The organism is Rheinheimera baltica DSM 14885, assembly GCF_000425345.1.
Classification (GTDB): Bacteria; Pseudomonadota; Gammaproteobacteria; order Enterobacterales; family Alteromonadaceae; genus Alishewanella; species Alishewanella baltica.
This window is the reverse complement of record NZ_AUDG01000013.1, coordinates 1-57,671: the sequence shown is the minus strand read 5'-3', so window position 1 is coordinate 57,671 and position 57,671 is coordinate 1. Positions and strand designations below refer to the sequence as shown.

General features: G+C 44.5%; 47 protein-coding genes (1 of these 47 running past the window's edge). 41 read left to right on the top strand and 6 right to left on the bottom strand.

Going from position 1 to position 57,671, the window contains the following annotated elements; translation table 11 throughout:
• The 14 genes from mnmG to glmU all read left to right on the top strand — a co-directional run.
• Window positions 1–1,158 carry the 3' portion of a tRNA uridine-5-carboxymethylaminomethyl(34) synthesis enzyme MnmG gene (gene mnmG, locus H595_RS0106880; RefSeq protein ID WP_027670552.1) on the top strand. 732 nt of this gene lie to the left of the window's left edge, so 1,158 of the gene's 1,890 nt are visible here — the last part of the coding sequence; its start codon lies off the left edge, out of view; the stop codon is at window positions 1,156–1,158.
• An 8-nt stretch (window positions 1,159–1,166) separates the two neighbouring features.
• The gene (rsmG, locus tag H595_RS0106875; RefSeq protein WP_027670551.1) at window positions 1,167–1,784 is read left to right on the top strand and encodes a 16S rRNA (guanine(527)-N(7))-methyltransferase RsmG; all 618 of its coding nucleotides are present in this window, start codon (window positions 1,167–1,169) and stop codon (window positions 1,782–1,784) included.
• Window positions 1,785–1,803: 19 nt separating this feature from the next.
• Window positions 1,804–2,598 (top strand): ParA family protein, encoded by a 795-nt coding sequence (locus H595_RS0106870; protein ID WP_027670550.1) that lies wholly within the window; start codon window positions 1,804–1,806, stop codon window positions 2,596–2,598.
• A gap of 28 nt (window positions 2,599–2,626) precedes the next feature.
• Complete coding sequence (locus H595_RS0106865; RefSeq protein ID WP_027670549.1) at window positions 2,627–3,502, top strand: ParB/RepB/Spo0J family partition protein; 876 nt, start codon at window positions 2,627–2,629, stop codon at window positions 3,500–3,502.
• Window positions 3,503–3,634: 132 nt separating this feature from the next.
• Window positions 3,635–4,015: an ATP synthase subunit I gene (locus tag H595_RS0106860; protein ID WP_027670548.1), complete on the top strand. Its 381-nt coding sequence runs from the start codon at window positions 3,635–3,637 to the stop codon at window positions 4,013–4,015.
• 14 nt (window positions 4,016–4,029) lie between these two features.
• The gene (gene atpB, locus H595_RS0106855) at window positions 4,030–4,890 is read left to right on the top strand and encodes a F0F1 ATP synthase subunit A (protein WP_027670547.1); all 861 of its coding nucleotides are present in this window, start codon (window positions 4,030–4,032) and stop codon (window positions 4,888–4,890) included.
• 42 nt (window positions 4,891–4,932) lie between these two features.
• Window positions 4,933–5,166: a F0F1 ATP synthase subunit C gene (atpE, locus tag H595_RS0106850; protein ID WP_010376881.1), complete on the top strand. Its 234-nt coding sequence runs from the start codon at window positions 4,933–4,935 to the stop codon at window positions 5,164–5,166.
• A 49-nt stretch (window positions 5,167–5,215) separates the two neighbouring features.
• Complete coding sequence (gene atpF, locus H595_RS0106845; protein WP_027670546.1) at window positions 5,216–5,686, top strand: F0F1 ATP synthase subunit B; 471 nt, start codon at window positions 5,216–5,218, stop codon at window positions 5,684–5,686.
• An 11-nt stretch (window positions 5,687–5,697) separates the two neighbouring features.
• Window positions 5,698–6,231, top strand: coding sequence for a F0F1 ATP synthase subunit delta (gene atpH / locus H595_RS0106840; RefSeq protein WP_027670545.1), 534 nt, complete (start codon window positions 5,698–5,700; stop codon window positions 6,229–6,231).
• Between the two features lie 14 nt (window positions 6,232–6,245).
• Window positions 6,246–7,787, top strand: a complete 1,542-nt coding sequence (atpA, locus tag H595_RS0106835; RefSeq protein ID WP_027670544.1) for a F0F1 ATP synthase subunit alpha — start codon at window positions 6,246–6,248, stop codon at window positions 7,785–7,787.
• Window positions 7,788–7,840: 53 nt separating this feature from the next.
• Window positions 7,841–8,704 carry a F0F1 ATP synthase subunit gamma gene (gene atpG / locus H595_RS0106830; protein WP_027670543.1) on the top strand — a complete coding sequence of 288 codons (864 nt, stop codon included), beginning with the start codon at window positions 7,841–7,843 and terminating at the stop codon, window positions 8,702–8,704.
• Window positions 8,705–8,737: 33 nt separating this feature from the next.
• Window positions 8,738–10,123, top strand: a complete 1,386-nt coding sequence (gene atpD, locus H595_RS0106825) for a F0F1 ATP synthase subunit beta (protein WP_027670542.1) — start codon at window positions 8,738–8,740, stop codon at window positions 10,121–10,123.
• A gap of 22 nt (window positions 10,124–10,145) precedes the next feature.
• On the top strand, window positions 10,146–10,562 hold the full coding sequence (locus tag H595_RS0106820; RefSeq protein WP_027670541.1) for a F0F1 ATP synthase subunit epsilon: 417 nt from the start codon (window positions 10,146–10,148) through the stop codon (window positions 10,560–10,562).
• 155 nt (window positions 10,563–10,717) lie between these two features.
• Entirely contained in the window at window positions 10,718–12,082 is a 1,365-nt protein-coding gene (glmU, locus tag H595_RS0106815; protein WP_027670540.1) for a bifunctional UDP-N-acetylglucosamine diphosphorylase/glucosamine-1-phosphate N-acetyltransferase GlmU, read from the top strand.
• 242 nt (window positions 12,083–12,324) lie between these two features.
• On the opposite strand, the gene H595_RS0106810 is transcribed toward glmU, so the two are convergent.
• Together H595_RS0106810 and H595_RS21765 are read right to left on the bottom strand one after the other, a co-directional pair.
• Window positions 12,325–13,464, bottom strand: a complete 1,140-nt coding sequence (locus H595_RS0106810; RefSeq protein WP_027670539.1) for a dicarboxylate/amino acid:cation symporter — start codon at window positions 13,462–13,464, stop codon at window positions 12,325–12,327.
• A 134-nt stretch (window positions 13,465–13,598) separates the two neighbouring features.
• Window positions 13,599–16,448, bottom strand: coding sequence for a bifunctional diguanylate cyclase/phosphodiesterase (locus H595_RS21765; RefSeq protein WP_240474840.1), 2,850 nt, complete (start codon window positions 16,446–16,448; stop codon window positions 13,599–13,601).
• Between the two features lie 164 nt (window positions 16,449–16,612).
• Between H595_RS21765 and H595_RS0106800 the strand changes: the two genes are divergently transcribed.
• Window positions 16,613–17,170 (top strand): YceB family lipoprotein, encoded by a 558-nt coding sequence (locus H595_RS0106800; RefSeq protein WP_027670538.1) that lies wholly within the window; start codon window positions 16,613–16,615, stop codon window positions 17,168–17,170.
• Here H595_RS0106800 and H595_RS21760 read toward each other — a convergent pair.
• Window positions 17,167–18,945: a flavodoxin domain-containing protein gene (locus H595_RS21760; protein WP_051219764.1), complete on the bottom strand. Its 1,779-nt coding sequence runs from the start codon at window positions 18,943–18,945 to the stop codon at window positions 17,167–17,169. The two genes, H595_RS0106800 and H595_RS21760, sit on opposite strands and share 4 nt — an antisense overlap.
• Window positions 18,946–19,203: 258 nt before the next feature.
• Between H595_RS21760 and H595_RS0106790 the strand changes: the two genes are divergently transcribed.
• On the top strand, window positions 19,204–19,971 hold the full coding sequence (locus tag H595_RS0106790) for a DeoR/GlpR family DNA-binding transcription regulator (RefSeq protein ID WP_027670537.1): 768 nt from the start codon (window positions 19,204–19,206) through the stop codon (window positions 19,969–19,971).
• A 53-nt stretch (window positions 19,972–20,024) separates the two neighbouring features.
• Window positions 20,025–21,854, top strand: coding sequence for a glutamine--fructose-6-phosphate transaminase (isomerizing) (glmS, locus tag H595_RS0106785; RefSeq protein WP_027670536.1), 1,830 nt, complete (start codon window positions 20,025–20,027; stop codon window positions 21,852–21,854).
• A gap of 252 nt (window positions 21,855–22,106) precedes the next feature.
• Here the strand turns inward: glmS and H595_RS0106780 are convergent, their stop codons facing one another.
• Entirely contained in the window at window positions 22,107–22,571 is a 465-nt protein-coding gene (locus H595_RS0106780; RefSeq protein WP_156885934.1) for an antitoxin Xre/MbcA/ParS toxin-binding domain-containing protein, read from the bottom strand.
• Between the two features lie 407 nt (window positions 22,572–22,978).
• Here H595_RS0106780 and H595_RS0106775 point away from each other — a divergent pair, with 407 nt between their 5' ends.
• The 9 genes from H595_RS0106775 (at window position 22,979) to H595_RS0106735 (ending at window position 36,254) form a co-directional block, all read left to right on the top strand.
• Window positions 22,979–23,809, top strand: a complete 831-nt coding sequence (locus tag H595_RS0106775; RefSeq protein ID WP_027670534.1) for a heteromeric transposase endonuclease subunit TnsA — start codon at window positions 22,979–22,981, stop codon at window positions 23,807–23,809.
• On the top strand, window positions 23,793–25,874 hold the full coding sequence (locus tag H595_RS0106770; RefSeq protein WP_027670533.1) for a Mu transposase C-terminal domain-containing protein: 2,082 nt from the start codon (window positions 23,793–23,795) through the stop codon (window positions 25,872–25,874). Before H595_RS0106775 ends, H595_RS0106770 begins: the two co-directional genes overlap by 17 nt.
• On the top strand, window positions 25,874–27,538 hold the full coding sequence (locus H595_RS0106765) for an AAA family ATPase (RefSeq protein WP_027670532.1): 1,665 nt from the start codon (window positions 25,874–25,876) through the stop codon (window positions 27,536–27,538). Before H595_RS0106770 ends, H595_RS0106765 begins: the two co-directional genes overlap by 1 nt.
• Window positions 27,539–27,540: 2 nt before the next feature.
• The gene (locus tag H595_RS0106760) at window positions 27,541–29,049 is read left to right on the top strand and encodes a TnsD family Tn7-like transposition protein (RefSeq protein ID WP_027670531.1); all 1,509 of its coding nucleotides are present in this window, start codon (window positions 27,541–27,543) and stop codon (window positions 29,047–29,049) included.
• Window positions 29,046–30,647, top strand: a complete 1,602-nt coding sequence (locus H595_RS0106755; protein WP_205623185.1) for a Tn7-like element transposition protein TnsE — start codon at window positions 29,046–29,048, stop codon at window positions 30,645–30,647. Before H595_RS0106760 ends, H595_RS0106755 begins: the two co-directional genes overlap by 4 nt.
• A gap of 84 nt (window positions 30,648–30,731) precedes the next feature.
• Window positions 30,732–32,246 (top strand): ParB/Srx family N-terminal domain-containing protein, encoded by a 1,515-nt coding sequence (locus H595_RS0106750; RefSeq protein WP_027670529.1) that lies wholly within the window; start codon window positions 30,732–30,734, stop codon window positions 32,244–32,246.
• Window positions 32,246–33,136 (top strand): DNA adenine methylase, encoded by an 891-nt coding sequence (locus tag H595_RS0106745; RefSeq protein ID WP_027670528.1) that lies wholly within the window; start codon window positions 32,246–32,248, stop codon window positions 33,134–33,136. Before H595_RS0106750 ends, H595_RS0106745 begins: the two co-directional genes overlap by 1 nt.
• A gap of 76 nt (window positions 33,137–33,212) precedes the next feature.
• Window positions 33,213–34,781 (top strand): AAA family ATPase, encoded by a 1,569-nt coding sequence (locus H595_RS0106740; RefSeq protein ID WP_027670527.1) that lies wholly within the window; start codon window positions 33,213–33,215, stop codon window positions 34,779–34,781.
• An 831-nt stretch (window positions 34,782–35,612) separates the two neighbouring features.
• Window positions 35,613–36,254 carry a DUF6904 family protein gene (locus tag H595_RS0106735; RefSeq protein WP_027670526.1) on the top strand — a complete coding sequence of 214 codons (642 nt, stop codon included), beginning with the start codon at window positions 35,613–35,615 and terminating at the stop codon, window positions 36,252–36,254.
• Between the two features lie 60 nt (window positions 36,255–36,314).
• On the opposite strand, the gene H595_RS21755 is transcribed toward H595_RS0106735, so the two are convergent.
• Complete coding sequence (locus H595_RS21755) at window positions 36,315–36,605, bottom strand: antitoxin of toxin-antitoxin stability system (protein ID WP_051219763.1); 291 nt, start codon at window positions 36,603–36,605, stop codon at window positions 36,315–36,317.
• Window positions 36,606–37,001: 396 nt separating this feature from the next.
• Here H595_RS21755 and H595_RS0106720 point away from each other — a divergent pair, with 396 nt between their 5' ends.
• From H595_RS0106720 to H595_RS0106650, 15 genes are all read left to right on the top strand, one after another.
• On the top strand, window positions 37,002–37,757 hold the full coding sequence (locus H595_RS0106720; RefSeq protein WP_037053946.1) for a hypothetical protein: 756 nt from the start codon (window positions 37,002–37,004) through the stop codon (window positions 37,755–37,757).
• A gap of 97 nt (window positions 37,758–37,854) precedes the next feature.
• Window positions 37,855–38,682 carry a heteromeric transposase endonuclease subunit TnsA gene (locus tag H595_RS0106715; RefSeq protein ID WP_027670524.1) on the top strand — a complete coding sequence of 276 codons (828 nt, stop codon included), beginning with the start codon at window positions 37,855–37,857 and terminating at the stop codon, window positions 38,680–38,682.
• On the top strand, window positions 38,669–40,759 hold the full coding sequence (locus H595_RS0106710; protein ID WP_027670523.1) for a Mu transposase C-terminal domain-containing protein: 2,091 nt from the start codon (window positions 38,669–38,671) through the stop codon (window positions 40,757–40,759). Before H595_RS0106715 ends, H595_RS0106710 begins: the two co-directional genes overlap by 14 nt.
• Entirely contained in the window at window positions 40,752–42,362 is a 1,611-nt protein-coding gene (locus H595_RS0106705) for an ATP-binding protein (protein ID WP_027670522.1), read from the top strand. The genes H595_RS0106710 and H595_RS0106705 overlap by 8 nt, the downstream gene beginning before the upstream one ends.
• A gap of 2 nt (window positions 42,363–42,364) precedes the next feature.
• Window positions 42,365–43,882, top strand: coding sequence for a TnsD family Tn7-like transposition protein (locus H595_RS0106700; protein WP_027670521.1), 1,518 nt, complete (start codon window positions 42,365–42,367; stop codon window positions 43,880–43,882).
• Window positions 43,882–45,480: a Tn7-like element transposition protein TnsE gene (locus H595_RS0106695; RefSeq protein ID WP_027670520.1), complete on the top strand. Its 1,599-nt coding sequence runs from the start codon at window positions 43,882–43,884 to the stop codon at window positions 45,478–45,480. Before H595_RS0106700 ends, H595_RS0106695 begins: the two co-directional genes overlap by 1 nt.
• Window positions 45,481–45,610: 130 nt before the next feature.
• The gene (locus H595_RS0106690; RefSeq protein ID WP_027670519.1) at window positions 45,611–46,660 is read left to right on the top strand and encodes a DNA cytosine methyltransferase; all 1,050 of its coding nucleotides are present in this window, start codon (window positions 45,611–45,613) and stop codon (window positions 46,658–46,660) included.
• Between the two features lie 3 nt (window positions 46,661–46,663).
• Window positions 46,664–47,788 (top strand): HD domain-containing protein, encoded by a 1,125-nt coding sequence (locus H595_RS0106685; RefSeq protein ID WP_027670518.1) that lies wholly within the window; start codon window positions 46,664–46,666, stop codon window positions 47,786–47,788.
• Entirely contained in the window at window positions 47,785–49,596 is a 1,812-nt protein-coding gene (locus tag H595_RS0106680; protein WP_027670517.1) for an ORC-CDC6 family AAA ATPase, read from the top strand. Before H595_RS0106685 ends, H595_RS0106680 begins: the two co-directional genes overlap by 4 nt.
• A gap of 10 nt (window positions 49,597–49,606) precedes the next feature.
• A complete protein-coding gene (locus H595_RS0106675) occupies window positions 49,607–50,545 on the top strand; it encodes a hypothetical protein (RefSeq protein WP_027670516.1) in 939 nt (312 codons plus the stop codon).
• Between the two features lie 326 nt (window positions 50,546–50,871).
• On the top strand, window positions 50,872–51,699 hold the full coding sequence (locus H595_RS0106670; RefSeq protein WP_027670515.1) for a heteromeric transposase endonuclease subunit TnsA: 828 nt from the start codon (window positions 50,872–50,874) through the stop codon (window positions 51,697–51,699).
• On the top strand, window positions 51,683–53,776 hold the full coding sequence (locus H595_RS0106665; RefSeq protein WP_027670514.1) for a DDE-type integrase/transposase/recombinase: 2,094 nt from the start codon (window positions 51,683–51,685) through the stop codon (window positions 53,774–53,776). Before H595_RS0106670 ends, H595_RS0106665 begins: the two co-directional genes overlap by 17 nt.
• On the top strand, window positions 53,773–55,437 hold the full coding sequence (locus tag H595_RS0106660) for an AAA family ATPase (RefSeq protein ID WP_027670513.1): 1,665 nt from the start codon (window positions 53,773–53,775) through the stop codon (window positions 55,435–55,437). The genes H595_RS0106665 and H595_RS0106660 overlap by 4 nt, the downstream gene beginning before the upstream one ends.
• 4 nt (window positions 55,438–55,441) lie before the next feature.
• Window positions 55,442–56,956 (top strand): TnsD family Tn7-like transposition protein, encoded by a 1,515-nt coding sequence (locus H595_RS0106655; RefSeq protein ID WP_027670512.1) that lies wholly within the window; start codon window positions 55,442–55,444, stop codon window positions 56,954–56,956.
• Between the two features lie 11 nt (window positions 56,957–56,967).
• On the top strand, window positions 56,968–57,378 hold the full coding sequence (locus H595_RS0106650) for a hypothetical protein (protein ID WP_027670511.1): 411 nt from the start codon (window positions 56,968–56,970) through the stop codon (window positions 57,376–57,378).
• A gap of 11 nt (window positions 57,379–57,389) precedes the next feature.
• Here the strand turns inward: H595_RS0106650 and H595_RS21750 are convergent.
• The coding region (locus H595_RS21750) for a transposase (protein WP_037053927.1) at window positions 57,390–57,671 on the bottom strand (282 nt) is incomplete at its 5' end.

Below are 57,671 nucleotides of genomic sequence, written 5' to 3'. Positions count from 1 at the left end.
ACTTATACCAATGAACAGACACACGACGTAATCCGAAATAACCTCGATCGTTCACCAATGTACACCGGCGTCATTGAAGGTATTGGGCCACGTTATTGCCCATCAATAGAAGACAAAATTACCCGTTTTGCTGATAAAGACAAACACCAGATTTTTATAGAACCAGAAGGGTTAACCACCCATGAAGTTTATCCAAATGGTATTTCAACCAGCCTACCCTTTGATGTGCAGCTAAGTATTGTACGATCGATTAAAGGCATGGAAAACGCTCATATAACGCGTCCTGGTTATGCAATTGAATACGATTTCTTTGATCCACGAGATCTAAAAAACACACTTGAAACTAAATTTATCAGTGGCTTATTTTTTGCTGGTCAAATCAATGGTACTACCGGCTACGAAGAAGCAGGTGCACAAGGCCTGTTAGCCGGGTTAAACGCAGCGCTATTTAGCCAAAATAAAGACGGATGGTCGCCAAGTCGCGATCAGGCTTATCTTGGAGTATTGGTTGACGATTTAACCACAATGGGAACTAAAGAACCTTATCGTATGTTTACCAGCAGAGCTGAATATCGTTTGATGCTTCGGGAAGACAATGCTGACTCACGTTTAACAGAAAAAGGCAGAGACTTTGGCTTGATTAACGATGAACGCTGGGCAGCATTTAACGAAAAAATGGAACAAATAGCATTAGAACGTCAACGTTTAAAACAAAGCTGGATCCACCCGCAACATGCAGCGCTAACTGCAGTAAATGCACTAATCAAAACGCCATTAAGCAAAGAAGCTAGTTTAGAAGAACTTGTACGCAGACCTGAAGTGACTTACGCCGGCCTTATGCAAATTAATGATCTGGGCCCGGGTTTAACAGATCCTGCAGCAGCTGAACAAGTTGAAATTCAAATTAAATATGAAGGTTATATCCATCGCCAACAAGACGAAATTGCTAAGCAACAACGCAATGAACAGACACTGTTACCAAAACAGTTTGATTATGAATCTGTTAGAGGGCTGTCAAATGAGGTCATTTCTAAATTAAATCAAACACAACCTCAAACTGTAGGACAAGCGTCTCGTATTTCGGGAGTCACACCAGCTGCTATTTCGTTGTTACTGGTCTATCTGAAAAAACAGGGTTTATTGCGTAAATCGGCTTAAGGAAAGGCATGTTAGATCAATTACGCTCGCTGGTGGCGCAAACCAGCTTGTCACTGTCAGAGCAACAATTACAGCAATGTATTGATTATGTTCAGTTACTCGACAAATGGAATAGCGCCTACAATCTGACATCGGTGCGTGATCCGCAAGAAATGTTAATAAAACATGTCATGGATAGCCTTGTTGTAGCACCTCACTTAATAGGCGAAAGGTTTATTGATGTTGGCACCGGGCCCGGATTGCCAGGAGTATTGTTGGCAATTTACTATCCAGACAAAGACTTCACCTTACTGGACAGCTTAGGTAAACGAATCCGGTTTTTAAATCAGGTAAAATTGCAGTTAAAATTAAGCAATATTCACCCATTACAAATCAGGGTTGAAGATCACCATCCAGAGCAGGGTTACGATGGCGTAATTAGTCGCGCTTTTGCTTCTATGAATGATATGTTGAGCTGGTGTAAGCATTTACCGCAAGTAAATGGGCGCTTTTTCGCCATGAAGGCTGCTGCAGTACAAGAAGAAATTGCAGCTTTGCCTGATTTTGTTAAAGTAGCCTCCGTTCAACCACTTGCTGTACCGCAGTTGCAAGCACAGCGGCATTTGGTAATACTGCTTCCCTGCTAATTGATATCGAGGACATCTTGTGGCGAAAGTAATCGCAATAGCTAATCAGAAAGGTGGTGTAGGTAAAACCACTACAGCCATAAATCTGGCTGCTTCTTTGGCTGCGACTAAGCGCAAGGTACTGTTGATCGATTTGGATCCTCAGGGTAATGCCACCATGGGCAGCGGTGTCGATAAATATGATATTCCGGCTACTGCATACGAACTACTGGTTGACGAAAAACCTTTGGTCGACGTTTTGGTTAAAGATACCAGCGGTGGTTATCACTTAGTTGGCGCCAATGCTGATTTAACCGCTGCAGAAGTGAGGTTAATGAATGTTTTTGCCCGTGAGTTACGCCTGCGCAACGCATTAAAAGACTATCGTAACAGTTATGATTTTATCTTTATTGACTGCCCACCGTCGTTAAATATGCTAACTGTTAACGCCATGGCTGCGGCAGACACCGTGTTAGTACCCATGCAATGCGAGTATTTTGCTTTAGAAGGTTTAACCGCACTGGTAGAAACTATTAATCAGTTAGCTGCTGCTGTGAATCCAGAGCTTAAGATCGAAGGTATACTAAGAACGATGTACGACCCACGCAACCGCTTGGCTAATGATGTTTCTGAGCAATTGAAACAACATTTTGGTGACAAAGTATACCGCGCAGTAATTCCGCGCAATGTACGCTTAGCAGAAGCGCCCAGCTTTGGTGCACCAGTGATGTATTACGATAAAAATTCAACCGGAGCCAAAGCGTACCTGGCATTAGCGGGAGAAATGCTGCGCCGGGCTGATAAAAAAACCGTTAACAGCACAACCAGTGTCTGATTAGAGTAATTTAGGGAATGTATTTAACATGTCTGTAAAGAAACGAGGCCTGGGCCGGGGGTTGGATGCCTTACTTACGTCCAATAGAACCAGTAATAACGAAACCGTCAGCCCAACCACAAGCGAATTACAGAAATTGCCGGTTGAATTTTTAACGCCGGGTAAATATCAGCCCCGTAAAGACATGTCGCAAGAAGCGCTAGAAGATTTAGCCAGTTCAATTCGGGCTCAAGGCATCATTCAACCTATTGTGGTACGTCCAATAGCGAAAGATAAGTTTGAGATTATCGCCGGTGAACGACGTTGGCGTGCCAGCCAGTTAGCACAACTGGCGGAAGTGCCCTGTATTATTAAAGATGTTCCGGATGAAGCTGCTGTTGCAATCGCACTGATTGAAAATATTCAGCGTGAAGATTTAAATGCAATGGAAGAAGCTGTCGCCTTGGATCAGCTATTAACAGAGTTTGGTCTTACTCACCAGCAAGTTGCTGATGCTGTTGGGAAATCTCGCGCCTCTGTCACTAATTTATTACGCCTTAATCAACTAAATGATGATGTTAAGCTGTTATTAGAGCATGGTGATATCGATATGGGCCATGCTAGGGCATTGCTAGCATTACACGATAATGAACAGTCAGATGCGGCACGTTTAGTCGCAGCAAAACAGCTTACCGTGCGTGAAACGGAAAACCTAGTAAGACGTATTTTAGAGCCAAAACCCGCTGTAGCAGAAAAACCACGAGATCCAGACGTATTGGCATTAGAGCAGCGTTTAAGTGAACGCTTTGCTGCGCCAGTTCAAATAAGTTACAACAACAAGGGTAAAGGCAAGCTGGAAATTAATTACAGTAGTCTGGCTGAGTTAGACGGCATTATTAATAAGTTGAATATAACTGAAGATTAATGCACCAAAATGTACCAGATATCTGTACTGTGATAGTGCTTACGCCGCTTTTTGTTGCAAATTGAAGGCAAATAAGTATACTTTCGCAAGTTTTTTATACCCCCTTCACGGGTTATTTCAGGGGGACTTACAGTGACTGATAAAAGTGCGGCTTTGGCGCGCAAATCAGCCTACAAGTTGGTGTTATGTCAACTTGCAGTAGCCGGCGTTATAACACTGGCTTTTTTTTTAGCTGCCGATGCAGCCGCAGCAAAGTCAGCCTTTAAAGGCGGCCTAGCTGCTGTAATACCGAATTGTGTGTTTGTGTTTTTCGCGTTTCGTTTTAGCGCACTAGATGACGCAAACGCTGTTTTGGCGGCCTTTATGCGGGGGCAGTCATTAAAGTTAATTTTAACCGCTGTGCTTTTAGCAATGGTATTTAGTCAGCAACAACTGGTTCCTGAAGTCTTTTTAACCGGTTTTTTGCTGACACTGCTAACACAATGGTCAGCACCAGTTTTTTTTAAACATTAACAATGGGATGAAACATGGCTGCAGGTGAAGAGTTAACCCTCTCTAGTCATATTCAGCACCACCTTACTAACGCAAAAATGTGCACCGTTGATGGTAGCGTTGCATTTAATAAAGCGTGTAGTGAGGTCGGGTTCTGGACATGGCATATCGATACGTTAGCGTGGTCTATTGGCCTTGGTTTGTTGTTTCTGTGGGTATTCCGCAGCGCAGCAAAAAAAGCCACAACCGGCGTTCCGGGGAAATTTCAGTGTTTTATTGAAATGGTAGTAGAGCTTGTTGCTACTAACGTTAAGGACACTTACCACGGTTCAAGTAAGTTAATCGCACCACTGGCACTGACCATCTTTGTCTGGGTGTTCCTGATGAACTTGATGGATTTAATCCCGGTAGACTTCCTGCCTGCGTTTGCTGGTTTTGTTGGTGAACAAGCCCTGGGTATGGATTCGCATGATGTGTACATGAAAATTGTACCTACTACCGATGTCAACTTGACTGCTGCGCTGGCTATTGGCGTGTTTATTTTGATGATCGGGTATTCGATTCGTATCAAAGGCGTAATGGGTTTTATTAAAGAACTTACCCTGCACCCATTTAGCACCAAAAACGTACCGCTACAAATAGTGTTAATTCCAGCGAACCTATTGTTGGAAACGATTGCTCTAGTCGCTAAGCCTTTTTCACTGGCACTGCGTCTATTCGGTAACCTGTATGCTGGCGAAATGATCTTTATTCTGATTGGTGCCATTGGTTTAGCTCAGCTACCACTGCACTTTGTCTGGGCGGTATTCCATATTCTGGTTATCGTGTTGCAGGCATTTGTATTTATGATGCTGACCATTGTTTACTTAAGCATGGCCAGTTCAGATAACCATTAATTTTTACTTTAACTTTAACTTTAAAAACTCTGGAGATAAAAAATGGAAATTGCAGTAGCTATTAAATTAATCGCAGTTGCTTTGTTAATCGGTTTCGGTGCTATCGGTACTGCACTGGGTTTCGGTAACATGGGTGGTAAGTTCCTTGAAGCATGTGCGCGTCAACCAGAACTGGCGCCATCACTGCAAGTTAAAATGTTCATCTTGGCAGGTCTTATCGACGCCGTTGCGATGATTGGCGTTGGTATCGCCATGTACATGTTGTTCGCACTGTAATCGAAGATTTGTGTTAATCCGAACAACTGTTAACTAAGGAGGAGCGGTCGTGACTTTAAACGCCACTCTGTTAGGCGAATTAATCGCATTTGCGGTGTTCGTACTGTTCTGTATGAAATTTGTATGGCCGCCGCTGATCAATGCGATTGAAGCGCGCCAGAAAAAAATTGCTGATGGTTTAGCAGCCTCTGATCGTGCGGAAAAAGACCTGGCATTAGCCCAGGACAAAGCCAAAGATCAGTTAAAAGACGCTAAAGCACAAGCAGCCGACATTATTGACCAAGCGAAAAAACGCGAAGCCAAAATGTTGGATGAAGCGGTGCACAAAGCCAATGCGGAACGTGAAAATATTCTGGCTATTGGCCGGGCAGAATTAGAAGCGGAACGTAACCGTTTACGCGAAGAGCTGCGCAAGCAAGTTGCTGCATTAGCAGTAGCCGGCGCAGAGAAAATTCTGCAACGTTCTATTGATGAAGCTGCTCACAGCGACATTCTGGAAAAACTGGTTCAAGAACTGTAAGAGGATGAGCTATGTCTGATTTGACTAATATTGCTCGTCCTTACGCCAAAGCGTCTTTTGATTTTGCGGTTGAGCAAAATGCACTAGACGCCTGGCTACAGATGTTGGCCTTTGCTGCTGAAGTAGCAAAGAACGACCAGGTTGGTGCTTATTTAGGCGCCAACGGCGCTGCTGACAAGCAGGCCGGTCTGTTTATTCAGGTATGTGGTGAGCAACTCAATGAGCACGGCCAGAACTTTATAAAAGTGATGGCAGAAAATCATCGCTTGTTGGCGTTGCCCGAGGTGTTAGCTGCGTTTGTTGCGCTTAAAGCTGAGTATGAAAAAGAAATCGACGTGTCTGTGGTTTCTGCTACCAAGCTTTCTAAAGCACAACAAGACAAGCTAGCCACGGCATTATCGCAACGTTTGGCACGCAAAGTTAAATTAAACTGTAGCGAAGATCCTGCAGTGGTTGGCGGTATGCTAATCAAAGCAGGTGACATGGTTATTGATGGCTCGATCCGCGGTAAGTTGGATCGTTTAGCAACTGCGCTGCAGTCATAATTGGGGAACAGAGAATGCAACTGAATTCCACTGAAATATCAGAACTGATCAAGAGTCGTATTGCTCAGTTCGAAGTGGTCAGTGAAGCTCGTAACGAAGGTACTATCGTTCAGGTAACTGACGGTATTATTCGTATCAACGGTCTTGCAGATTGTATGCAGGGTGAGATGATTGAGCTTCCTGGCAACCGCTATGCTATCGCGCTTAACTTAGAGCGCAACTCAGTTGGTGCTGTAGTTATGGGCCCGTATGCGGACTTAACCGAAGGCACTAAAGTAAAAAGCACCGGCCGTATTTTAGAAGTGCCGGTTGGTCCTGCGTTATTAGGCCGTGTAGTTAACACCTTAGGTGCACCTATCGACGGTAAAGGTCCAATTGATGCTGCCGGTTTTGAACCAGTAGAGAAAATTGCACCAGGCGTTATCGAGCGTCAATCGGTAGATCAGCCAATGCAGACTGGCTATAAGTCAGTAGATGCGATGATCCCTATCGGCCGTGGTCAGCGTGAATTGCTGATCGGTGACCGTCAGACCGGTAAAACGGCACTGGCTATCGATGCGATTATCAACCAGAAAGGCACTGGCGTTAAGTGTGTTTATGTTGCAGTAGGCCAAAAGGCTTCTACCATTGCTAACGTAGTACGTAAGCTGGAAGAGCACGGCGCACTGGCACACACTATCGTGGTTGTAGCTTCTGCTTCAGAAGCGGCTGCGCTGCAGTTCTTAGCACCATACTCTGGCTGTACCATGGGCGAATACTTCCGTGACCGCGGTGAAGATGCGCTGATCGTATACGATGATTTGTCTAAGCAAGCTGTAGCTTACCGTCAAATCTCGTTACTGTTGCGTCGTCCACCAGGCCGTGAAGCTTATCCAGGTGACGTATTCTATCTTCACTCACGTTTGCTGGAACGCGCATCACGCGTAAACGCAGACTATGTAGAAAAGTACACCAACGGTGAAGTAAAAGGCAAAACCGGTTCTTTAACCGCATTGCCAATTATTGAAACTCAAGCGGGTGACGTTTCTGCATTCGTACCAACTAACGTAATTTCGATTACTGATGGTCAGATCTTCTTAGAAACTGACTTATTCAACGCCGGTATCCGTCCTGCGGTGAACGCTGGTATTTCGGTATCACGGGTTGGTGGTGCGGCACAAACTAAGATCATCAAGAAATTAGGTGGTGGTATTCGTCTGGCATTAGCTCAGTACTCAGAACTTGCGGCATTTGCCCAGTTTGCGTCTGACCTTGACGAAGCGACCCGCGCACAGTTAGAGCACGGCCAAAAGGTTACTGAACTGATGAAACAGTTACAGTACAGCCCGATGTCTGTAGCCGATATGGGCGTGTCTATTTTCGCTATCGAAAAAGGCTTTATGAAAGATGTCGACGTGGCAAAAATCCTGGATTTTGAAGCGGGTTTGATTGCTTTCATGCGAGCTGAACACGCTGAGCTGATGGCTGATATCGATAAAACCGGTAACTACAACGACCAAATCGAGTCTACGTTCAAAGCTGCTATTGATAAATTCAAGGCAACGCAGACCTGGTAATCAATGCGGGTGGCGATGCCACCCCATTCGTTGAATGAAACGGAGATACAGTCATGGCCGGTGGTAAAGAGATAAAAAGTAAGATCGGGAGTATTAACAATACTCGCAAGATCACCAGTGCTATGGAAAAAGTTGCGGTCAGCAAAATGCGCAAAGCGCAAGACCGTGTAGCTGCAACACGCCCATACGCTGAAGGTATGCGCAAAGTGATCGGTAACGTTGCTAATGGCAGCCTGGAATACCGCCATCCGTATTTAGCGGATCGTGAGGTTAAACGGGTTGGTTATATTATCATTTCTACTGATCGTGGACTTTGCGGTGGCCTGAATACCAACGAGTTTAAGAAAGTTGCCCTTTCGCTGAAAAGCTGGAAAGACAAAGGCGTTGATGCCCAGTTTGCCGTTATCGGTAATAAGGCTACAACGTTCTTTAAGCGTTTCGGTGGTAAGGTAGTTGCGCAACAGGCGGGTTCAGGTGACGTACCACGTTTGGCTGATGTGCTTGGTTCGGTAAAAGTGATGCTTAACGCATTTAACGAAGGCCGGATTGACCGCTTGTTTCTGGTGTACAACAAGTTTGTAAACACCATGAAACAAGAGCCAGTGATCGATCAACTCTTACCTTTGCCAAAAGCAGAAATTGAGCAAAAAGCACATAACTGGGATTACCTGTACGAGCCGGACCCACAACCTATCATCGATATGTTGTTAGACCGTTTCGTCGAATCGCAAGTTTATCAGGGCGTGGTAGAAAATTCTGCCAGCGAGCACGCGGCGCGGATGGTAGCTATGAAGGCTGCAACCGACAACGCCGGTAACCTGATGGACGACCTGAAGCTTGTTTATAACAAAGCACGTCAGGCCGCGATTACCCAGGAGCTTAGCGAAATCGTCGCAGGTGCGGCAGCTGTAGGCTAAGGTAAACAGTTTTGAGAAATTTGAGGAAACATCATGAGTCAAGGTAAGGTCGTCCAAATCATTGGCGCCGTTGTGGATATCGATTTTCCACAAGATGCGGTACCTGGTATCTATGACGCGTTAAACGTGACTGACGGTGATCTGGCTGGTTTAGTGCTGGAAGTGCAGCAGCAGCTGGGTGGCGGTACAGTGCGTACTATCGCGTTAGGTACAACAGACGGTTTACGTCGCGGCGCTGCCGTGTCTAACACCGGTAAAGCAATTCACGTTCCGGTGGGTAAAGCCACGCTGGGCCGTATTATGAACGTATTAGGCGAGCCAATCGACGAAGCAGGCCCTATCGGTGAAGAAGAGCGTATGCCTATTCACCGTGCCGCGCCAAGCTACGAAGATCAAGCGGCATCTAACGCGTTGTTAGAAACTGGTATTAAAGTTATCGACCTGGTATGCCCGTTCGCTAAAGGCGGTAAAGTAGGTCTGTTCGGTGGTGCCGGTGTAGGTAAAACCGTAAACATGATGGAACTGATCCGTAACATCGCGATCGAGCACAGCGGTTACTCAGTATTCGCCGGTGTTGGTGAGCGTACTCGTGAAGGTAACGATTTCTACCACGAGATGAAAGACTCTAACGTACTGGATAAAGTATCGTTAGTTTACGGTCAGATGAACGAGCCACCAGGTAACCGTTTACGCGTAGCGTTAACCGGCTTAACCATGGCAGAAAAATTCCGTGACGAAGGTCGTGACGTACTGTTTTTCGTAGATAACATCTACCGTTACACGCTGGCCGGTACTGAAGTGTCTGCACTTTTAGGCCGTATGCCATCAGCGGTAGGTTACCAGCCAACGCTGGCGGAAGAGATGGGTGCTCTACAAGAGCGTATCACTTCTACTAAAACAGGTTCTATTACGTCTATCCAGGCCGTATACGTACCTGCGGATGACTTAACTGACCCGTCACCAGCAACCACGTTCTCGCACTTAGACGCGACCGTAGTACTTAGCCGTAACATCGCATCATTGGGTATTTACCCGGCGATCGATCCACTGGATTCAACGTCTCGTCAGTTAGATCCGCTGGTAATCGGTAAAGAGCACTATGAAGTAGCGCGTGGTGTGCAATCTGTACTGCAGCGTTACAAAGAGCTGAAAGACATTATCGCGATTTTGGGTATGGACGAACTGTCTGATGAAGACCGTACAACCGTATACCGTGCGCGTAAAATTCAGCGCTTCCTGTCACAGCCTTTCTTCGTAGCTGAAGTATTTACCGGTTCACCTGGTAAGTACGTACCGCTGAAAGAAACTATCCGTGGCTTTAAAGGCATCTTGGAAGGTGAGTTCGACCATATGCCAGAACAAGCGTTCTACATGGTTGGTTCTATCGACGAAGCGATCGAAAAAGCGAAGAAACTGTAAGTTCAGGCTTTAGGAGAGCGAGATGGCGATGACAGTGCAACTGGATGTAGTAAGTGCCGAAGAAAAAATCTTCTCCGGCCTTGTCGAATCCGTGCAGGTCACAGGCAGTGAGGGCGAGTTAGGTATTTTACCTTTCCACGCCCCGTTACTGACCACCCTGAAACCTGGCATGGTCCGTATCGTGAAACAATTTGGCGAAGAACACGTGATATACGTAGCCGGTGGTGTACTTGAAGTACAACCCGATACCATCACTGTACTGGCCGATGTCGCGGTACGCGGCGAAGACTTAGACGAGCAAGCGGCTTTAGACGCACAAAAACGTGCCGAAGAAGCGATGCAGCACGCTGGCGCAGACTTCAACTATGCTGAAGCTGCCGCGCAACTGGCCGAGGCCATTGCACAGCTGCGCATTATTCAGAAAATGCGTAAAAAATAAGTTCGGGTTCCGAAGTTTAAAAAGCCACCTTAGGGTGGCTTTTTTGTTGGCTGTCCCCACCGTTAAGGAAAACTTCACCCTGATCCTGTAATCTGCTGCGATATCTATTAGAATATCGGCACTAGCGATAAGACGCATTATTACAAGGATTTTTTATGGCATTAAATGTAGTTATTCTGGCTGCCGGTAAAGGCACGCGGATGAAATCAGACTTACCAAAGGTATTGCACAAAGTGGCTGAGCGGCCGATGGTGCAGCATGTCATTGATACTGCCAGAGCGCTAGGTTCAGACAAGCCACAACTGGTGTATGGCTATGGTGCAGAGGCATTGCAAGCGGCTATGGGTGAGCAACCCTTGCATTGGGTATTACAGGCAGAGCAGTTGGGCACCGGCCATGCCGTAGCACAGGCAGAACCAAATATTGCTGATGACGATACCGTACTGGTGTTATATGGTGATGTACCGCTTACTCGTTTGGACACCTTACAGCAATTATTAGCGGTAAAACCAGATAACGGCTTGGCCATTTTAACCGTTAATCTGGCAAACCCAACCGGCTATGGCCGTATTATGCGTGAAAACGGCAAAGTTACCGGCATTGTTGAGCAAAAAGACGCTAACCCTGAACAGCTGCTTATTAACGAAGTGAACAGCGGTATTATGGCATTGCCCGGTAAACAGCTAAAGGCATGGCTCAGCCGCTTGTCTAACAGCAATGCTCAGGGCGAGTACTACTTAACTGACGTTATTGCCATGGCGCACAGTGAAGGTGTAGAAATTACCACCGCCCAGCCGCAAAATCCAATGGAAGTAGAAGGTGCTAATAACCGCTTACAATTAGCGGCGTTAGAGCGTGCGTATCAGCAGCGCAAAGCCGAAGAACTGATGCTGGCTGGCGCTAATTTACGCGACCCGGCGCGTATCGATGTACGCGGCACGGTTGAGGTGGGTAACGATGTAATGATCGATATCAACGTGATATTTGAAGGTAAGGTTGTGCTGGGCAAAGGCGTTACCATAGGTGCCAACTGTATTTTAAAAGACTGCGTAATTGGCGATAACAGCGAAATTAAACCCAACAGCATGATTGAAAAAGCCAGCGTTGGCGCGGATTGTTCTGTTGGGCCTTATGCTCGTCTGCGGCCGGACAGCGTGATGCTGGACGACAGCCATGTTGGTAACTTTGTCGAGATGAAAAAAACCACCCTGGGTAAAGGTTCAAAAGCGAACCATCTTACCTATCTGGGCGATGCGGTTATCGGCAGCAAAGTGAATGTAGGTGCCGGTACTATTACCTGTAACTACGATGGTGCGAATAAGTTTGTCACCACCATTAAAGATGGCGCCTTTATTGGCTCTAATAGCTCTTTGGTCGCTCCGGTAACGGTTGGCGTTAATGCTACTGTCGGTGCCGGTTCAGTATTGACCCGTGATGCCGCCGATGGCGAGCTGGTGGTGGCCCGTGCGAAACCGCGGCATATTGCCGATTGGCAACGGCCGGTAAAAATTAAAAAGTGAGTTAAAAAACAGCCCGCATTTGCGGGCTGTTTTATTATTGTCCAGACGGCGTAAGCTCCGGTTGCAATTCCCGCTTTGGCTCGTCACAGCAACTAGCTTGGGCTTCCTGCCCAAGCCCTTTCAGGCCAGCGAAGCTGTTCAAATTCGTTCCTGACGAATTTGTCGCCCTATTGCCTACGGCAGGGCTCAGACACTCTGTGACGCCCAAATCGGGATTCCAACCTACACTATCAGTGTGAAACTCATTCAGCTTTGTCTACAAGCACCGCTATAGCACCGTCGCCAGTTACATTACAGGCAGTACCGAAGCTGTCTTGTGCCATGTACAGCGCAATCATCAGTGCGATAGCCGCTTCGCCAAAGCCTAACATAGAACCAAGTAAACCTACTGCTGACATCACGGCACCACCCGGTACACCCGGTGCAGCCAGCATTACAACACCCAGCATAAAAATAAATGGTAACACCGTTAATAATGACGGCATTTCCAGGCCATTAACCATAGTGACCACAGCCATAGCACAGGTAACAATAGTGATGGTTGACCCAGATAAGTGAATAGTTGCACACAGCGGTACGGTAAAGTTAGCCACATCCGGTTTTACGCCATTGGCTTTGGTCGCTTGTAACGAAACCGGAATGGTCGCTGCGCTTGACATGGTACCCAGCGCAGTAAAATAGGCTGGCATCATGTTTTTAATCAGTGCAAAAGGCGATTTTCCGGCCTTGATACCGGCAATAGTGTACAGCGTGATGATCCAGCACCAATGCATAGCAACGGCCAGCACCAAAACGATACCAAAAGTTTTAAGTGTGCCAAACACGGTGCCCGCTGCTGCCATTTGGGCAAATTCACCGGCGATATACAGAGGTAATAGTGGAATAATCACTTTTTCCAGCATTAACTGGATAACATCGCGGCCTTGATCAGATAACTGTTTTAATTGCTGCGCTTGTGTCGCCGCTATACCCAAACCAAAGATAAAGGCTAATACCAGTGCCGTCATTACACTGATGGCTGGTGGAATATCCATTTCAATAAAGGGAGCTAAATGCGCAACGTTGGCGGGTGCGGCGGCACTATTCGCTTGAGTGAGCATAGGCACTACAACACTGGCAACCAAAAACGCCAGCGTACCGGCAGTTACTGTCGATAAATAGGCTAAACCCAGAGTACGACTAAGCAACTTGCCAGAATTACGGGGTAAAGCCGCAATACCGCTAGTGATAAAGAATAAGATAAGCAGTGGCACTGTAAAAAACAGCAGTTCGCCAAACAGGCCTTTAAAGGTAATTAACAGCTGTGTAACCCAATGTGGCGCATATAAACCACACAGCATACCCAGCACAATGCCGGCAATAAGTTTAAGGATCAAGGACATGGTCGTTTCTCATTATGTTGTATAGGTTCCCGTGAACGCGCTCGAGCATATCACAACTTAATCGGTGTGACTGCTTCACAGTGACTGTGCTTTACTGGTCGGTTGTGTTTCACGTGGAGCACTTAAAACTCACTTTATGACAACGGAGATGGTTTTCCAAATAAATAACCTTGAAAAAAATCACATTCTAAAGCAACAAGCGCCTCATACTGTTCCTGTTCTTCTACGCCCTCAGCCACTACTTTAAGGGACAGTGCTTTTGCCATTGCTACAATGGTTTTAACAATAGCGTAATCGGTTTCTTGTGTTAAAAATTCCCGCACAAAGGATTGGTCAATTTTAAGTACATTCATTGGAAGCTTTTGTAAATAATAGAGCGATGAATAACCAGTTCCAAAGTCGTCTAGAGAAAAAGTGATACCTAGTTGGCTAAGGGCCGTTAATTTTTGTCGCGTATTTTCCAGATCATCATTGAGCATACTTTCTGTAATTTCTAACTCCAGCAGCGAGGGATCAATGCCACTATTAACGACAATCGTACTGACCAATTCCGCAAAGTCTGTGCGGGTTAATTGACGCTGGCTAACATTAACGGCAATTGAAAGCGACTCTCCCTGAGCACTAAACTTAGCAATTTGCTCGCAAGCTTGTTCCAATACCCAACTACCTATATCGATAATAAGGCCGGTACTTTCTGCCAGCGGAATAAAACTATCTGGGCTAATTAAACCGAACTCAGGGTGCTGCCACCTTATAAGGGCTTCATAACCAACAACATGGCCTAACGTATTTACTTTGGGCTGATAATAAACATGGAATTGTTCATTAGCCAAACCTTGTTTTAACCCCTGCTCCATTTTTTGGCGCTGTTTTAGCTTTTGTTGCATTTGAGGTTCAAAGAAAAAAAGTTGATTGCGACCACTTTCTTTTGAATGATACATAGCAAGATCTGCTGACGACATTAACTCGTCTACTCCGTTACTACTGTCATTAAATAACGCAATACCAATACTGGCAGTAATATTGTATTGGTGATTTTTCAGCATATAAGGCTGTCTAATTTGCTCAAGTACCTTGTTGCCAAGAATTTGTGCGTCCAAAGCCGCGGCTGTTTGGTCGGTTGTTTGTAGTTTAGCGAGTAAAATAAACTCATCACCGCCGGGGCGGGCCAGGATATCCGTAGTTCTAATTGTCAGTTGAAGTCTGTCGGCAAGTTGACGTAATAGTTCATCACCAAACGAGTGACCCAAGCTGTCGTTTAGGCGTTTAAAATGATCCAGATCGATAAAAAATAACGCTGCAAACTGGCCATTACGCTGACTTTCAGATTGTGTATCAACAATTTTGTCCAATAATAAACGGCGATTCGGTAAATGCGTGAGTGGATCGTAAAACGCTAAACGGTGAATACGTTGTTGATCTGCCTTGGCCTTACTAATGTCATTAAAACTGGCGATATAATGTGTAACTTGCCCTTCATTATCTTTCAGGGCATTAATAATGACATGCTCTGGAAAAACCTCGCCATTTTTCCGTCTATTGTAAATTTCACCACTCCACACATCGTACTCTTTAAGCGCTCCCCACAGTCGCTGGTAAAACAATTTGTCGTGTAAGCCAGAACTCAGCCTGGAAGGGTTTTGTCCTACAATTTCAGCTTCACTGTAACCGGTAATGTCAGTAAAAGCGGGGTTAACCCGAATAATACGTTGCTCAGCATCGGTAATCATAATGGCTTCACGAGTATGAAACGCCAAAGCGTTTAATTGCTCCGAGGCATGTAAATTTTTTTGCGCAGTAATATCGCGAACAGACAAAATAAAGCGCTGTAAAGAAGCTGTATTGGGTTTAATGGCAGCAATTATCTGAAACCAAATTGGCGCTGCGGCATTCGCGTCGTTTAACGCACATTGATAAGCGTCTGAACAGCCTTTTCTTTGCGCGGCTTGATTCATTGCTTTTAACATGGTTTCAGCAATATTTTGTGGTAATACGTCCTTGGTGTTACTGCCGATAAAGTGCGTTGATGCGATACTCATATTACTGTCTGGGCGGGAATGTACTCTATGCAATACACCATTTTGGTCAACATCGAGCAGAATATCGGGTGTTGCTGATAGGGTTGCGGCTAATTCTGCTTTAGAACGAACGAGTTGTAAGTAAGGGGCCGCTAATGTTTCATAAACGAGAGCTCGATATAAAAATAAGTAAGAAACAAGCTTTAATAGGTGGCCAATAATATTATAAATATCACTTAGTTGGTTATATAACGTAAAACATAGCTCGCTAAGTATCGTTGTAACCACAGCAGCGAGCAGTGCCGGAGCGTGAAATGCTCTTTGAAAATGACGATATAAAATAATTAGGTAAATCGTAACTGCACTAATAAAAATGACACTGTATTCAGTGACAATCTTAAACTGAGTTAGCCCCATACCTTCAATATAAGTGCGTGGTATCGCTTCGGGGTGTAAGATAAACCAGTAATGGCAAGCTAAAACCAGCGTTATCGCTGCTGCTAGCATGGCATAATACTGCTTTAAGCCTGTACGTTTATCTGCCAGCGGTAAAACAACAAAACACAGTGTTGTAGCACCTAACAGCCGCGCAACAAGCCAAAAGTTAATGGCTTTTTCCGCTGTATTTTCATTAAAATATGGTGGCATGCCTTTATAAGACAGTAAGTGTGCTAAATCGAGCCAAAAAATAGCGAAAAACGCGCATGCGACTACTGCACTACGAAGTGTCATTTTTACCAGCGCTTGTTCTCGAATAACGGCAAACGTCATCCCCGCAAGCACAACTGCAATCACTTCCAATATGGTATGCAGAGGTAAGTAAATGCTATAGGGTATCTCTGGTAACACCACGTTCAACAACGAAGGCATTGACGTGATGCCAAGCATAACCAGTAAAATCAATAAGGTTACTTTTATTGGCCGCGCTTTAAGTGATATACGTTGAGGTTGGTTTGGTTTAGGCAAACGACGCTACCATGTTAAATGAGAAACTGCTAATGCAAGAATACGTACTTTACAAGTTTATTCAAGCATGAGTTTATACAGATTAGCGAAAGAAATGGTATAACAGAGCACAGATAAAACATGTTTTTGCCCTTGCCTTTAGGGCAATAATTTTTGGGGATATTATGAGATTCATCCTGTATATTTTTGTGTTGTTGCTAGCCGGTTGCAGCCAATTGCAACAAATGTCTACTTACTCGGTATCAGAGGCGGATCTTGAGCAACTGTTGCGCCAGCAAATACCAAGCTTAACGCGTCAGGCTAATGTGGCTGGCATTCCGCTAAATATGAAAGTGGATACAATGCAAGTTGATATTGGCCCGGACAATTCAGACCGCGTGCGTGTTAATACGGGGGCAACGGCAACCTTGTCGTTATTTGGTTTAAGTTATCCGGCCACCATGCAGCTGAACGTTGAAGGCGTACCTTATTATGACGGCGCTGAAAAAGCCGTTTACCTGCGCTCGGTTAAGTTACTGGGTTCGACTATTGAAGCGGCAGGCTACCGCGGTAACCTGGCGCCGGTAAGCAATGAATTGCTGGCGCTGGTAAATGGTTTTCTGGCGAATAATCCGGTTTACCGGCTAGACACCTCCAACCCTACGGTAAAATTACTTACCGCGGTGCCTATAAATATGGCAGTACAAAGTGGCCGCATAAGCTTTGCACCGGGTAATAACTAGTACAGATCTCGCCGGTAACGCCCCTGTTGTTGTAACCGGCTAAGCGCGGCATCTCCCATAATGTTGGTGAGCACCTGATGTACAGCGCTGCCCATACCTTGCAGGCTGCCGCAAACATAGATAGCGGCGCCGCTGGCCAACCATTGTTTTACCTGCTCACGTTTTGCTGCCAGTGCGTGTTGTACATAATACTTGTTTGCGTGCGCTTGTGAGAACGCCAGATCGCATTGCGGTATAAAACCTTGCTGCTGCCAATGGCGAATATCTTTAGCAAAGAAAAAGTCGCTGTCTGGGTGGCGCTCACCAAATATCAGCCAGTTTTGCCGCTGCCCCCGTTTAACCCGTTGTGCCAATAAGGCGCGTAGTCCGGCAATACCCGTACCGCTGGCGATAAGGATTAACGGTATGTCGTCTGGGGGTAAATGAAATGGTGTATGCTCACGCAGCCGCACTTGTATTAACTGTTGCTCTATTGACCACGCCGTAAGCCAGCCTGAACCTATACCCAAGGTGTCGTCGGGCTTTTTCACTTGGCGTACCAGCAGCACGGCAGGGCCTTCTTCAGGCAACGACGCGATAGAATAACTTCGCAGTGGCAGCGTTGGCTGTTGCGCCAGCCAACGTTCTACCGGCACCCCTTCAGGTGGCGGCAAGACGTTGTCCAGCTGTAACTCAGCTAGCGCCCAGCATAGCGGCATATGTTGGCTTTTGTATTGTACTGCCTGACACCCGTTGATCTGGTGTTGCGTTAACCATAACGCCACGTTGCACTTACTGTTTTCTGGCTGAATATCGACAATATCACCGGCTTGCCATTGGCTCCCCCTAGGCAGCTGTAACTTTACAATGAAACACGGCAAGCCTTTACTGGCTGGGTTGGCAATGTAACGGCTTTCTAAGCGCGCTTGCTGCCAGATTGGTTGCATTTGCGGGGCCTGTGTTTTGGTAAAGCCAGTTAACAGCTGTTGCCATTGTGTCATTACCGGCGCTTGCTGCTTTGCCGTGTCTAGCTCTAGAAGTGGATGCAACGGTTTAGCATCACGCTGTTGTAACCAGGTATGTAGCCAGCGACCAAAAGCACAAAACTGCTGATAGCGGCTGTCTCCTAAAGCTAATACGGCAAATTGCAACTGATGCAGTGAATGCTGCCACTGCTGCGCCAGTTGATAAAACTGATTGGCATTATCTGGTGGCTCACCGTCACCGTAAGTACTGACGACAAATAGTGCCCGCTGGAAACTATTGAGTTGAAGTTGGTTAATTTGGTTTAGCTCTGCCAGGGTAACCGCAAAGCCCGCTTGCTGTAGTTGGGCTGCATTATGTTGTGCTAGCTGTTGCGCCACGCCTGATTGGCTGGCATACCCCACCAACCAATGCGGTGCGGTATTAACCGTTTTTGCGCTAGCTTGGCGTGTTTTTACTGCCCAGTAGTGCTTTAGCAATAATCCGGCGAAAGCCAGTTGCGTATTTAACCAAAGTACCTGCGCAGCGAAAGATGAAAAGGGAGCCTGCGGCAGATAAAATAGGCCAAGCAGTGTGAGTAAAAGTGCAAGAAATAAAAACTGTTCCAGCCAGGCCCAGCCGGTTATTTTTGCTGGTGGCGAGGCCAAAGGTAAGCGACATAGGCTGGCAACAACAATAATGCTATACAGGCCGTAAAGCAGAACTACAGACCGTAAATTGTCTGCTGTTGTTGAGTACGCATAGTATAAAGGCAATAGCAGCAAGGCCAGCAAATGCCATTTTTCCAACAGATATTGCCAGCGTTGAAACATAAATAACCTGAGAAAAAAACAGGGGTGGCAAAACCCACCCCCTAACGTGCAAGACAAGTAAAACAACGACCAGGAGACCCATCCGTGGCCTGGTAAAGCATTTAATCCGTTAACGCGACAAACTATAATACGAATAATTATCAAATGCAAATGGTTATCATTAACTTTATTGCGTTACTCGCCAGCCATAAAATTGCGACTTGCAAAATTATTAATTCAGCTTAAAATATCTTTCACTTCGAAACTTAATCGAAAGATATGAATAAACGAAATACCCAACAACGGCGCCATCTCATTGTTAGCCAACTGCAACAGCAAGGCGAGCTATCGGTTGAGCAGCTGGCAGAACAGTTTCAAACGTCGGAAGTAACTATTCGTAAGGACTTGACGGTGCTGGAACAAGCCGGTTTGTTATTGCGCCGTTATGGTGGTGCGGTGCCGGTACCGCAAGACTTTGTAAGTGATTCAAGTTTAGCAAAGGTTTCGAAACGAAAGTTGGCAATTGCCAAAGCAGCAGCCAGTCTGATTAAAGATCATTATCGCATTATTATTGATAGCGGCCGCACTACGGCGGCATTGTTACCTGAACTGGCTGCAAAACGTGGCTTAGTGGTAATGACCAATTCGTTGGGAATAGCCAATGCGCTGCGCGAGTTGGAAAACGAACCCACCCTGCTGATGACTGGCGGAACCTGGGACCCGCAGTCAGAGGCATTTCAAGGCCAGTTAGCGGAACAGATGCTACGCAACTATGATTTTGATCAGCTGTTTATTGGCGCAGACGGTATCGATTTAGCGCGTGGTACCACCACGTACAACGAGTTATACAGCTTAAGCCGGGTAATGGCCGACGTAGCGCGCGAAGTCATTGTTATGTTGGAGTCTGACAAGTTGGGCCGCAAAATACACAACTTAGAATTGTCCTGGTCAATGATCAAAGTATTAGTCACCGACGAAGGCTTGCCTGCCGCCGATGCGGCATTAATAGAACAACAAGGCGTAAGGGTAATCCGCGTAGCCGGTTAACCGCTGCGGCCTTTGCATAAATACAACGAATTAACGGTTTTTGGAGAAACAATATGTGTGGAATAGTTGGCGCGGTAGCGCAACGTGATGTGGTAGATATTCTGGTTGAAGGTCTGCGCCGCTTGGAATACCGCGGCTATGACTCTGCCGGTGTTGCGGTTGTGACGCAAAGCGGTGAGTTAACCCGCTTACGCCGTTTGGGAAAGGTAAAAGAGCTGGCCGATGCCGTTGCTGAAAAGCCGGTAACAGGTGGCACCGGTATTGCCCACACCCGTTGGGCCACACACGGCGAGCCCAGCGAGCGCAATGCTCACCCGCATGTTTCCAGCAATATTACCGTAGTGCACAACGGCATTATTGAAAACCACAGCCCGCTTCGCGATGCCTTAAAAGCTAAAGGTTATGTGTTTACCTCTGACACCGACACCGAAGTTATCGCGCACTTAGTGGAAGAAGAACTTAAAACTGCCGGTAGTTTGCTGGCGGCAGTTCAAAAATCGGTTAAGCAATTGCATGGCGCTTATGGCACCGTGCTTATGGACAAAACCGACGCCAGCCGCGTGGTAGTTGCCCGTTCAGGCAGCCCGTTGGTTATTGGCCTGGGTATTGGTGAAAACTTTATTGCCTCAGATCAGCTGGCATTGTTGCCGGTTACCCGTCGGTTTATGTTTCTTGAAGAAGGCGACGTGGCAGAAATTACCCGTCACAGCGTAAGCATTTTTGATAGCAATGGTAATGCTGTCGAGCGCGAAGTACACGAGTCTAACGTAAGTTACGACGCTGGCGACAAAGGCCAGTACCGCCACTTTATGCTAAAAGAAATTTACGAGCAGCCAGCCGCAATCAATAACACCCTTGAAGGCCGTTTAAGCAGCGATTCCGTGTTAGACGAAACCTTTGGCAACGGTGCAGCAGAGCTATTTAAACAAGTTAAGCATGTGCAAATTGTGGCCTGTGGTACCAGTTATCACTCGGGCATGGTGGCGCGCTACTGGTTAGAATCGTTAGGCGGCATTTCCTGTAACGTTGAAATTGCTTCTGAATTTCGCTACCGCAAATCGTTCGTGCAGCCAAATAGTTTATTGGTAAGCATTTCGCAATCTGGCGAAACGGCCGATACCTTAGCCGCATTGCGCTTAGCCAAAGAAGCCGGTTATGTGGGCAGTTTAACCATTTGTAACGTAGCGGGTTCATCACTGGTGCGTGAATCGGACTTAGCTTTTATGACCCGCGCCGGCGCCGAAATTGGTGTAGCCTCTACCAAAGCCTTTACCACGCAATTAGTGGGCTTAGCCATGTTAACGCTGGCGATTGGCAAATATAACGGCTTAACCGCGGTACAACAGCACGAGTTAACCGCAGCGCTGAAAAGCTTACCGGGTAAACTGGAACAAGCCTTAACGCTGGCGCCACAAATTGAAGCCTTAGCCGAGGAATTTGCCGACAAGCACCATGCGTTGTTTTTAGGCCGTGGCGATCAGTACCCTATCGCCATGGAAGGCGCGTTAAAGCTTAAAGAAATCTCGTACATTCATGCCGAAGCCTACGCCGCAGGCGAGTTAAAGCACGGCCCGCTGGCGCTGATTGACGCGCAAATGCCGATTATCGTGGTAGCGCCTAACAACGACCTGTTAGAAAAGCTGAAATCAAACGTCGAAGAAGTGCGCGCCCGTGGCGGTATTTTATACGTATTCGCCGACGCCGATGCCAAGTTCCAGTCTGACGACACCATGCGGGTAATCAACGTACCGCACGTCGCCGACATCCTGGCACCCATCGTCTACACCCTGCCGTTGCAGTTACTCAGCTACTACGTCGCCATTATCAAAGGCACCGACGTAGACCAGCCACGTAATTTGGCGAAGTCAGTAACAGTCGAATAAACCGTTAGCTTTACCGTAAATAAATGTGGGAGAGTAATAAAGTTTCATACTAAGTAATAAAGTATCATACTGAGTAATAAAGTATCATACTGAAATTAATTAGAAGGCCAGCATTTTTGCTGGCTTTTTTCTTTTGAGTCGGGAACGGTTTGGAATGAGAAAGGAAGAAGGTGCGATGTAATGTGTTTTTACACAGTAAAATTAACAAGCGATAGTTAATAATGTTGAGAATCAGAAATTACAGAATTATAGTTAATCAAAGTTTCCGTAGCGCATAGCTTGGAGCTGCCTCTTTATCAGTTCTTGTCCCTCTTGGCTGCTCATCAGTTCCAAAGGTGAAGCGCCATCAAACGCAGGGAGGTGCTGATTGATCCATTGATTTACCATACAATCATTCCAACCAAAAAACTCTCTTAACTCGGCCCACAGTTTTGTAAGACTGTAGAGCGCTTCAGTCTGGTGCTTAGAAAGCCGTTTACGATGGAAAAGTTTTGAAAAATTCGTAGGATTTGATCCTATTGCACGCATTACCAGGCTTCTGGGAATATACTTGATTATGGTGGGTAAGACGTCACCTCCTACACCTTGCGCTAGCAAAGCAATTAGCATTCGCGGGCTAACCGTACTATCCATTTGCTTCGTATCTTCAACTCGGGAAATGAACAGTTGTGTCAATATTGAGCTATCCAGCTCTAGTGGTTCTTTTATTGCTGCCAAATCTGTCACCTCGATTTTGAAAACGATATAGGCGTTCTCCTGGTATTATAAATAAGTATTCAGGCCGCTTATTTTTTCGCTTAAGGCGGTAGGAATATAATGCCTGAGTAGCTATCCCTGCTTTCAGTGTTCGGTTAGCAATCGTATTTAGATACCCGAGGTTTATCAATCATGGTCGCTCAGACAAGCTTCGTCCTTCGACGCTTCGGTAAATGCGTCTGGTCTGGGACTTACCACTTCTATTTGGATCTGCGTTAATTTTGGCTCTTAGCTCTTCACCAAATTATGGAATCAAATTTTTGCCCAAAAAACGGTAAACGGAGTTTAAGTGTAGTCTAAGTAATAAAGTTGCATACTGATATCGCTCTGACTATGATGAAAATTCAATCGGACAGGGCAGTTTCGTTATGGCTCAGAAGAAAAAAGGATTCACGGAAGCACAGTTTGCGAACTGGATCAAAGCGGGTCGTGGCAGTGGAGAGCATGCGAGCTATCAGCCATGGCTAAAAGTATCTGATTTCCCTTCCCTTGGCCGTGTTCATCGTGTTTTTGGCCATAAGTCTCAGCGTACCCATCATTTGTTGTCCGATTTAGAGCTATCGGTTTTCTTGTTGCTGGAATGGCATCGTGAGGTAACGCAGATCCGCGAGCAATTTCCGCTTGAACGTGAATTGACTCGTCGTCTGGCCAGCGAGGCCATGATGAATCATTCCCGCTTTGCAGGGATTGATCAGTATTTATCTTCAGATTTTCTGGTTGATTCAACCAACGAGCAAGAGCCGCGCTTTGTGCTGCAAGCAAAGTATAAAGAGGCTCTCGATGATGCCAGGACAGTCGAAAAGTTGGAACTGGAGCGACGCTATTGGCAGGAGAAAGGACTGCCCTGGTATGTGATAACCGAAGCTGATATACCGGCAGCCGTGGCAAAGAACATCTCGTGGCTTTATCCATCACAGCGTAATCAGCAGGAAGATGTTGAGCTGACAATGCAGCAAATTGAGTTATATGCTCATCACTTTGCAAAACGACCAAACCAAACATTGTTAGCTACTTGCAAGGAGCTGGATGCAGCATACGACTTGCCTCTTGGCGAGTCGCTATATGAAGTCCGAAGCTTACTGGCCAAGCGATATTTTACCTTCGACATATTTATCCCTGTGATAAAGCTGAAAGCAAAAGATGTCCAAGTGGGAAGTCTCAACTGTATTCGGGAGGCTTACCGTGTTTCGAATCAATGAGGTTCTGCGGTTTGATGCTCAATGTTATCGGGTATTACAATTGCTGGGTGACTACCTGGTGTGGATAAATATTGATGAAATCGCAGCGTTTCCAGAGCTTGCTTTGGTTTCTGAGCTGCAGGATGGCATTGAGCAAGAGCTACTGGAGCGTACCGATGATCCTTATAAGGCCCTTGCATTCGAATCGCCAGCGGAAGGTAGTACAGCCAGAACGAAGCGTGATAGTAATTATAATCTAATCAAGCCATTGATTGACTTACCTGATTTTTATAGCCCAAAAAGCCGTGGCCGAGTTGTTGAAGACATCATACGCACTTGCAGTACCACTAAGCAGACTGTATATCGCTTAGCTAGGCGTTATTGGCAACGAGGGCAGACACCAAATGCCTTGTTGCCAGACTACAAAAATTCGGGGGCTAAAGGTCAGCGACGACTTGCGGGTGATAAGAAACTTGGTCGGCCTCGTCAGCATCAAAGTGGTGTTGGTGCAAAGATAGATGAGTTTACTGAGCGTTTGTTTCGTATTGCCATCGATAGGTACCTGTTGAAAGATAAAGGGCATTCCTTTCCTTATGCTCATCGCCGCTTTGAGAGCCTTTATCTCAATCACTTTCCGGATACCCCGCAACAAGAGCTACCTAGCAATTGGCAAATGTTGCACTTTTACAAGCGGGATTACCAGCAGGTAGAAGCGCTAAAAAAGAAAGTGCCGGCAACTATCTACAATAAAGATATCCGACCTTTACACAGTACCGCCAACAGTCAGGTGCTTGGACCAGGCTCCCGCTACGAAATAGATGCCACCATTGCGGATATCTATCTGGTGTCCGATAGTGAGCGGGGCAACATTGTTGGCCGTCCTGTGGTGTATATGGTGATTGATGTATTTAGCCGGATGATAGCTGGTTTTTACATCGGCTTTGAAAATGCTTCCTACGCCTCTGCCATCCAGGCCTTGTATATGGCTGTTACTGATAAAGTGACCTACTGCAAGAAGCTTGGTTTTGACATTGCCTCAGAAGATTGGCCCAGTGTAGGTTTACCAGATGCTATCCTGGCAGACCGTGGTGAGCTGCTCGGCCACCAGATAGAAAGTCTTGAAAATAACTTTGCTATTCGAATTGAAAATACCCCACCTTATCGAGGTGATGCAAAAGGGATAGTAGAGCGTACTTTTCGCACGGTACAGGCGTCCTTTGGCCCTTTTGTTCCGGGCTACGTGACGGGCAACCGGGTGAGAAAAAGTGGTGGCAATGATTATCGGTTGGATGCCAAGCTTTCTGTAATGGATTTTGCTCAGATTATCCTGTCAGCCGTGCTTTACCATAATCAGTATGCAGTGCTGGAAAAGTACGATCGTGATGCCGATATGCCGGCAGACTTACCGCTTACCCCAATCCATCTTTGGAACTGGGGTCTTCAGCATCGAACTGGGCGTTTACACCAGGCGGATCCTACAGCATTACGTATTGCATTATTACCAAGAGAAAAAGCAACTTTATCAGAGCATGGTGTCTGTTTATTTGGCCTTTATTACTCATCACCCAAAATGCTGCAGCTGGGGTGGACGCATCGCGGCAGACAGGTGAAGCGCCCTGTCAGTCTCGAGGCAGCTTACGACCCATTAGTTGCCGATCAAATATACCTGTTCTTTGAGAAAGGCAGTAATCAACACTGGGTTTGTAACCTTACCGATAAGTCCAGAGAATTCCGGGGAGCGTCCTTCTGGGATGTGTGGCAGGTGCGGCAAGAGCAAAAGAAAACAACTGCAGCAGCTAAAGTCCATTCAAAAGCACATAAACGCCGGCATGAGGAGTTTGTTCTGGAAAAAATTCGTGCGGCTGAAAAAGCAGCTCCGGATACCAGCAACATACCCAAGGCCGAGCGGATCCGAGCCATCAACGAGAACAAGCGAACCGAAAAGGCCAGAGAACGCGCCGAAAAAGCTCAGCGCCCAGTTTTGGATAAACAGCAGCCTTCAGCTCAGGTCATTCCGTTTAGTGGAAATGAATCTGCCCTTGATTATCCGGATTACATTGAAGAACTGTTTGGAGACGACGACTGATGCCATTACCTGATCATTACGTCGAGGCGGTTTACATGGATCCTGGGCTGGAACGCTATCGCGGGAATCCCCTAATTGAAGCCCTTCCACCAATCATGGATTTAAAAGCGTTAAAAGCAAAGTTAACGGGAAAGGTTGAATTCAATCCGCAGGATTGCTTTGAAAAGGGGCATATTCGGGCTCACCAAATCAGCGCCCTACTGGATGATTTTTTTCAGCCGCTGGCGATGCACAAGCAGCTGGAAGAAAAGGTATCAATCATGGTCCGCGCTGGTTATGTTGGACGAAACCTTGCTGACGGCTCGATTAACAAGCTGATGCAAGAAAGTTATGAGCGTATCATGGCTGGGGAGAATAACTCTTCACGGTTCATTCAGTCGAACTCAACTGCCAAGAGCTTGTCTTTGATAGGGTGCTCTGGCAGTGGTAAAAGCACTACCATAAACCGTATTCTAGCCACCTATCCACCAGTCATTTATCACTCGAAATACAATTTTATCCAGTTACCTTACCTTAGAATGGAGTGTCCGTCCGATGGTTCGTTGAAGAGTTTGTGCCTGAACTTTTTTCGCGAAGTCGACCGAACTCTTCATACTGGGTACGAAGAAAAATATGCCCGCAAACGCCACAGCACAGAGGTATTGCTGTCATTGATGGGGCAAGTGGCTACCCAGCGGGCTATCGGTGTCTTGGTCATCGATGAGATCCAGCGATTGACGTTAAAGCGCTCCATCAGTAAGGAAGCAATGTTAGAGTTTTTTGTAGCCTTGGTTAATGTGATTGGGGTGCCTGTAGTCTTGGTTGGTACGCCCAAAGCCCGGCCAATTTTTGAAATAGAATTGCAGTCAGCCAGGCGAAGCGCTGGTTTTGGCTCATTATTCTGGGATCCAATGCACTGCGGGCCTGTTGGCACAGATCCACGTACCGGCAAAGTTAGGAAGACCGAATGGGTAGCATTTACCGATAAGCTGTGGCAATACCAGTGGCTGACAAAGCGAGACGAGCTGCTAAGTGATGAGGTGCGAGAATGCTGGTTTGACCTATCGCAGGGAGTTCTAGATATTGTCGTCAAGCTCTTCGTTCTGGCCCAAATGCGTGCGATATCCACCGGCTTAGAAAGAATTACAGTAAAATTATTGCGTACCATTTACGAGCAGGAGTTAAAACCTGTCCATCCAATGCTGGATGCTTTGCGCCGTAATGATCCAGACTTGATAAACAAATACTCCGATCTGCAGCTACCCTCTATCGACAAGCGTTTGCTTGAACTAAAAGCCCTAATAGATAGACAGCAAAACACAAAAGAAGCGAAGTCACCTTTTATTGGTAATGAAAAAGCGCTGCGGCTTTATACTATGCTACAGGCGATGGGCTGCGACTCAGGCTTGCTGCAGCCTTTGGTTGAAAAGGTGTTTAAAGATCATCCAAACCTATCGTTACCAGAGCTCAGCCGAGTTTTACTGGACTGGTATGCAAGCGCACTGACGCTGATAAAGGCGCCCAGTTCAACAACAGAAAAGATCAAACAACAAGCCTGGCATACGCTGCCAACTGATGATCTACGATTTAAATTTTCGCAAGCAGACAAGGGAAAGCTTTATCAACAGTTTAAGTACGGCAAAGAGTTATTCGACATTCCCAGCTGGCTACAACGAGTGGGTTAAGTATGCTGGGCTTTCCTTTGCCATATCGCGATGAGCTGCTTTACAGCGTCATCGCCAGGCACGGGGTCCATAGCGGCATCGTATCGCCAAAAGAATTACTGCAGGAGGTGTTTGCTGACACCAAGATCATTGCTACCCCTGATTTACCCGGTCATTTGAAGTTGGTCGCTGCTTTGTACCCACCGAAAGTTGGCCCAACATCGCTAGATTTGTTGTACAACCATACTCTTTTTCCGCTGTATGCTCCTTTTATTGGTGAGCAACGCCGTCAGCAACTCTGCAATGAGCTGATAGCAAATAAACGACACAGTGCGCATGTCGCTGCAGGAGTGGCCGCTTCGCGCATTAAGCAGCCGGAATATCTGCGATACTGCCCTGGTTGTATGCAAGCGCAATACAGTCGTTACGGTGAATGCTATTGGCAAAGAGGCTGGCAGGTCGCTGGTACCAGGGATTGTGTGGTTCATGGCGCTTTACAAAATGCACCAATACACCGGCATGATGTGCATCGTCATCAGTACCAGGCTGCTTGCTTTCAAGTCTGTGTTATCAAACAACAGGCGATAGGCTGCTGGCAGAGCTGCTTAATCGCCACAAGTATCGAAACATTGCTAAATTTCAATGGGTTACCGGTACCTGAGTTGGTGCAGTGGGGGAACTGGTACCATGATTTGGCCGATGCGCAGGGTTTCTGCTGTGGCCGACAGGTAGAACATGAGAAGATCAGTGCCAAAGTGATCGGCTTTTGGGGCTACGAATGGTTAGCAAGCCTTGATTTGCTGCCAGAATGCTCAGAAAACTGCTGGTTAAAATCAATATTCCGTAAGCATCGTAAAGCTTTTAGCTATCTGCAGCACTTGATTGTGCTGCACGCTTTTCTCAAGCCTGCCTGGTGTTTCACCGAAGTGATGCAACAAGTTGCTTCATCAAGGCATCCTGCAAAAGTAACGCCGCCTCAAGTAGCTGTATCGGATAATACGCAACTGGATAATTACCGCAATCGTTGGCTATCAGCTGCTCGCCGCTATAGTACCAAGCTAGCGCGTGAGAATGGCTTTGGAGATGTGTATGCCTGGTTATATCGGCATGATCGAGACTGGCTAATGGCAACCAACCAGCAATATTGCATTAAGCCGAATACGTGCCAAGTAAAAACAGATTGGCGAAAGCGTGACCATGAGAATGTCAGAACGCTAATACAGCTTCGTGATGCAACAGAGCAAGATCTCTGGCTGCCAAGGCGAACAATGAACTGGTACTTGGCACAATTGCAGCGCAAAGCCACCATTGAAAAAAACTTAAAGCACTTGCCACTGTGTCGTTTGTTTTTTGATCGGCATTGTGAAAATATAGAGCAATATCAAATAAGAAGAATTACCCGCATCGTTATTCGCCTGAACTTAGCCGGTGAATATTTAAAACGCTGGCAGGTGCTTCGGTTGTCTGGACTGAGTGAAGAGCGACTCACAGAATTGGCGCGGGAGTTTTTGCAGGAGATCATTGGAATTTGACCGGCTCTATCCACTTAAATGGATTTAAAGACGATACTTGGCTAAATGGTATCGGAGATCTGTTTTGTAAAACAGATGGCGTACGTTGGGGCGTTAACTTAAGCATTTACCCGAGTAAGGAAGCAGGGTCTGATTCAACATCACTATCCAACGCGCCTTTGTTGGTGCGTAAAAACGTCATCAATCCAACCAAAGATTATTACCCGAATAGCCATGAGCAAAGTTTCGAAATCACCACAACACGGGATTGGGATGTCGTTCGGCTTAAAAGTTGTCCTGCCCTCGAGCGTCAATTGCCAAAAGAGCTGGAGCAGTATTGTTTTGAATTCAGCATTGAGGAAGGAATACGCGTTTTCTTGCCACAGTTTGAGCTGGCACGGGCACTCTTTTTTCATAATGCTTATCTGGCCCGTTCATCCGTATTGCACGATGTGCTGAGTAATGAGTTCATCACAGAAACTGAACCGAAATTAAATTGGGCAAACATTCATGTACTTGAAACTTGTAACTGCCCAATAGAGTTATTCAGTGATTATGGCTTTCGTAGGCATCTTTCCTGGTTGTTGCTGGATGAGAGTGTCAGGTACTCATACGAGAGCATCAGCAGATACCAATTGATACATGGTATCAATAGTGGCCTTTATCGACGCTGGACCTTTCAGTTCGACCCACCACCACTTCAGGGGGTGATGTTAAATGTTCGGGGACGTTTCGAGCCGGTCAGCCGGACCTTGCTGGTTTATGAAGTTTTGAGTATCTGTAAGATCAAGTCAAATGTGCCATCATTGATTGAGTTTACCAGTCCTAAGTTCAGTACTTCGGTTAGTGGAAAAGGTAGCGCTGCCGGAGGGGATGCCAGTCGTCCAGATGGGCACAATTTGGATGATGAAACTGATGGCAGCCGGGAAAACAACCCGGTAATGCTCAAAGTAAACCAAGTCAAATTTGAGTATGAGCGTGCTTTTGAAACCTGGAAAGTGAGCAAGAAAAATAAGCCCACAGGCCGTGGCCGGGAAAACGATGATGAGGCCGCTGAAGCATCGCAGGAAGTAAGTAGCGAAGAGCAAGGGCCTGGCGGTGACTTACCAAGTGCAGAATGGGATGCATTGAATGAGCAGACAGACGATGCTCACCTGTACCTAAACAAATTCAGCAGTTACTTTGAAATGCTGAGATTGCTCGAAGAACTGCATGGCTGTAAGGTAATCAGGTACCCTCTCAGGAAGCTGCCGGCAATCGGTAAGTGTAAGATGCATATACTGAAAACAGATGGTAACCCAAGGTGCATATCAGTGGCTCAAATTACTGCCAGCTCAACCTCGTACTACCTGCTCGAAGTCGACACATCGGATGCAAGCAAGGCCCTGTCTACCAAAGTTATCATCGCCAGTGCTATTGGCGATATCGAGCCTCACTTATTCGACATTGAAAAACAGCTACTTAAGGCATCCTTGTCTTGGCCAAAAGAGCATTTTGACAAGTTGGTTGGCGAAGACAGCCACACTTGGGTGCCGCATCAGAAGTCGAGTAAAGCCGGTGCATTGACTACCGATGAAATTGTAAAATGGGGAGCTAGAATATATAGGCAGTTAAGCTGAATTATAAAAGGTTACGTTATTTCTTACGTCGGTGTATTCTAATACCTATTAGGGAAAATTATCAGTAAATAAGTTGTCCAGAATATGTCAAAAGAAAATAAAAATTGGTGGGAAAACAGAGTTTTACGCTCGGTTGATAATTTGAAGCTGTGGCATGACAATCCACGACTTGACCCAGCTAATAAGTTAATTACTGTTAGAGATTATGTCGAAGAACTAATCGCAGATCCAACTGACGAGCAAAAATTTATTGATCTGATGAAGTCAATTGCCACAAGGGGCTTCTTGTCTTTTGACCCAGTAGTTGTCTGGCAAAATGAGGATCAACACTTTGTTGTTGCAGAGGGTAACCGCAGAGTTATGGCACTCAAGTTACTGCGCTCCCCTGATAAAGCACCGTTGTCTATACGCAAAACTGTGGTAAGCCTGTCACGCACAGTCGATCGTGATGCTATTGAAAAAATTAGAGTATGTTTGGCACCGTCTTACGAAGAGTGCCGTTGGTATATTCTGCAGCGACACTCTCCATCAGCAAGTGATCAAATTAGGTGGCAGCGTCTCCAGCAGCAACGATTTATCATCAATGTTTTTGATTCAGTTGGGCAAGATATTGAAGAAACGATCAACTTAACTGGGTTTAAAAGAGCCGCAATAATTGATGCGCTGCGCTACGTAAAAATTCGAGACATAGCGACTCACCCTGATGTTACTAAATATCTAACATTAGAAGAGCGAGAGCAGGCTTATAGTCACCGGATAAGCATGACTGTGTTGGAGCGCTGGTTTGGTAATAGTCAGGTAAGGGCCGCTTGGCATATTGAGTTTGACGACTCTGGAGTTCTTATTAACGCTGATGCTAACAGTTTTTACGTAGCATACGCCAAATTTTTGAAACTTATGTTGAATAAAAACAATGAACTGGGTTTTATGGTGAATACTCGAACTATAGACTCAAAGTTCCAAGAGATTTTTGATTATTTACCCAAAGTTAAATCCATAAATGAAGTAGAATCAACTAATGTTGCGCTCCCCACACAAGATAACCCATCTGTGTTGAAAATAGATAATTCACAAGACAACAGTAATATCGATTTAAAGCCGGAATTAACACCGGAATTAACACCAAAAACATCACTTAAAGGTAATCCTAAGAGACGCCAATTAACTGATAAATACCATAGAATTACGCATTCAAACTACAAGATTAAGGCTCTGTTTGAAGAGTTGCAAGGTCTACCGGTTTACAAGTATCCAAATGTCTCAGCTGCATCAATACGTATATTTCTCGAGTTAGCTGTTGATGAATATATCAACAGTAGTGAACTAAAAGTAGAGATGGCCAGAAGGGAAAAAAAGGGCTATCATGAAATTACTCTAAGTCAAAAGCTCACAATTTTGCGCGGAGAGTTTATAGATGATCGTGATGCAAATAAAGTAATTGACCAGCTGTTACATAATAGTAATGACCATAGTTTGAATACGCTTAATGAGTATATTCATGGCAACAAGGTACATAAGGTAGAGCCTCAGTTTCTAAATCGGTTTTGGGATATGCTCTCACCTTTGCTAAGTATACTGATTAACTTGAAGGAAATTTGATGTTCTGCTCTCCTCTAAGATATCCGGGTGGGAAATCCAAGCTTACAGCATATGTCCTTGAAACCATGAAGCTCAATGGGCTTGAGGGAGCTTCCTATGTAGAGCCGTTTGCTGGAGGCGGTGCTATTGCATGGTATCTGTTGTTAAATAACCATGCCAGAAGAGTCTATATCAACGATCTGGACCCTGCTATTCATGCATTTTGGTACTGTGTACTTTATAAAACAGATGAGCTTTCTGAGTTAATCCGGACTACCCCTGTCACGATGGATGAATGGTATAAGCAGCGGGATATATACAGGGAAAAGCCCACAGGTTATCTGAAACTTGGTTTCGCTACGTTTTTCTTAAATAGGACCAATCGGTCTGGAATTATAAAAGCAGGTGTTATTGGCGGCCTGGAGCAAAATGGTACGTATAAGCTTGATTGTCGATTTAATAAAGAGCGATTGATTGAGCAAATAAACGCAATTGCTGTAAGACGCGCTGACATAAGACTAACTAATTTAGATGCAACTCAATTTATAGAAGAATATGTCCCTGATATTGAAGGGCTTGCATTAATCAATATAGATCCGCCTTACTATGTTAAAGGCAAAGGGTTATACCAAAACTTTTTTGAACATGATGATCATTATCGGCTATTTGAAAGCATTAAACGCATCAAACAACCGTGGATCGTTACTTATGATGACACTCCTGAAATTTGCGGGATTTACGCAGAATATTCCCCTGAGTCCTTTGGCTTGACTTACACTGCTCAAACTAAGTGTAAAGGTTCTGAAGTGATTATTCATTCTCCTGAATTGACTAAGACAGGCTTTAAGCCCGATATAACTTTTGCAGAAGTAAAAAGGTTTTATCGCCAAAAAATCTCTCAGCAGGCATGAGTTTCTTTTAGAGTGCTTGTAACTAACGACCAATAGGTTGAATAATCATTTTACATAGGATGTATAAGAGTTAGTAATGATTATTAATAAAGTAAGTATAAGCTTATTTAGAGGCTTTAAAAACGTTGAGTTTTCTCTTGGTGATTACATCACGTTGATTGCAGGTCAAAATGGCACTCAAAAAAGCACTCTATTAGGGATACTCACCCAGACATTTACTATACCGCCGAGTGGACACCCTTTCTCAAACGAAAAACCTTTAACGGGCGGCTCTTTTCGTTCAGCCTTTCAGGACAAATTCAGGTTGTCACCGACTCTTGATTTACCTGGCGAGCATCACTGGACTCTTTATTTGCGAGAAAAAGATTTCCACCCAGATACTGATGAAGATGGCGGATTTGCAATTGAGAGCATTGCGAGAAAATCTCTAGAACAGGAGAGCATTCGTTTTTGGCAGAAAGGGAAAAGAGATGCTGGTAGTGGTTACGTGCAGTTGCCGGTCATATTTTTAAGCCTAAAGCGTTTGATACCTATAGCCGAAGCTGGCAGGGTCAAAGAAAAAGACATTCAGTTATCAGACAAAGAGATAGCCTGGTTTTCAGATAGTTATAATAAAATCCTGCTAATCAGTGATAATCTTGAATCTGTTGATTATTTGGAAAGTAGCAATAAAAATACTATTGGAGTTACTACTGATTACTATGACTGGAACTCCAACTCAGCAGGGCAAGATAATCTAGGAAGAGTATTACTTGCAGTAATTTCATTTCAGAGATTAAAAAGCAAGTATCCTAAAGAATATAGAGGCGGAATTCTTGCTATAGATGAAATTGATGCAACTCTATATCCAGCATCTCAGGTCAAGTTATTAGAATTTTTGAGTTCTGTTTGCAGTAAGAGTGACATTCAAATTATTGCCTCAACGCATTCGCTACATCTTCTTGAAAAAATTTGCGAATTGAAAAGTTCTAAAGGGCGAGAGAAGCAGTTCAATACAATTTACCTTACAAAGGTTGACGGTGAGGTATGTGCGGAAGAGAGTCCCAGCTTTGAAAAAATCACCTATAATCTAAATGCTGCCATAGGGAAAAAAATATCTGTACCTAGAATACCCGTTTATACTGAAGACAAAGAATGTATCCATTTTACGAAAGCTCTGCTTGGTCAAAAGTTTAAAGGCCTTGATTTTCCTGGAATAACCATGGGCTGTGGCAACCTTATTCAATTAGGTCAGAAGAAAGTTGCCAGCTTTACCTCTCCAAATTCGATTGTAGTGCTTGATGGCGATGCTCGAGATAAAGTTAAGGGAGCAAAATTAAAAAACTATATTTGCTTGCCTGGAAAAATCAATCCAGAAGGAATGTTAGCGAACTTTTTATTTGAGCTATCCGATAAGAGCACTTTTTGGGAGGAAAAAATAGCTGGTTACTCAAAACAAGTTTGCTTTAAAGATTATGCATTAAAAGAAATTAGAGCAAGTCGAGTTAAAGCTAAAGAGTGGTATAATCAGCAGTTAGAGTCTGGCGCTTGGGGAAGAGAAGCTCGCAACGCGTTTAATTACCTTTTAGAATCAATTCCAGATGAAAAAACTCGTTTTCAAGACGATTTTAGGAAGGCATATGTAATGGCGAGGCCGGGTGGTTGAGGCTTTAGTTATATACTTTTAGTATGAAACTTTATTACTCAAAATGACTTGGTTTCGGTAGTTTTTTGCTATTCAGTATGAAACTATAATTTATCTAGTCGGTATCCCCTGCACAGCAATAAAGGGCCTAGAGAGCATATCAGTATGAATCTTTATTACTCTCCCACAATAAATGTGGGTGTGGTTGGACAAAATAGTTCTAAAGTGGACAAAATAGATCTAAATTGATGTTTCATTAGGTTTTCGTAACATACTGATAAACCTTGTCATCTTGCTTTAGTTGGGTGTTTAATCTTCCTCTTACAGATAAAAATCACTCAATTTACTTTAAAACTATTTTGTCGTAAGTTCAGGCATTTCAGCCAAAATATGCCGCCTGTAGCTCAATTCACTTTAGAACTATTTTGGCAATAAACAGTGGGATTAAAATAAAGTGTCATCCCGAAAAATAGAGATGCATCGTTAAAAATATAGTTTCATCATAAATAGCTGCTTTCCGAAGCAGCTTTTTTATGCTTGAAATTCCGGATATATTTCGGCATGCCGAAAATAGCTTATCGTCCTTAAACGGCACATTAGTGTGTTTGATTTCAAATAGAAGTTGGCGTAATATTTGTTCTGAAGATTAAGTACGTTCAACTACAGCGTGGCCACCAACCAGCGCTACGAAAAGACCGCCATACCAAGGCGGTTTTTTCATATGTATTCCGGATGTTAATAGTGATTTACTTGGTCCGGTACAACCAATACAAATTTCGGCATGCCGAAATTGTTCAATTTTGCTTCAAATACACATTCGCTACTCAGTAAGGGCCACCCAAAGGAGAGGAAATGCTGGAGTTCAGACTAACCCCTAATCATGCCGGCATTGCGCTTTGGGGAGACTTTTGCACATTATCCCGACTACATGAATTTGTTCATCATGTGGTGGAGCAAAGCGACTATATTGAGGATAAAGAGGGCTTTGTGCTGGGCCTGGCTTATGATTTCCGCAAGGCTTATCAGGGCGAGCGCAGTGAAGAGTATCGGGGGGACTTTGAAGATGAGCGATACCGCATTTTCGGTGTTGAAATTCTTTGGCCTGTGTTGCTTACACAGATAGGTATATTACGCCAAGCGATGGCATTTATTCCAACCAGCAAGCTTGATCAGGCCGTGATGTTTGAGTTGGAGTATGTTGTTGAGTCAGCGGTTCGCTCTGCGATGCCAGCCGCTGCCGATGAAATCATATTCAGAATAAAGGCGATAGGTAATGCATCTTACATGCATGTCGATAGTATTCTTGATAGTCGGATCAGTTATTTTATCAGACTCTCCCCGCAGCAACGCCTGACAACCTTGGCAAAAGTGTTACAAACGTTTGACCCTATGTATGGCATCATGGCGCTCTCAGACGCCAAATTCAGTCCCGATGTCATACCACCAACGGCATTCACCAACAGCGGCGAGGATTGGCCGGATTTTGAGTGGTAAGCCTCGATGACTGTTTTATCTTCTATGTTGTCACCAGGCCTAACCGTGGTATTTAACTGACTAACGCTTGAGCTTTTTTGCCATCTCGGTAGCCAATTTCTCCATCTCAATATCTGGGGCGGTGAACTTGGCTTGGAGGTGTTTCAGTGAAGTAGTACCGCGCTGGGCAAACTCACAAAATGCCGTCATTTCTTCAAACAGTGACGCCGGCACCGCATAAAATTGGATCTGATTATCAGATAGCACAGCAATTGCATCACCTTTCGCTTCTGCAAGCGCAGCAGTTGGGTTCGTTATGAACTTTCCTATTGATATGGTAGGAGTACCATATGTTTTGGTGGCATATGTCATTCCAATACTGTGTCAGGGATAGCCGTATAAGCTAGCTTTACCTACTGTTGAGACCAACAATCAGTGCCTCTGCTTGAGATTGTTGATCCTCGGTCAGTTGATTAAAGCCCAACAACTTGACGGCGGCACGCAGTTTTTTCATCTTTTTTGAGGCTCAATAGTTACTATGCCATTCGTCACTATGTATTTAACTATTCGGGTTAGACTTTTATGGTGCGGTAAGGATAGGATGTGTCGTACTACCAGAAACAAGTGAGCCACCTAAAAAGGTGGCTCTTAAACTCGCTACCTGTTGTCAATACTCGTTAGAGCGTAAGAGGACAGGGCTATCACAACAAGAGGCTATGCCTCAGTGCATACAAATATACATAATAAATTTAATAAGGGCAAATGTTTGTGGATTTAGACGAGATAAAACAGGGACTATCCACTGAAAAGCTTGAAACTTATAGACAAGTCTTAGAATGCAAATCAGACAGTGAGGTAATTGCCGTATACATGGCTATGCAGGGGATTATGAGTCACTTCTTTACCGTTGTTCAGTTATTAGAAGTTACGCTAAGAAACTCTATACATAAAGCAGTTACCGCTCAGTTCAAAGACGATGAATGGTACAAACGTGTCCCGATCAGTGAAGAGTCCAGAAAACAAGTCAGCTTTGCCGAGCAGCAATGCATTGAGGAGATTGGCGCTAAGTATTATACCAGCGGTGATCTTGTCTCTCGATTACCCTTCGGTTTTTGGGTCCACATGCTACATAAGGATTACAACAACCCTCGGGATAAAGAACATAATATTTGGCAGTTTCAACTTCACAAATGTTTTCCGAATGCTAAACAGCAGAATGTATCGCTTAATACCATTTTTCAGAAAATGGGGACGCTCAATCGTTTCAGGAATAGATTATTTCATCATGAGCCAGCATGGAAATCACGCCAAACCAAAAATCGTAGCGATGCTATCAGTTATTTGAACAGCATGTACGGGGAGCATATGGAGGCTATAGAACTGCTCTCTTCCAGTAAACGTGAATTGATTTCTTTGTTGGGCTTTGATGCAAAATTTACAGACGAATGTGATATCAAAAATTTAGATAGATTTGAATTACTGCTGAATCCAGAAAAGGAAGAAGAGAAAGCTCAAGCAAATTAAGTTACTTCACTTAATCCATGCAAGAGAACATGAAACTATTTATTAAACAATGTTATTGTACTAATCTATAAAAATCAACAGTCTAGATGGCTTAGCGATGGCAGGAAGTTACAAAGGCCTTTCCGACCAACAAATCCAAAAACGGATAAAAGAAGGTCGTGGTCAGGGCGAAGGTCGAAACTATAAGCCTTGGATTCAAACTTGGGATGTGTCATCACTTGGCCGGTCTCACCGCATTTTCGGCAACCGGAGTCGCCGGTTGCATCACCTGCTTTCTGATCTGGAACTGGCTATTTTTCTGACATTGGACTGGCAACACTCGGTGTTGGATATCCGTGAACAGTTTCCGCTGCGTGTTGAAGATACTACCCGCCTTGCTGATGAGCTCGGTATTAGTCATGCCGTTTTTAAAGGCACACCTCAGGTGTTGAGCTCAGACTTTTTGGTCACATTTGACCGGCAAACTCAACCCTTGATGGCGTTTCAGGCTAAATACAGCAGTGATTTATCCAAACCTGAAGTGATTGAACGGCTGCAACTGGAAAAACGCTACTGGGACGATAAACAGATTCCATGGGCTATCATCACTGAGAAGGAAATCAGCAAAGAGGTGGTGATGAATATTCAATGGCTTTATCCTGCAGAAAGCGAAAAGGTTGCTGAAGACGAGTTGCACCACCAATTCCTGCTGTTTCAAACCCAGTTTGGTAAACAACCCAACGACTCCATCATCAAAATAGCTCAGCAGTTAGACCTTGCCTATAACCAGGAACCCGGTCAGGCATTGTTCTGGTTGCGTCATCTGCTGGCCAGACGTTATTTCCAGTTTGATATTAATCTGCCCTACCGAAAGTTAATTGCAGCAAATCTCATCGCTACTACCTTTGAAAAGGAGATCACGGAGGCCAACTATGTTTCCGGTTAATCAAGTTTTTAAACGTGGTGAGTTGTATTACCGGCTGCTGTGGCTGGATGGCGAGCTTTCATTCTGGATTGATCTGTATTCGAAAACTGCATGGCCAGAGCAGATTGCTGTTACTGGTATAGAGCAGTTATTAATTCAGCAGGAAATAACCCGGGTTGACGATCCCTGCTTCAGTTTGGTTGCGCGTAGCGTCGAGGAAGGCTCAACTGACTGGCAAAAGCGCGAGCATGCGTGGTCCATTATTAAAGATGATATTGAAAATACCGCCCTGTTTTATCCTCGAGAGCGCGGCGCTGCTGTTAAGCGTATGATGGCTGTAAGTGGTGCCACCCACCAGACGATAAACCGTTTTATTCGTCGCTACTGGCAACGTGGTATGTGTAAAAATGCGTTGTTGCCAGATTATGTAAACTCAGGCGCAAAAGGCAAACCACGGCAGTCTGGAAAAGCAAAGCTGGGCAGACCAAGGACTGTGCGGCCAGGTGTGGGTACTAACATTACATCAGTGATCGAGAGAGTATTTCATCAGGTAATCACCAGCAAACTACTTATCGAAAAGAATACGGCTGTAAGTCAGGCCTATGCCGGTGCATTGAATCTGATCGGTGCACTGATGCCCGAGCTCCAACCTGAAGAACTGCCAACACCTGAACAGTTTCGCTACTTCTACCAAAGCCGCTATGCCAAAACTCTGGTTGTTGAAAAACAGCATTCAGCGGTCAAATTTGCCAAAGACATTCGGCCGCTGAAAAGCACCTCAGCAGCAGAAACCTTTGGCCCAGGCCACAGGTACCAGATTGATGCCACAATTGCTGATGTTTATCTGCTGTCTGAGCATGACCGCAGCCGGATTGTTGGCAGGCCAGTGATCTACATAGTGCAGGATGTATTCAGCCGGATGGTTGTTGGCCTCTATATTGGCTTTGAAGGGCCTTCATGGGTTAGTGCGATGATCGCGCTTGCTCATATAGTTGAGGACAAAGTTGCGTACTGCCAGCGGTTTGGTATTGAGATTTCAGAAGATGATTGGCCAACCAAAGGCTTACCAGCCGTTATTCTGGCAGATAAAGGGGAAATAAACGGTACCAAGGTTGAAAAGTTTGCCGAAGCTTTTGGTGTTCGTATTGAAAATGCTACCGCCCGCCGTGGCGATGCTAAAGGTATTGTCGAACGAGCCTTTCGAACAGTTCAAGACGAATTTAAACCCTATACTCCAGGCGTTGTTGAAGCGGTGATGAGTACGAAACGTGGTGGCTATGATTATCGCCAGGACGCAACGCTGAACTTGGCAGAATTCACCAGAATGATTTTAGCCTGCGTGCTTTACCACAATAATGCTAAAGGTATGGAAGGGTATGACCGTACTGAGAATATGCCGACTGACTTACCCTTAATTCCCATCGAATTGTGGCGCTGGGGGGTGTCGAATCTGACTGGCAGGCTTCGCACTGCGCCAGAGCAGTTGGTTCAGATTAACCTGATGCCGCACTTTGAGGCGACAGTTTCAGAGCTTGGCGTCAATTTGTTCAACTGTTTCTACACTTGCCCTGAGTTGATTAAAGCCGGCTGGTTACATCGTTCTGGAACCAAAAGGCCAGGCAAGGTATTGGTCGCCTACGATCCAAGAACCGCAGATCATATCTACATCAGGCCGTGTTCCGATTTAAGTGAATACTGGGTTTGTGACCTGGCGGATCGGAGCAGACGTTTTCGTGGTTTGTCATTTTGGGATGTCTGGCTTATCACCAAAGAAGAGCGAAAAACCGATGCCAAGGTGCGGATGACAACTGCGGTAGCCAAAGGGAAATTGATTCAGCAGATTGAAAGCATCGTTGCTGAAGCCGATGAAAAACGGACTGAAATTAAGCGACCAGGAGTTAAAAAACTGGGGCAGCATATCAGGCAAAACAAGCAGTTGGAGAAATCAGTAGAGCGTGAGGTGACAGCTTTCAGACCGGAACGAACGGAAATGAGTACGCCAGCAACTGTTGTGCCTATCCGTGGTAACAAACCTGAAAACTATAGCTTCCCTGATATGACTGACTTAATTTTTGGAGAGGATGCCGACAATGACTGACGTTACGCAAGGTCGGATTCCACATGCTGTTTATATTGACCCAGGATTACCTGAATATCGGGATAATCCGTTGATCGCTTCTCTGCCTCCAATTTATGATACCAAGCAGGTTATTACCAAGCTTAGGTTAAAACCCTTGTATGACAGTGCCGAACGTAATTTGGATGGTCGACTGAGAGTGCATGCTATTGCCAGGTTGCTGAATCGGTTTTTTCAACCGTTAAGCCACCATCTGGAATTAGAGCAAAAAATATCGCTAATCCTCAGGCAAGGCTATCTGGGACGTAATCCTGATCAGGGCTCATATCACCTTCATCTGCAAAATGGTTTTAAGCGGATTCAGGAAGAAGATCTTGATGCTTTCGTATTTGACCAGGCAAGGTCGAGCGCAAACAGCTTGTCACTATTTGGCTGCTCCGGCTGTGGCAAGTCTGTCACAATCAATCGAATTTTTTCGGTTTATGAACAAGCGATTTTTCACCCAGAACACAACATCACTCAACTAACTTACCTGAAAATAGAATGCCCAGTCGATGGTGATTTGGATGAGCTTTGTCTGAGCTTTTTTAATGAGGTGGACCGGGTGCTACACACTCAGTACAGCACCTCACATGGCCGGAAAAAGCTGGGAACCAAGCGTTTGATGGCCAGCATGTGCCAGATCGCCAATCTGCATGCTCTGGGCGTATTGATAATCGATGAAGTGCAAAACCTGAATGAAGCGAAATCCGGTGGTGCAGAGAAAATGCACAACTTTTTTGTGTCTTTAGTGAACACCATCGGTGTGCCAGTGATTCAGGTGGGTACCCACCGTGCGCGAAAATTCTTTCAGCGAACATTCCGCGCTGCGCGTCGTATAACCGGATTTGGCAGTTTGCTGTGGGACAGACTGCCGAATGACCATCAGTGGCGTCAGTTACTAAAACTGCTTTGGCAGTATCAGTGGTTACGAAGTGCTGAACCGATAAATGATGAGCTAGTGGGTACAATGTACGACCTGACTCAGGGTGTAATGGATATAGTGGTCAAGCTTTATGTGCTGGCTCAGGTCAGGGCTATAGTCACCGGCATGGAGCGCATCACATCAGAGCTGCTTAAGCAGGTTTATCATGATGAATTCAAACCGGTTCATCCGATGCTGGCGGCTTTACGCAGCAACAACCCGGGATTACTGGAACAGTACGATGATCTGCTGATGCCTGAAATAGAAGCCAGAATGTTATCAATGGTATCGTCACTGGAACAGGCAGATACGTATGTAGACCGGCCAGAGATTTCAACCGATAAAAGTAAAAAACTGCTCGCCTTGCTGTCACAAATGGATATTCCGGAAGACATCGCTATTCCTTTGGTTGATAGGGTAATTAGCCGACATCCGGAACTATCCGTGGCGGCACTGATGCACAAAGTTACCGAGTATACGGCGGATGTGACGGCTGAGCCCCCGAAAATAAACCGGATAAAAAGAACTCAATGGCTGGAATTACCAACCAATGATTTACGTTATTTGTACGCCAGTAGTGATAAGAACAATGTATATCAGTTATTTAAGAAGCAGGGACTAATATATGACTTGAAATCAGTTAGTAACAGGATGGGTTAACTATGCTGGCTTACTTCACCAAGCCTTATCCGGACGAGCTGTTGTACAGCATGCTCGCCAGATGTAAGGTACATATGGGGATAGATAGCCCAAAGCATTTGCTGGATCTGCTCTACCAAAAACGTACAGTCATTGCTGTACCCGACTTACCCGCTCAACTGCAGTTGTTGTGTAACAGTCTCCAGCATGTACAGCAGTTAAACGCCAAACAACTTCTTTACCAAAGAACCCTGTTCCCGCTGTATGCCCCTTTTATTCCCGAAAGCCGTAAGCAACACCTGACTGACTTGCTGGTCAATAGTGACGGTTCTGCTGTGTATGTGGAGATAGGTATGAGCGCTGGTACGGTAAAGTTACCAGCGTTTTTCCGATATTGTCCTTTGTGTATGAATGAGCTGCAGCAAGAGTATGGCGAGTTTGCATGGTTACGGCGCTGGTTGGTGCCCGGTTATAAGGTATGTCATATCCACGATTGCGAGCTTTGTGATTCTAAGCTGCCTCTGAGATCTATCCATCGGCACGAATATTTGGCGGCATGTCCTCAGTATTGTGAAGTTTTCGCTGTAAACACGAATCACAGTTCTAAGCTGGCACAACTTTCTTCCAGCATTATTGAGTTGTTGGCCATAACCGAAACCCAGAGCCCTACATATCACCAATGGACGTTGTTCTATCGAGAGCTGGCTGCTGCAGCCGGAATGCAAAATGGCATGCAGGTGTCAGGTACTGAGCTTCACAGCAAGTTCAGAAGCTACTGGCCAAATTCATTTTTAGTGTCCCTGAACCTGTTACCGGTCGGCCCAAGCTCCTGGTTATTAGCCATGTTTCGCAAACATCGGAAGTCTTTTAGTTACCTGCAACACATTTTGGTATGGCAGGTTTTCCGACCTAAAGTATCTATAAGGGAAATTTTATCTGAAGTTCAGTCATTCCCACTGGCTAGGGCTTTTTCTAAACCCGTCAGAGCGAGTAATGTTATTGAGAGTAATGATAGAAGACAGTGGTTGAAACTATTAGATGCTGGTCATAGCGCTAAGCAGGCAAGGACGCAATGTGACAAGGCGCTATATGCTCGGTTATACAGAAACGACCGGGATTGGTTACTGGCAACCAATAAGCAGTTCCATATTAAGCAGGGCAATCATAGCAATATCAACTGGCGTAGCCGGGATATACAGTGCTTGAGGTTGCTGTATCTGCAACTGGCGCAGCGTGACCAGGATTTGAGCACCCCCAGGCAAAGTCGCAACTGGTTGCTTAAGCAGTTACCTCGCAGCTCTACTATTGAAAAACAACTGGCTCAATTACCGCTTTGCCAGGAGTTTCTGCGGCGTTATAGCGAGAACGTAGATGAGTACCAAATTCGCCGTACCACCGCGCAGATAGTAATTAATAAGCTGCGACATCAAATGCAAAGGCGCTGGGAATTAGAGCGTAGCTGTGGTCTTGCTAATGGGCGCACAAGGCCATTAGCAATCGCAGTATTAAATGAAGTTGCTACCAGGACCGATTTAAATTAATGCAGAAGAAAACATTCAAAAAAATCCCTGTTAACGCAAAATTAGCTGCCCTTGGAAATCAGTTCAGAAAAGATCGACCGGATGATTTCTGGCGCTTTGCCAGTTTTTTTACTCTGGAAAATGGTCAGGAGCACAAAGAAAATTTTGATCTTGAAGCGCTTTGCATAATGGCTTTAGGCAGAACATTTACACAAGACAAAGATGCGTTATACAAATCAGGCGGATTTCGGCGAACCCTAAGCCTACCTCCAATTGAGTCTTGGCAAGATGCCAAGCTGGGCGACTGCCCTCGTTTGGCTAAACGATGGTTATCTTACTCTGAAATAGCCAACCAACGGTGCTTTGTGTTTACCGCTGGCGGCATGACGGTGTGGTTGCCGAAATTTGAATTAGCCAGGAAGCTATTCTTCCATGCTGGCTTCATTATTAGGGCTGCGTATCAACCGAATGGTTTGGATATGATGTTTCATGTAACCGAGGGTGAACCCGGAGAAGGATTCCATATTTTTTGCCCTGCAGGTAGTGGCATTCCGGTAGCGTATTTACGCATTCCGGCATACCGACAGTTTTTATCCTGGTTGTTGCTTAACAAGGAAATAAAAGCGTCTTTTGAGTCAATATGGCAGTGCTTGAACACTGAACAAACCATCACCAACGGATACTGCCGCTGGATATTTAACTTTATTCCTCCTAAGGCGCTTTCGGGATTAGAAATTCAGGCCCAGGGAGCTTTCGACAGTGAGCATAACGATCTTCTTGTCTGGGAGGTAAATACATTAAAAGAGCTGCCACATAACATGCTCAAAGCAGTGAGATTTAGCCATCCTGATTTAAAGCAATCGGTTGGATCTGGTAAAACACATCAGGGGAATGGTAATAACTCAGCAGCCGAACAATTGGAGATAGATACTGAGCGAGAGCCATCACAGCAAAAAGAGCGAGCTTTAATTGAACTGTCAACCGACGGTTTAAGCTACAGCGACTTGATCATCACTCAAATTGAATACAATGGCAAAAAGCCAATTTCTAAGCCAAAGCCGGGTGATGAATCGGCGTCTGGAGATGAGAAAGCAGTGCTGGGCACTAAAGACGATGTAATCGAAGGAGATGGCCGGGGCGGTGACTTTGCAGTATTAGAAGATACACATGACGAAACCGAAAAATTTAAAGACCGTTTTACAGTGTTTGTCGAGTTGATACGGCAACTAGCAGATGATCCTGAATTACGGTTGCAAAGCCTGGTTATCAAACCGCTACCAGCGGTTAAACGCTGCCACTTGCACCTAAAAGTAGATGGTTCTGAGCGATGTTATCTACTTGCAAAGTTCGTTTATATGGGGCGAATGAAGTATCTGTTAGAGGTCGATACGTCAGATAACAAGAGGAGGTTAACTACACGAGTATTCAGCATAACCGGCGATTTAATTGAGGCTGAACTTATAAAGACTATACTGATATCGCTCCTCAAAAACTCATTAAGGTGGCCTGTTTCAGTTTTCAAAGACCACACTATTAACCTCTGTTCTGTAAGACACGCTTCAGCCAAAGATTATGCAGCGAGTTGGTTTGAAAGAATAAAAGCGGGGCTCATAGCATAAGAGAGCAGACTGAACGGTATCCAAGTAAGCATGATCTGTTGACAATGAGATGCTAATCGTATAAACGAATATTGACTTAAGCCCGCAACACCGTTACGCTGCGCGTACAAAAAACAATAACGCGAATCACATGATTGGAATTGATTTATTTGCGGGAGCTGGGGGAATGTCTCTGGGTGCCAGGCAAGCTGGCATTGATGTGCAGATTGTTGTAGAGGCAGACAAATATGCTGCTGCAACATATCTGCGTAACCATCAGCCCAAGCTTGGAGTATTTGCCGACGATATTAGAAAATTCGAGAAGATTGCGATTGCCAAAAAACGTGATCAGCAAGTTGTGCTATTCGGTGGTCCACCATGTCAGGGTTTCTCTACTTCCAATCAAAAAACCCGTTCATCAGAAAATCAAACTAACTGGCTGTTTCTGGAGTTCCTTCGTGTAGTCAAGATGTACATGCCTGACTGGGTTGTATTTGAAAATGTGAAAGGTATTCTGGAAACTGAGGGTGGTATTTTTGCCGAGGGTATGATTTCGGAGCTAACGAAACTGGGGTATGACTGTGCAGCCGACGTCTTAAATGCTGAAGATTATGGTGTTCCGCAACGTCGCGACAGATTTTTCATTGTAGCAAGCCTGCATAAACAAAAATTCGACTTTCCTGAGCCTCCATTAACTCAAAAAGTAACAGTGGGCGAAGCACTGATAGATTTACCTAAACTTGAAAATGGTCATGCAACGTGTTATTTAGAATACGGTAACAATACAGTTAACGAATATGTGAAGCGGATGCGAGGCGATCTTGTTGGATGCCGCAATAACGTAGTGACCAGAAATGCTCCTTTTGTTGTTGAGCGTTATAAACACATACCTCAAGGCGGTAATTGGGAAAATATTCCTGAAGCTCTAATGTCGAATTACAAGGATAGAAGTAGATGCCATACAGGAATTTACCGTAGGCTCTGTGCTGACAGTCCTTCAGTTGTGATAGGTAACTTCAGAAAGAATATGCTAATACATCCAACACAAGACCGAGGATTATCCGTAAGAGAAGCAGCGAGGCTGCAATCATTTCCAGACGCGTTTGTATTCGAAGGCTCTATAGGTTTCCAACAACAGCAAGTGGGAAATGCCGTTCCGCCATTTCTTGCTGAAGCAATTTTCAAACAAATACTAGATTAAATAATGACGTCAAAATTAAATAATAGATTGTTACTTGAGAAGTTACTTGAGTCCGTTTCTGATGAGCACGACCTCTTCCCAAGAGACGTCTGCTATTTTACTAGGTACAACGAAATTACGAACAGCCTAAAGCAAAAGGTGTATAAAAATGTTAACGCTGGGCTTGCTGCTAATTCAAAAAGATCGGGATTGTATACTGACCATAGCGAAGAGCATTTTGACTTAGTTATCAGATTCGCAGGTATTATGCTTGGACTGAAAACTAGCGATGATGTTAGAAATGTAGCTGATTTGGTGAGGTCAGGAAAGTGGATATTGAATGCATATGAAATATATCTACTCTTACTTAGTATTAGGTTTCATGATGTTGGAAATATTTACGGTAGAGATGATCATGAAAAGCTAATATCTAAAGTAATTATTGACTATAAAATTCCTCATCTAATAGATGATTCCGTAGAAAATCGACAAGTCTGCTTTATCGGTGGTGCCCATGGGGGGACTACAAGCAACGGCAGTAAGGATACGATAGGAAGTCTTCCGGATACAATTAATTCGGTTGGTTCTATCGGTGGAATTAGATCCAAGAAAATTGCAGCTATTACGAGATTTGCAGATGAAATCTGTGAAAATAGACAACGAATAGGTATTTTGGTAGAGAGTGGAATCCCAGAGCATAATTTAGTATTTCATAAGTATGCGCAATCCATAGTTAGTAATCATGTTGAGGGCAAAATATTATATATAAGGCTGGAGGTCAGGAAATCAGACCTGCTTGTTTTTTATAAAATATATAAAGAGGTGGCTGGAGTAGAAGTTGAAGATAAAGTTAACCTTCCCGATGTAATTATTAGCAGATTAAAAAAGCTAGAACTTGAACGACGGTACTGCAATAGATTCCTGCATGGTGACGCCCAAATAAAAGAAATATCTGTACATATAATAATTGTTGAAGATACTGAAGATGAAGAATCTTTCCATCCTAATGTAATCGACGAAATAAAATTTCCTCTGAAGGAAAGAGATTACCCCTTGGGAGAGGAAAGCATAATAGATACTGATGCAAAATATTTTATGGATTACAATAGAATAGTAGAGGAGTACGGCGGAAGGAGTACTGATAAATGATGAGTTACGATAACCCCTTTTCTGTTGATACTCCAGAACAAATGACAGCAAATGAAATTGTTGATTTATTCGTCCCAATTGAAGAGTCATACAATATCTCTGTTAGTAGTCATGTATTTATACACGGCCATCGGGGTAGCGGTAAAAGTATGATGCTGAGGAGATTGGCTCCGGATTGCCAGAGCCTGATCTACGGAAAGCCAGTAAAGGAACTTGATTTTTTTGCTGTTTATAGCTCAATAAAGAAAATAGACATAGATATTATGGACTTCAGCTCTTTGGGTAGCGACAGTGCACAATTCATAATATCTGAGCATCTTCTTTCCTGCTTTGTTGTTTCTAAAGTTATTTCTCATATAAAATCGTATGTTACTCTCAATTCTGAGGATGTTTTGGAGTATAGGGATTTTTTCTTTAACAATTTTTTGAAATCAATAAAATCCTATGGGGTTGAATTAGAGGTTTCCGAAGACGTTTCTACTTGTTTACTTCAAGAAACTCTGAATATAATTGATGGTTATTATAAGTATCATACAAAGTACTTAAGAAAAGTTCTTTCTGGTTTAGGTAAATCACCAGATTATGAGGGGCCTCTATTTAGTTATTTTGATTTTGTTGTGCCTGTCATGGAGAGTCTGAAGTCTCTTAGTTTTATGCCAAATGGGCCAATCTATATTTTGATTGACGATGTTGATAACCTTAATTTAATACAAACGAAAATAATAAATACTTGGGTATCATACAGAACAACAGATATTGTTTCTTTCAAATTGGCTACACAAATGAACTATAAGACGTTCTTGACAATAAGCGGAAGAAGAATAGAAACTCCTCATGACTTTGTTGAAATTCAATATTCTAACGTCTATACAGGATCGAAAAAAGACAAGTATCCAGAATGGGTTAAGGAAGTAACAAAGAAACGGTTGTCTCTATATTACAAGAAAAATTTCGGCATTGATGTCGATATTGATCCTGAAGATTATTTTCCTTTTGACGCTAAACAACAAAAAGAAATAGATTCAATAATTGCTAAGTATAAAAGCGGAGAAATTCCTTCTAGGAGTAACCGGCCATCTGATGACGCATATCGTTATGCCAGACCTGACTATATAGTAAGTCTTGGCGGTGCGTCAAAAAATACATCTACTTATAAATATGCTGGGTTTAATCAACTCGTGCATCTATCCTCAGGGGTAATTCGCTATTTCTTGGAGCCAGCTTCTAAGATGTTTTCTTTGCAAGCTCGGCACTCAAGCGGAACAGATTTCAGATATATCTCACCGACCAATCAAGATATTGTAGCTAGAGAGGAATCTGATAGTCTGTTATTTGGACATTTTGATAGGATCACTGCTGAGTGTGAGGGTAATCCTGATCCAGACAATCACCTCCAGACGATAACTAGGCTTAGAAATCTTATAAACGTTATTGGTGCTATGTTTTTTGCTGCGATGAAGTCCAATGCTTCGGAAAGAAAGTTTTTCTCTTTCGCGCTGTCAGATCCGGAGAATATGAGCTCAGAACTCCGGCGGGTTTTGATGTTGGGTGTCCAAGAGGGTTTTTTTTATGAAACACACATAGGCACAAAAGAGGGGTTTGGTCGCACGAATCTCTATGTCCTAACCAGACGGCTAGCACCTTCTTTTAACCTAGACCCTATAGGATTTTCGGCATACAAGTTTGTTACTTGTAACTTCTTACAGAATGCATCAACTCACCCTAAATCACTAATTATTAAACTTAAAGAGAAAGGAGTTGAGACTGTTGCTTCAGATACTGATCCAATTCAGGGCTCTTTACTGTAGAGGCTGAGAAATGAATATTGATATTAAATTCCTTGATAATCAGATTGGTAAAACCAACATGCTTTTTGTAGGAAGCGTTGGTTTGGATCAACGCTGGCATCAGGCCATTTCTGCAATATCGGAAAACAGGATTGATTATGTTTTTATGCTTGAATCAGGCGATATTTCTGATCCAGAGAAATTAACTGACTTAGAAAATAGATACAATGAGCGTTTTAGTAAACTTCCGATAGCAAGTTTAGATGCTTTCACGTTGTGGAAGCGAATTGTTGAACAATTGGTTCCTTTAATTAATCAGTATTCTGAGCGCACTTTAATTGACATATCAGCCATTAATCATGAGTCTTTATTGATCCTTAACGCAATACTTCATGAGTATTGTCTATCGGAAAAAGTGCAGTTTATTTATGTTGGTGCAGCGACTTACAGCAATGTGATATCTCAAGGAGTTAAAAGTATCCGGTCAGTTTTGAGCTATCCAGGAACCTTTTTACCTTCAAAGCCATTGCACCATCTCGTTATTTTGGTAGGTTTCGAGTTCGATAGAGCTAAGGAGCTAATTCAAGAGCTTGAGCCCACCTCAATCTCCCTTGGCATTGGTACTGAAGCCTACGGAGAAGTTCTTTTTGCAGAGAACCAGAGAGTTAGTGAAAAGCTTCAAAGCTTCATTGAGTCAATTGGAGGAGCGTACCGTAATAATGTTAATACCTTTACCTTCTCTTGTTCAGATGTTCTTTCAGCAAAAAATTCTATTCTTCAAGAAGTTAGTAAGTATTCAAACAGTAATATTACGCTAAGTCCGATGAATACGAAGATATCGACATTAGCAGCTGGTGCTGCGGCAATTGAGAATGACTTGATTAAGTTATGCTACGTTGAGCCGCTTGAGACAAGTACGGTGAACGTTGCTAAGTCGGGAGATCAGGTCACTTTATTTAGTTTTTCATAGGCTATCAACATATTAGTAGTTCAGTTTTACCAGTTTCCGATGATGACACTTTAATTTCGCTTATTAATGAGCATATTTTTTGGAAATTATTTTCATGATGATACTTAAACTTGCGTTAATTGAAGAATAGATTAAAAATCTGAGCAGCAGGCTTGGACTCATGATTAAACTTTATTTTCAGATGACAATAAATTGTGGGATGACAAAATAGTTCTAAAATGGACAAAATAGATCTAAAGCGAGACAAAATAGATCTAAAATGGACAAAATATTTGTAAAATGAAAAAGTCCAGTTATGCTGATTAAAAAGCATACTGGACTTTTTTATGGGCAGATCTCAGCAATCTCTCTCTGAACTTCAAATTGCGCGTCGGATTAAAGACGGTCGTGGCCAAGGGGTTGGCAAAAAGTACACGCCTTGGCTTTATGTACAAGATGTTCCCTCCGAAGGCCGTTCGCACCGAGTGTATTCACATAAAACCGGCAGAATTCATCATTTATTGTCAGATCTAGAACTTGCAGCGTTTTTAGTGTTTGAGTGGGCACCTCATATCGTTGATATTAGAGAGCAATTCCCGTTACGAAGAGATGAAACTCAAGCAATAGCTAAAGACAATGGTCTGAGGCATCCCAGCATACGCGGTGTAGATCAGGTGATGTCATCCGATTTCCTCGTTGATTCTCAAATTGGCCCTCATCGACAGTTTGCTGTACAGGTGAAATCATCTGAATCGTTCGATGATACGAATACTATTGAAAAACTTGAAATCGAGCGTCGTTATTGGCTATCGAAGCAAATCCCATGGTTTTTAGTGACGGAACATGAAATTGACCCGGCCATCAAACAAAATATCAGTTGGTTGTACCCGACGAAATCAGATGGCTTGATTGATGTTGAGCTGATTCAACAGTTGCCGATCCTTGAAAGTGCGTTTAGTAAATCGCCCCAGTCAAAAATGATTGATGTATGTAAGCAAATGGATACCGCTTATGACTTGGAACTTGGACAAACACTGCGAGATGTAAGAACGTTAATCGCAAACGGCTATCTAAAATTTAACATGCATCAAGCGTATAGAATGCTCACAGCCTCAGATCTGGTGTTTTGTCCATTCAGTGATATAGAGGATTTGCTCCATGTGGCAAACCAATGAGGTCGTGAAGTTTGACGGCAAACTTTACCGCATTTTGCTGGTGTTACCTGGTGAAGTTGTTTGGATCTGTATTGAATCGGAGACTGCACAGCCTGAATACGTTCATGAACTGACTTTAAGCAGTTTCATTGATGATTCGCGTTTATTGCGGCATGAAGATCCCTTTGAAGCAAATTATTTGGATGAGCCTGCATTCGGCTCCGTTGCTTACAAAAGACGGGAACTGGGGTTGAGTGTGATTCAACCGATTATTGTGGATACACTATGCTTTGACCCTAAAGTTCGTGCTCAGCGGGTTGAGATAGTCCGTCAGTCTGGGAACGCTTCAATCGCAACAATTTATAAGCTGCTACGTCGCTACTGGCAGCGCGGGCAGAGCCCGAATTCATTGCTGCCAGACTACAAGAAAAGTGGAGCTCCAGGAAAAACCAGAGCGGCGACTGGCCAGAAAAAAATTGGGCGCGTTCGTCAATATGGTGACGGCGAGGGGATGAAAGTAACACCCGATATTGAACGTTTATTCAGAATCACCATTGAGAAACATTTGCTGAATAAAAATGCAGAAAAAACGACCGTTGCCTATCGTCGTTTTGCGGATTTGTTTGAACAGTACTTTCCCAATATTTCGGTCTCGGATAGGCCAACGATTAGACAATTTCGCTACTTTTACAATCGAGAATATAAACAGTCCGAACGTCTAATCGCCAGAACAGACCCTGGAATTTATAAAAAAGATATCTGGCCGCTTTCAAGCACCGCAACAGCACATGCGCTTGGCCCCGGCAGTCGTTATGAAATTGATGCCACCATTGCAGATATCTATCTGGTTGATGATCAAGACCGTAGCAAGATTATTGGACGCCCAACGGTTTATATTGTAGTTGATGTATTTAGCCGAATGATCACAGGCTTTTATCTTGGTTTTGATAACGCGTCCTATGTCGTTGCCATGCAGGCGATTTTGAATGCATGCATCGATAAAACTGAGGTCTGTAGCGAACTTGGTATTGATATCAGCTTTGAAGAGTGGCCATGCGTCGGCTTGCCAGATGTCATCTTGGCAGACCGTGGGGAGATGATGAGTCATCAGGTTGATGCTCTGATTGCTGGATTTAACGTTCGTATCGAAAGTGCTCCGCCCCGCCGCGGCGATGCTAAAGGGATTGTTGAAAGCTGTTTCAGGACTTTACAGGCAGAGTTTAAACCCTATGCGCCAGGTGCCGTCGAAGGCAATCGGATAAAAAAGCATGGTGAACGAGATTATCGCCTTGATGCAGTGATGTCGATTACCGATTTTTCTCAAATTATCCTGCGGACCATCGTATTTCGGAACAATTACCATGTTATGGAGAAATATGACCGTGATGAAGATCTACCAGCTGACATTCCGTCAATACCCATAGAGCTATGGAAATGGGGGATGCAACATCGGATGGGCAGCTTGCGCCAGATTGACGCGAAGCATCTTCAAATTGCCTTATTACCGCGTGCCAAGGTTACGATTTCGCCGTTTGGTGTGAGATTGTTTGAAATGTTTTATTCCAGCTCTGAGTTACTCAAAGAAGGCTGGTTACATCGTAGTACTGAAATTTACCGGCCAGATTCACTGGAAGCCGCTTATGAACCAGGTTGCGCAGATAGGATTTATCTCTTTCCACAATCCGGCAACCGGGTGTACTGGGAATGTTTGTTAACGGATAAAAGTCGTCAATTTCGTGGGCTGAGCTTCTGGCAAGTTTGGGAAATACAGGCGGCGGAAAAGCACAACAAAGCAAATGCAAAATTTGTCGCAGATGTGAAACGACGGGAATTAGACGCTTTTATACAGGGGAAAATTACAACCGCAACTAGGCAATCGCCAGCCACTTCAGCGAGTAATCGTGAACGTATTCAGCAGATCAGACCTAATAAAAAAGCGGCAAGGGATGCAAAGCGGCTGCAAAGGGTTCGGCCTGTGATTGCTGAAGTCGAAAAACCGCTTGCAGATGTGGTGGCACTAAAACCTGTTGAAGAAAATTATAGCTTGCCAACCTTTGTGCCTGGGCTATTTGAAGATAACGGGGAGAACCAGGAATGACTGCCTCAAAAATATCCGCGATATATCGTGATACTGGTGTTGCCGCTTATGCCGGCAATCCGTTTATCGAAGCATTGCCACCGTTACAAGAATCGTTCGATAGTGCCGCGGCACTGCGATCAAGCATGCGCTTTCAGCCAGACGATTTACAAAAGTCCAGAGTTACACGCGCCCACAATATTTGTCGGATTGCTGATGAGTTCTTTCAACCACTTGGCGCACATATGCTGTTAAGCGAACGGGTCTCATTGATGATCCGAGGCGGTTATGTTGGCCGAAATCCAAAAACTGGCGATTTACAGCGGCATTTACAAAACGGGTATGAAAGGGTCCAGACCGGTGATTTGACAACCTTCAGATTTGAAGAGGCAAAATCCACTGCTCAAAGTATGTTGCTAATTGGTTGTTCCGGCAGCGGTAAGACCACATCGTTAGAACGGATCTTACAAACCTATCCTCAAGTCATTTATCACCCACAGTTCAACCTGGAACAAGTGGTTTACCTGAAAGTGGATTGCTCACATAACGGCTCTCTAAAAGAGATTTGCCTAAATTTTTTTCGGGCACTCGATAAAGCTATAGGCGAAAAATACGAAATGAGGTACGGCCTCAAGCGACATGGTATTGAAACGATGTTGGCGTTAATGGCCCAAATTGCCAACACTCATGCGCTGGGATTGTTGGTGATTGATGAAATTCAGCATCTTAGCCGCTCAAAGTCGGGTGGTTCGCAAGAAATGTTGAATTTCTTTGTGACCATGGTCAATACCATAGGTGTACCGGTCATGTTGATTGGTACACCAAAAGCGAGGGACATTTTTGAAGCAGATTTACGTTCTGCCCGCAGAGGTGCTGGCCTTGGTGCCATTTTTTGGGAACCAATGGCGCAAGGACGAGCCGACCAACTCAATCAAGAGTGGGTCGCATTTACCAATAACCTCTGGAAGCTCCAGCTACTACAAAATCGAGATGTGTTGCTGACCGAAGACATTCGCGCTGTATGGTACGAACTGAGTCAAGGCGTGATGGATATCGTAGTAAAGCTTTTTGTATTGGCGCAACTGCGTGCACTTGCACTTGGCAAAGAACGCATCACGGAGGGATTGCTACGTCAGGTATATGAAGATGAGCTCATACCGGTACATCCCATGCTTGCTGCGCTTCGTTCAGGTATACCGGAGAAAATTGCACAGTATTCTGATCTAATGGTTCCAGAGATGGATAAGCGGCTTATCCAATTACAGCAAGATATTGCTGCTATGAAAGAAAAAACGACCGAAGAAAAGGCTCTTCAGCAGCTGGCAACGGAGGACGAAAGACGATTGTATTTATTGCTTAAAGATGTGTATGACTCTAGTTTGCTGGTGCCCACAGTGCGCAAAGCTTTTGCGGAAAATCCTCAGCTGACCATGGTTCAGCTATTACCAATTGTCTCGAATTGGATTTCATCAGTCGGTGACAGTGATACTTCAGTGAAGGGACAAAGTTTAAAAGCCAGAGAAAAATCAACGATTATCAAACCCAATTGCTGGGACGAGTTGCCATTAGGGGACCTTCGTTTTATCAAGTCGCAGTGCAAGAACGCAACCGACGTCCACGCCGCACTTAACAAACAAGGGATACTGTTAGATTTAACCTCCGTACTGAATTTGGCTGGGTAATGCCATGCATAATTTTCCTGTGCCATATCCGAATGAACTCATCTATAGCACAGTGGCGCGTGCCAGCATTTATCATGGTATTACAAGCCCCAAGCAGCTACTGGACGAAGTTTTTAACAACCGTAAAGTGATTGCCACGTTAGATCTACCCTGTCATTTACAGTCATTATCCGAACAGTTACAAAGCACCGGTCGATTCTCGTTAGAGGAGCTGATCTATAGACACACTATGTTTCCGCTCTATGCACCATTTGTAACAGAGCCTCACCGAACCCGCGCCATACAACTTATGGCTAGGCGTTCACAAGGCGCAGTGCACCTGTTACTTGGGGTTGCCGCATCCAGGGTTAAGACCGATGACCGTTTGCGTTACTGCTCAGCATGTCTAAAAGACCAGACCCAAAAATATGGCGAGACTTTCTGGCAGCGTAATTGGTTTTTCCCCGGTTTGGACCTTTGTCCTGAGCATGGAGCTCTTCATCTATTTCGAGTTGGTACAGCCGATCATCGGCATCAATTCCATGCGTTAAATGTTAAGCCAGAAACCTCGTTAAATGCTGGGATCAGCAATCCAGATTTACTGCGTTTAGCACAATACGCCAGCAAATTGATCGATATGGAGCCTGACGGCTCACCCAGTTTTTCACAATGGACAGCCTTTTACCGTGATTTGGCTGTCGACTTTGGTTTGTGCAGAGGCAGGCATATCAAGCATGATGAAGTCTATGCATTGGTCAGTAATACATTCCAGCGCAAATCACTCAACCAATTGCATCTGCAAATCAATTCCGCCACCGATACTTGCTGGCTAAAAAGTATATTCCGCAAACACCGAAAAGCGTTCAGTTACCTAGAACATGGGGTTGTTTGGCAGACATTGCTGCCTAATTTATCGCCAGAAGAAATTATTAAACGGGTTCGTCAAATGAAACCAAATACGAAAATTTTCGTTCCGACAACCAGCCAACAGACAGCAATCAATCAAGACTTGCAGAGCAAACGGCAGTTATGGGAACAAGCTGTATTAGAGGTCGGTGTGACAGCGGCCCGTAAAAACGGTACTGGTAAAGCTTTGTATGCCTGGTTTTACCGAAATGACAGGGCATGGCTGCTCCACTTTAATGCAAGACATCAACAAGTCAGGTCAATTCCTCAGCAAAAAGCAGACTGGCGTCAACGAGATTTGATGATCGTTAGGCGTTTGTTCAGTGTGTTGCAGGCAAATGAAATTGACTCTTTCGCACCACGGCTGTCTGCAAACTACCTGTTATCGCAGCTAAATAATAAAAGCACTGTTGAGAAAAATTTAGATAAATTACCGTTGGTTAAGTCCTTCTTGCAGCGATATTCCGAAACCATTACTGAATATCAGTTAAGGCGCTTAAGCAATGCCTGTATCCAGATTTACCGAGATACCGGACAACTAAAAAATTGGGTTATTTTGCGTCAAGCAGGGCTAAGTAAGGAGCGTTTAACTGCAGATAGCCAACGTGTTTTGGCTGAGTTACGTTTCTTCTGATCGGAGGTTGAGTGACCGCAATAAAAGGATTCGGGTCAGATACGACTATAGTTCATATCGGGGATTTCTTTCGGTACAACAATGTACCTGAATGGTCAATTGCGGTTTGGTGCTGGCCTACGCAAGATAAAAAGCATACCAAGTTATCGAATTTATCAATGCTTAGTCGAGGGAAGCTGCTAAATAGTCAAAAGAAACAATCGCGCCGCATAGACAGAGTAATCACATTTGAACCTGGTTATGAGCTTATCGAAGCAAAATTGGCTGAGTTTCCAGAGATCAGCAGCTTCAAGTCAATCCGAGATAAAGACGGAATACAGAACGCTTTCTGTTGTTGGGGTAACAAACACGATTGGGTTGTTATACCGCAGCTTGAACTTGCTCGGGCGATTTTCTTAGAGTATGTAAAATTTTCTGTGTAAGTGGCTGTTTCTCATAGCGATACACGGTCACCATACATGATAATGAACTGATTCATCGCCGGTTTCCAGTCCCTAAGTGGCATTGTCCACTTCTTCGCAATTTGATGTAAAGCCAGATATAGCAGTTTTAACACGGCTTCGTCGTTCGGGAATGAACGTCTGGTTTTAGTCACTTTCCGCAAGCTGGCATTCAGAGATTCAATCGCGTTGGTCGTGTAAATAACCTTCCGGATTTCAGGTGGATAGTCGAAGAATACACTCAGCCGGCTCCAGTTGTTTCGCCAAGACTGGCT

What these genes read in the sequence shown, in the direction of transcription:
- rsmG (WP_027670551.1), top strand. Translation starts at nt 1,167, where the DNA reads ATGTTAGATCAATTACGCTCGCTGGTGGCGCAAACCAGCTTGTCACTG.
- H595_RS0106865 (WP_027670549.1), top strand. Translation starts at nt 2,627, where the DNA reads ATGTCTGTAAAGAAACGAGGCCTGGGCCGGGGGTTGGATGCCTTACTT.
- atpB (WP_027670547.1), top strand. Translation starts at nt 4,030, where the DNA reads ATGGCTGCAGGTGAAGAGTTAACCCTCTCTAGTCATATTCAGCACCAC.
- atpE (WP_010376881.1), top strand. Translation starts at nt 4,933, where the DNA reads ATGGAAATTGCAGTAGCTATTAAATTAATCGCAGTTGCTTTGTTAATC.
- atpH (WP_027670545.1), top strand. Translation starts at nt 5,698, where the DNA reads ATGTCTGATTTGACTAATATTGCTCGTCCTTACGCCAAAGCGTCTTTT.
- atpA (WP_027670544.1), top strand. Translation starts at nt 6,246, where the DNA reads ATGCAACTGAATTCCACTGAAATATCAGAACTGATCAAGAGTCGTATT.
- atpG (WP_027670543.1), top strand. Translation starts at nt 7,841, where the DNA reads ATGGCCGGTGGTAAAGAGATAAAAAGTAAGATCGGGAGTATTAACAAT.
- atpD (WP_027670542.1), top strand. Translation starts at nt 8,738, where the DNA reads ATGAGTCAAGGTAAGGTCGTCCAAATCATTGGCGCCGTTGTGGATATC.
- H595_RS0106820 (WP_027670541.1), top strand. Translation starts at nt 10,146, where the DNA reads ATGGCGATGACAGTGCAACTGGATGTAGTAAGTGCCGAAGAAAAAATC.
- glmU (WP_027670540.1), top strand. Translation starts at nt 10,718, where the DNA reads ATGGCATTAAATGTAGTTATTCTGGCTGCCGGTAAAGGCACGCGGATG.
- H595_RS0106810 (WP_027670539.1), bottom strand. Translation starts at nt 13,464, where the DNA reads ATGTCCTTGATCCTTAAACTTATTGCCGGCATTGTGCTGGGTATGCTG.
- H595_RS0106800 (WP_027670538.1), top strand. Translation starts at nt 16,613, where the DNA reads ATGAGATTCATCCTGTATATTTTTGTGTTGTTGCTAGCCGGTTGCAGC.
- H595_RS21760 (WP_051219764.1), bottom strand. Translation starts at nt 18,945, where the DNA reads ATGTTTCAACGCTGGCAATATCTGTTGGAAAAATGGCATTTGCTGGCC.
- H595_RS0106790 (WP_027670537.1), top strand. Translation starts at nt 19,204, where the DNA reads ATGAATAAACGAAATACCCAACAACGGCGCCATCTCATTGTTAGCCAA.
- glmS (WP_027670536.1), top strand. Translation starts at nt 20,025, where the DNA reads ATGTGTGGAATAGTTGGCGCGGTAGCGCAACGTGATGTGGTAGATATT.
- H595_RS0106775 (WP_027670534.1), top strand. Translation starts at nt 22,979, where the DNA reads ATGGCTCAGAAGAAAAAAGGATTCACGGAAGCACAGTTTGCGAACTGG.
- H595_RS0106765 (WP_027670532.1), top strand. Translation starts at nt 25,874, where the DNA reads ATGCCATTACCTGATCATTACGTCGAGGCGGTTTACATGGATCCTGGG.
- H595_RS0106760 (WP_027670531.1), top strand. Translation starts at nt 27,541, where the DNA reads ATGCTGGGCTTTCCTTTGCCATATCGCGATGAGCTGCTTTACAGCGTC.
- H595_RS0106750 (WP_027670529.1), top strand. Translation starts at nt 30,732, where the DNA reads ATGTCAAAAGAAAATAAAAATTGGTGGGAAAACAGAGTTTTACGCTCG.
- H595_RS0106745 (WP_027670528.1), top strand. Translation starts at nt 32,246, where the DNA reads ATGTTCTGCTCTCCTCTAAGATATCCGGGTGGGAAATCCAAGCTTACA.
- H595_RS0106740 (WP_027670527.1), top strand. Translation starts at nt 33,213, where the DNA reads ATGATTATTAATAAAGTAAGTATAAGCTTATTTAGAGGCTTTAAAAAC.
- H595_RS0106735 (WP_027670526.1), top strand. Translation starts at nt 35,613, where the DNA reads ATGCTGGAGTTCAGACTAACCCCTAATCATGCCGGCATTGCGCTTTGG.
- H595_RS21755 (WP_051219763.1), bottom strand. Translation starts at nt 36,605, where the DNA reads ATGACATATGCCACCAAAACATATGGTACTCCTACCATATCAATAGGA.
- H595_RS0106715 (WP_027670524.1), top strand. Translation starts at nt 37,855, where the DNA reads ATGGCAGGAAGTTACAAAGGCCTTTCCGACCAACAAATCCAAAAACGG.
- H595_RS0106710 (WP_027670523.1), top strand. Translation starts at nt 38,669, where the DNA reads ATGTTTCCGGTTAATCAAGTTTTTAAACGTGGTGAGTTGTATTACCGG.
- H595_RS0106705 (WP_027670522.1), top strand. Translation starts at nt 40,752, where the DNA reads ATGACTGACGTTACGCAAGGTCGGATTCCACATGCTGTTTATATTGAC.
- H595_RS0106700 (WP_027670521.1), top strand. Translation starts at nt 42,365, where the DNA reads ATGCTGGCTTACTTCACCAAGCCTTATCCGGACGAGCTGTTGTACAGC.
- H595_RS0106695 (WP_027670520.1), top strand. Translation starts at nt 43,882, where the DNA reads ATGCAGAAGAAAACATTCAAAAAAATCCCTGTTAACGCAAAATTAGCT.
- H595_RS0106690 (WP_027670519.1), top strand. Translation starts at nt 45,611, where the DNA reads ATGATTGGAATTGATTTATTTGCGGGAGCTGGGGGAATGTCTCTGGGT.
- H595_RS0106685 (WP_027670518.1), top strand. Translation starts at nt 46,664, where the DNA reads ATGACGTCAAAATTAAATAATAGATTGTTACTTGAGAAGTTACTTGAG.
- H595_RS0106680 (WP_027670517.1), top strand. Translation starts at nt 47,785, where the DNA reads ATGATGAGTTACGATAACCCCTTTTCTGTTGATACTCCAGAACAAATG.
- H595_RS0106675 (WP_027670516.1), top strand. Translation starts at nt 49,607, where the DNA reads ATGAATATTGATATTAAATTCCTTGATAATCAGATTGGTAAAACCAAC.
- H595_RS0106670 (WP_027670515.1), top strand. Translation starts at nt 50,872, where the DNA reads ATGGGCAGATCTCAGCAATCTCTCTCTGAACTTCAAATTGCGCGTCGG.
- H595_RS0106665 (WP_027670514.1), top strand. Translation starts at nt 51,683, where the DNA reads ATGTGGCAAACCAATGAGGTCGTGAAGTTTGACGGCAAACTTTACCGC.
- H595_RS0106660 (WP_027670513.1), top strand. Translation starts at nt 53,773, where the DNA reads ATGACTGCCTCAAAAATATCCGCGATATATCGTGATACTGGTGTTGCC.
- H595_RS0106655 (WP_027670512.1), top strand. Translation starts at nt 55,442, where the DNA reads ATGCATAATTTTCCTGTGCCATATCCGAATGAACTCATCTATAGCACA.